The following is a 43788-nucleotide window of genomic DNA, read 5'->3' as shown; positions in this document are numbered from 1 at the left end:
TTTGGGTGGATATCTGCCGGAATGGCAGATTTTTAGAACCGATTTCTAATGGATTTAGAACCGGATTACTGGGTGGGGATGCTCCGGATTATGCAAAATCCTGTTATTTTATTTTTTTTAATTATCTTATTATAAGAGGCATTTTTGTAAGCAGTAGTAAAAAGGTAACAATGAAAAACAATTAAAAAGGTGTCACCTTTGTCACTTTTTATCAGTTACAGATTGATTATGAGCGATGTATATTTTTACAAACTGTCACTTTCTTATTAAATTCATGAAATGGTAATAACTAACTATAACCTGCTTTGGTTGATAAAAGTCTGATATGCTTCAATAATAAAGTGGCTAATAATAAAAAGAAAAGTGTATTTTTGTATTCCAAAGCAAAAACTTATAAAGTATAATTCATTATTAAGGTTTATGATTGATAAAATAAACAAACTGTTGGCGGAAATAGAGGGTGTGAAAGCCTCTAAAGCAGATGAAATAGAGGCGTTACGCATTAAATATTTAAGTAAAAAGGGTGAAGTGTCAGCTTTGATGAACGACTTCCGCAATGTGGCTGCTGAACAGAAACGTGAGGTAGGCATGAAGCTTAATGAGTTGAAAGAGAAGGCTCAGGAACGAATTAATCAATTGAAGGAATCATTGGAAAATTCGCAAACTTCGGATGAGGCGATAGACCTCACTCGTACGGCTGCCCCTATTGAACTTGGTACGCGCCACCCTTTGTCAATCGTAAAAAAAGAGATTTGTGATATATTCCGCCGTTTAGGCTTTTCTATTGCCGAAGGTCCTGAAATAGAAGATGACTGGCATGTTTTTTCTTCGCTTAATTTTGCCGAAGACCATCCGGCACGGGATATGCAGGACACGTTTTTCATCGCGCGCAATCCGGAAATCGTACTGCGTACACATACATCGTCGGTGCAAACCCGTGTAATGGAAAAGCAGCAACCGCCAATACGTATTATCTGTCCGGGACGTGTATATCGTAACGAGGCAATATCATACCGTGCACATTGTTTCTTCCATCAGGTCGAAGCTTTATATATAGATAAGAATGTATCATTTGCCGATTTGAAACAAGCGCTTTTGTTCGTAGCGAAAGAATTGTTTGGATCAGATACGAAGATACGTTTACGCCCTTCCTATTTCCCGTTTACAGAACCTAGTGCCGAAATGGACATATCCTGCAATATCTGTGGAGGTAAGGGCTGTCCTTTCTGTAAACATACAGGCTGGGTAGAGATTCTGGGTTGTGGTATGGTTGACCCTAACGTATTGGATAATTGTGGTATCGACAGTAAGGTTTATACAGGTTATGCACTGGGTATGGGTGTGGAACGCATAACGAACCTGAAATATAGGGTAAAGGACTTACGTATGTTCTCCGAGAATGATAAACGTTTCTTAGATCAGTTTGAGAGTGCGTATTAAGTATTTCTCCTGTTTAACTAATAGTCTTGAAGACAGTAAAATAGCTTTTGCGTGGCTTAAATAAACACTTTTAAGTAAAAAATACTTAGCGATATATTTGCATTATATATAAAACTATTTTACCTTTGCATTCGCATTTAAGAAAAAAATGGCTCTGTAGCTCAACTGAATAGAGCATCTGACTACGGATCAGAAGGTTACAGGTTTGAATCCTGTCAGAGTCACGCTGAGGATAAGAGGTTTACAAGAAATTGTAAGCCTCTTTTGTTTGGTGGAATTTACGGTGGCTCAGCCGATTTTCGGATCCCCATTGTTTTTGGCTGGGAACTTTCCAACCCGGAGGACAGGGGTCATTATCGGTTCTTTTTTGTATATATCTGTCCGTACCATCACCCCACAGCGTATTTAACGAAGGGTCGCGCCAATTGACAACTGTAGCAATAAACTTCCCGAATTTATCACTAGTTGAAGCTACCTGACCGTTTGTATCCAAATCAGTCCCGTGAGCTATGTCATTATTCCGCTGGTGCGTTTTTCGTGTCCGTCATCTATACGCCCCCATTGATACAAATCGCCCATGCAGTTGCAGGGATCGGTACTATCCTCTGCACCGAACAACTTTCTGAAAACAATATTCAGTACACATTCAGCCATAACGGAATAGAAGCAACATTCCAAGTGAAGGAAGGAGGTTCGCTATGAGAGGTAAACTTCTACTGAAGCAGATAGAACAGGCATGTCTTGAAAATAGACTTGATTACCGTGATTTGATAGATTTAGGGCTTGATATGCAACGGAAAGCCATTGATGAACAATCAGAGAGGGTTCAACGAATATGCAAACAATTTGAAAAACAGAAGACAAAGCACAATGATCCTTTTGAAAATGTCAAAGTTGGACAAATTGGCAGAATTATTAAAACAAATTGGAATTAGGAAACATTTTTTTGAGGAATCGCCCTGGGTTGTGATAATCCGGGGCTTTCTTTTTATGAAAAAAAAGTAGAAAAACATCTGAAAACTTGAATAATAATGAAAACATTATTATATTTGTATAGTCAAATATAAAGAGCTATTTAACATGTTGAACCGAGAACTGAAAAAAGAGAAAAAGCATCTCAAAAAAGAGCTTATATTCCTTCTCTCTTACTACAAGGAAGTATCTAACAGGTCTGAAAAGTTGAAAGAATACTTCGATGAACAGATAGAGATAATAACGGAAAAACTAAAAGAAATTGGTCATTAACAAAATCCCCTCTTATACAAAGAGGGGATAAAAAACAGAAATCTTATGAAAAATGAAATAAATAAACTAAAAGAAGCATTTGTCCAAGCATCTACAGATAAAGAACATGAAGCTATTGAGGTACAAATGCAGAAATTGATAGATAAGGATCCTGATGCCTTTGCTCAAGGAATGGTAGATTCAGCCAAAGATACAGCGGAAAAAGCTACAGAACTGGCTATGAGGCAAAAATTGCAGGATATAATTCCGGCCGTGTCGCTGGTTTATATTGCCAAAACATATTTCAATAAAACGGATGCATGGCTATATCAGCGCATTAATGGTAATACGGTAAACGGAAAGCCGGCTAAATTCACTCCGGATGAAATAGATAAATTGAAATATGCCCTGGATGATTTATCAAAAAAAATAGGCTCGGTAAGCATTTCTTTGTAAATAGCTTATATTTGACACTCAAGCCCTGCATAGAGCCGTGCGGGGCTTAACAAAAGCATATTCGACACAACTCAAGCGATAATAACTGACAAGCCGGGAGAGCGTTGTCGCAAGGGTACACACTAAGGATAATCTGCAAAGATCGACTCTCTGATGGTGTGTGAAGCTCATACAAGTATAGCTTGTATGGTAAGCCGGATTCCTGATAAAGTCAGTGTTGGTCGAATATTTAGCCTGGATCATTATGATTCAGGCTTTTTTATGTCCTTTCATCGCACTAAAATTCGCACAAACTTTGCTGTAGGGAACGGCGAAAACCTTTAACAGAGTAGCCAATATATAAATACATACAGATATGTTTATATTAAGAAGAATTACAAGTGAAGGTTTAGAGTTGAATACATGTTTAGGTATTGAATATGTATTAGTACTGGAAGAAAGGAATGAGAGCGAGTTCAAAAAACGAACTAATATCTCTATGTAGGAGTGATAGGATTACTTGTATCTATCATCATAATCGGGATACGTGTGTATGTGATGAAAAAGAAAGCAGTCCTTAGGGATATGGAAATAGTACAAATGGAAAAAGATGAGATAGAAATGCAGATGAACCTAAAAAAAGAGCAGGCGAAACGCATAGAACTCGAAAAGTATGAAGCACTTCTGGAAGTACATTTCAAAGATATGGAAATAGAAGGGAAAGAATCTGAACTGGAAGAGCTTAAGCATAATAAACAAATGCTTGACAAACAAATTGAATCATATGGTAATAAACTTACCCTTAGATTTATCGTGTGGTATCCGTATAGTAATGAGTATAATTGGTTCAAAATGGAAACCATGCCTGATAGATGCTCTGCGAGATTCTCCCAAACGTCCCAGTGAGCTTCATCGCGAAATACCCGATGCTGTTTCACGCGTTCTAAATCAAAACCTGAGAGAACTGGAGGAACATGGCATTATCGAGAAAAAGATATTTGCAGAGCTTCCTCCTCATAGTGAATACTATTTGACTGATTTAGAAAAAAGCATATTGCCGATTATAGACAGTATGGATGATTGGGGAGAAAAACATCGGCCAATACTTGAGAAATTGGTACTTTAACGATACCCAAAATGAAATCAATTCCATTATCGGAAAAGACACAGGGGCTTGTCTACGAATGATATGTAAAGCCCAGTGCAAGATGCAAGTATCTATTAGATAGACTTGCACCATGCACTGAGAATAAATACCTGATATACAACATGGTTATATATCAGATTTTGATTTTCTAATTTATGCTCGCAAACGATCCATATACAAATATTCATGTATAGCAATGTATACGGTTGATTTTAGCATTTTACCTGCATAAATCTCATTTCATTTCCCTGATACAACCACTGTATAACAGTTTTTTGACACACTCTCCTTTTATTATCATTATCTGCCATCCGGTTATTTTATCGGATTGTAAATCCTGATAGTAGTCCTTCGGGGGTTGCAACCCCGAAGGACGAAGACGCGGTGTGCCGTGTCTCTATCTTGATCGTTTTTTTATTGGGCAACGCATCGCACAGAGAGGCCAGTAGTACGCACTTCGCTGATCATGTTCAAGCTAGATTTGAAGAAGCTAATGGTGTGACATTGACCGGCGCCACCAAAAGGACCATCCGTTAGGATATTGGTACTACTCCAGTAGGAACCGCTCCAGCCCCGATCTAACAACTTGCCTTCTGGAACGTAATCGTTGCCGGTAGCACGGTAGCCAGCAGCCGGAAGGAACAGGGCGTCGCCGACTTTCCTGCCTACATCGTAGTTGGTAGGGTCATCCTTCCAGTCACTACCTATTACGGTTTGTGTGTTGTTGCTTGTATTTTTCACCTGCTCCCATTCGTCATGGGTAGGCAAGCGCCATCCGGTGGGGCAGGGATTATTGGCGGCCGACCAATCGGCTTTGGTTGTGGTCTCCACAGGTTTGCTGTTCCAGCCTGTAACTTCTCCGCTGTTTGCTTGGTCTTCTGCCATCGTCAGAGAAGGAAGCTTAGCCCCGAAGCGGTGTTTTGCTCCGTGGATGCCTGCGGCAGGTGTTAATGGATCGAGTGTTTGGTCGGCGCCCAAATTGTGCGACATAAATGTAAGCCAAACGCCACCATCGATAGCCGCTCCGCTGCATGCACAGTCTTGAAACGAGGCGGTCAGTTTTATGGCTTTGTCCTCACCTGTGCCATCGGCGTTATCGTTGTAAATGGCATAGATATCTACTTTTTTGGCTTGCCCGCGGCTTAAGCCTCGCAATATACTGGTGCTTGAGTTTAAATCCGATTTGTAGGTTACAGTAGCTATTACGGTACCAGGCGCGGTTACAGTCCCCTTAATACCTCCACTTATGCTTGCCACTATTATACCTGTGGGATCAATAAAGGCAAAGCGTACATTGCTTACTGTACCTTCGGGGGTAAATACATATTCTTTTATACCCGAATAGGTAATGGTATTGTCGCCTATTGTATAGTTTGCATCGGAAACCGAAGTCGCGTCTTTCTTTTTATCACTTATTGTTTGAATTGCGAAATTGGTTTTTTCAGCTTTACGGGCTGTTACTTTATCGCCCGTTTCGGCAATATCGAAACATGTTTTTCCCGTGAGAGTACCCTCGCCTGTCTCATAGTCATCGGGATTTAAAGGTGGGGTGGCATCAGCACACATACTTATCCACTGTACGCCATCCCATGTTTCCACACAGTTGTTTGTCATATTAAAGATGGTAAGCCCCAGTCCCGTTCCTGTCTTGTTTTCTTGAAATTTATCCGAATCTTCGAGTTCCTGACGCTGTGTGGCAGTGAGTTGCGGCAGGCGCAAGCCTCCCTTGTCGTTCGAGAATATCTCCAGTACAGAAAAATTCTGCGGAGGGGTATTTCCCCCTATGCTTACCTGCGCACGGGCAGTGAGCCCTACCGCAAGAAGTAATATAATTGATATTAATATTTTTTTCATATTATCTAAATATCTGATTATTATGCTTTATTACATTGAGAAACACTGTGTAAACATTGAGGTTCACAGAGTTTTTTTCTCTCAGTCTTTCTCGTGGTTTCTTTGTGAATCTCAGTATCATGTTTTGTTCTCTTAAAGTATTATTTGGTTCAAAACTTTACAGCGCTACCCCCTTGGGCCGCTCATTAATCTGCTACGCAACGAATTGAGTGAGCGATTACGCGATGATGTATATTGCCAGGAGCTATGTCCGAACTCCAGAAGGACAAACCATACGCGTTAATTCCGCTAACCGTACTGCTCCAATATTTCCCAAAAGTATCAACGTCATCCAGCTCTCCTGAATGGTAATGGCGCATACCGCCGACAGGTAAATACAGAGCATTACCCACTTTGTAACCCTTGTCTGTCCATGTCCACGTATTGGCGGTCGCGGCATCGGGAGTTCCATTTCCGGATGCTTTATAGATAGATTGCCATTGTTTCTGGGTGGGTACTTTCCATCCGTCAGGGCAGGGGTCGTTAATCCCCCTAGACGCGGTTTCATCCTGTGTACCATTGCCCCATCGGGCTTCATTTCCGCCACCGTAAAGCCAGTCGAATGGAGAATACCCGTTATAAATGAATTTGCCCACCACAGTGGCAGGAACCGTAGCGGCAATATTGGTAGCCAGAATGTCGGTAACCCCGCTAGAGCGTTTCTCATGCCCGTCGGCAAGGCGTCCCCATTGGTACAAATCGCCATGCAAGGTCTCATTAGGCGTAAATGGGTCGAGAGACTGGTCGGTTCCCAGATTGAAGCACTGGAATTGCAGCCAGGATGGGTCTCCGTCCGGCGATGGTATTGTTTTTTCTTCGCTGGTGTATGCTCCACAACCGGTAGTTACCCGCACATAGAGTTGGTGTTCTACTTCATCTATGGTTACAGTTATCGGTATGTCGAATGCTTTTCCGGCATAGGCAGACGAAACTGTACCTTCTACACTTACGGGCAGTTCGCCGCTTCCGGTGGCCAATGTTGTAGCCGGGATGGTCACCTTCACACCGCTGACGTGGGTATAGTCCAATCCGTCGTAGCTCTTTCCTAGCCCCCTCGCATAACGAAATACCCCGGCAGACATACTGCTATGGTCTACATCCGTTCCACGGTTTTTGGTATCGCCCGTTCCGTTCACAAATGCACCGGAGCTATTTAGCCTTGTTGTTCCCGAATCGACATTATAAATTGGGTTAAACATTTTCGCACACACTCTTATCCACTTTTCGCCGTTCCATGTTTCCACACAGAAGTTAGTAGTATTGAAGATGGTAAGTCCTCTGGCCTTATCTGTTTTTGTCTGTTTAAAGGCTTCCGTTCCTTCAAGTTCCAGTCTCTCGCCGGTTGAGAGTTGCGGCAGGCGCAGCCCTCTTTTTTTGTTCGACAGTATCTCCAGTATGGAGAAATCATGCGGTGGGGTATTGCCCCCTATGGTTACCTGCGCACGGGCAGTGAGCGTCGCCATCGATAGAAATGCAAACAGGCAATATTGTAATATATTTTTGTTCATATCCGAAATTTAGTTTTAGTTGTATAGGGTATACCAGGGCATACCCTGTTTTAAGATTGATTAATTGTCTGCAACACAACGCACCGAACAACCGTACGCGCGCCAGGTGTCGCTACCCGGGCCGACAAGGCTACTGGTGAAGATCAGGTTGAACGAGTAGTTGGTGTAATCGCTACTTCTTGTACTACTCCAGTAGTAGCCTTTGTTGCCAACGAGGCTCAGCGAGCCGGTACCGCTGGAGCGGTAGCCGGCGGCGGGCAGATAAAGGGCGTCAGCGACCTTGTAACCACTGGTACTGCCTGTCTTGAATCCTCCCTGCGCTGTCCACGTACTGGAAGTCGAAGAGCTGGGTTTTCCGAAGTTTGTACCACCCTGATAGATAGCACTCCACTGTTTCTGGCTCGGGACCTTCCAACCTGTAGGACATGGATTATTGGCAGAATGTGTCCAGGTAGGATTATAAGCGTGTAGGCCATTCCCCCAAAGGTCATTTTTACGAGAATTGCGCCAGTCGTAATTGGCAGGCGATGCAGATAGGCTCTTGATAAACTTGCCGTATTTGTTAGTAACAGAAGATAATACCTGTCCGGCAGCATCCAATTCGGTTGCCTGGGCAATAGTATAGATAGTAGTCGCTGTGCCATTCGGCCATACATCCGTATCGGTGAGGTTACGCCTGAAATGTCCGGTAATAATACCATTGCCGTCCCTTTTGCGTCCCCACTGGTAAAGGTCTCCCAGGCAATTACACGGGTCGGTATCATTTTCAGCACCGAGGTTGACATGGGCAAAAGCCATTTTTACCGATGGCGCTTCGACTACACCGTTTTTATGCCCCCATACATAAATAGGCGACAATGTGCCTTTGGTAGCTTTCACTACCAGTACATCGTAGCCGACAGCTTGTACTGTTCTACCGTCAACTATCATCTGGCAGGTGATCTTTACGGTTTTCTTAAAGTTGCCCAAGTCGTCTTCTTCGAGGGCAATGTTGGCCGGTGGAGTATAGTTATAAGTAGCAGCAGTGGCTCCCGTTATCGTTTGGCCGTCTACCACCCACTGATACGAAGATGGGGTTTCTGTTGCATGTCCGGCATTCAGGTTCATGGTTTGATAGGTAAACATATAGTCGATGCAACTGGTTACCGTAGCAGCAGCATCCACAACAGGAGTCCCACACATACTTATCCACTGTGCGCCATTCCATGTTTCCACACAGTTGGTTGTTGTGTTAAAGATGGTGAGGCCTTTGGCTTCATCCGTCTTTCTTCGTATAAAGGCATCTGAACCTTCGAGATCTGCTCTTTTCAGAGACGACAAATGCGGCAGGCGCAAGCCTTTATCTTTATTGGAGATAAGCTCCAGAGCCGAAAACTCTTCGGGCTCTGTAATATCTCCGATAGTTACCTGAGCCCTTATTAGGGGACTGGTTAGTAACATAAAAAAAAGCAGCATTGGCCATAGCCTTCGTTTGCTTGGTTTTGTGCAGGTTGATTTCATAGAAAAAATAAAATTTTAAGCCACCCCCTCCCAGACTTCCCTTTTGGGGATGAGACTGAAGAGATGGAAAGGTAAATAATTAATATGTTGTAAAAAAAATTGATATATTTGCAACTGTTTGTATCCTATACTGCTCCTACTGTCGCCAACATAGGGCGTGAGGGGTAAAAAGAGCCACAGCGACTTCTCCCAAGCGGCTGTGGCCATGAAAACAACCGGGCGATTATAGCCCGACACAAATACCTTATTTCCAGCATTTACCGCTGATATAAAGAAGCAGCTGTCCGCAGAGGAATCAAAAACCGAGAATAGGGTGTATATTCGGACATGCTGCTTCAAAGTGTGTCTGCAAAGTATAAAATAACATGTAATAGCTGATAAGTCCCAGAGACCCCATTCTCCGGCATTATCCTTTATCCGTTGATTACCGCAAAAAGCAACTGCCCGGGGAATAGTTTTGCCCCGGACAGGCTTGAAAGTATATAATTGAAGTGCGAAGGTTGGAGCCCCCTGTGCCTTGCCTTGCGGCCGGCATATCCTTTTCCTACCTCCGGAAGGAAAGGAAAAAGGGGTAATGTTTACGGGGAGGCACCGTCTTACTACTCTCTCGAGCGGCAGGCGGCTTAATGAAGACAAATAAGACAACATTATTGAAAAAGACAAACAAGACAATAATATGTTTTCCCTCCCCGGAAGTTTCATATCTTCTACTCTGGCCGTACTGTTGCCGGCCTCGCGTATACCAATGCTGCGGCAGTGGGCGAAAGCCTCCGCCGGCAGCTTTTCTATATCGTGTAATCCTTTTTTGACAAACAGTTTTATCTTCATTCTTTTTATCAGTCTTTATCTTGCTTTTTCTATCCGTCACTTTCTAAGTGACAGACAGATGAAATGAGTGCCCGAAACCTCCTGATTACAACGGGGATAAAGAGATGCAAAAGAGATATAGGAAATATTTGTACAACATTTGTCAAACAGGCAACTTGCCTACAAGAAGTCGCTGTAGGGAAAACAGTCCTGTTTATCAACAAATTGCATAGCCTTAACAGCGAATATTTCTTGTTTTTTCCATCTCGGTTTTGTCAAACATTTGTCAAACATTCCGGATATGAAAGCGTATATGACTAATAAACAAGCATTAAACAGTAACAAATATGGCTGAATTATTATATGCCAGTGAACACCTGGACTGCCCTAATTACGACAACCGGCAACGTCCGGCCATAGAAATGATTTCCCACAAGCAGGGAGATAGCTTTCAGGTGCAGCCTTGGGTTCATAAACTGATTTTTGTATTGGAGGGAGAGATGCGATGCTCTACCGCCCTGGCCGACTATTACCCTGTGCGCATGGGGCAGATACTTTTTCTTCCGGCCAACAGGAGCCTGTCGTGTAATATTGCAAAAGACACGCACATAGCTGTCATACGCCTGTATGATAAGATACAGTTTTGTGATTGCTTCGGGCTGGAAAACCTGAAAGCTATTGATAACCTGCATAACAACAAGAGTAGAGAGCTGTACACAAAGGCTGGCGCACAAGCCTCTCCTTACCTGCTAGAGGCGAAACCGGTAATGAAACGCTACCTGGAGATGCTTACCCTGTGCCACAGAGCAGGGCTTAAATGCCGTTACTACAATGAGGGTAAGGTGCGCGAACTGATGTTTATCCTGCGGGCATTCTATCCCAAAGAGCAGCTGGCACGCTTTTTTGCTCCGGCACTGACTACTGATACCTACTTCTCACAATTTGTCATGAGCAATTATACCCGGTACACCAACCTGGCCGGCTTGGCACAGGCCATGGGGTATACGGTTTCCGGATTTGAGAAAAAATTCCGGAAAGTATTCCAATGTGCTCCCTATGCATGGATGCGCCGGCAAAAAGCAGAGGAAGCCTATCACAGCATCAAAACGAGTGATTTGAGTCTCAAGCAAATAAGTACAGAGTTTGGATTTAGTTCACATCCGGCATTTATTAAATTCATAAGGCAGAATTTTGGGCAAACTCCTGGGCAAATTAGAAAAAAAAATAATAATGGCGTAAATGGATAAAATTTAGATTTAAATGAATACCCCCTTGTAAGGGAAAAATAATGTAAATTTGTGGGCAACAAAATAGGACTGTTTTTCTACTGCTATCTGTCACTTAGAAAGTGACGGACTTTTTTTTAAGTTGAACCATTCAGATACAAAAGTAGAAAAAATATCGAATACAGCCTGTTATTAATCAACACTTTAACATTTTCGAGAATTTCTCAGTTCCAAGCTTCAAGTTGTTGAATTCCGATATAAAACATTTATAATAAACAATATATAAACAGTAAATCTTTCACAGACTACATCATTTTTTTAACATTTAAGACAGGGCTGGCACGTGATCGAACGGCGGCATATATCATCTCGTTGGCCATATCCAGGCGCGAACGTTCCAGGCTGGCCAGATAGGTGTACGTCGTCTTCTCATTGCTATGCCCCAAGCCTTCGCTTATGACCCACAGGGGCAGGTTTTCACTTTTGGCTATCGAAGCCCAGCTATGGCGTGAAACATGGGTCGACAACTTCATGGTAATGCCTGCCCTATGAGCCAGCTCTTTCAGGCGACGGTTTTGTGCGCGTAGCCCTGTTTCATATTGCAGGCGATCTCCAGAGCCGGATGTCTTGATTACAGGAAACGAGTAAGGCGAACTGCTTACTTCGCTGCGAAAGCTATCCAGTATAGACCGTAAGAAGGGAGTGAGTTTGACTTCTATCAGGCTTCCCGTCTTCTTGCGGTAGTAGCGGATGACTCCATCCCTGATGTTGTCTTTGCGCAGGTATGCCATATCTACGAAGCACATACCCCGGGCATGGAAACAGAAGGTAAAATATCGCCAGGCTGTGTATAGCTTCGCTTCCTGAGAGGTACTGGGAGAAATCCCTTGTGCCAGATAGCGGTAATAAGGCAGTTCCAGCAAGTTTTTCATCTGGGTAGTATCCAGCGCCCTTTTGGCCGTCTTGTGAAAACCTGTAAAAACGCCGCTGAAGGGCTTCTTATGCCCCGAAACCAGCTTCTCTTCTACAGCCTTGTTGAAGATTGCACGCAAGTTGCGCATATAGAAGGAAATGGTGTTTGGGGTTTTGCCTGAAACCTTCAGGTGGTCTTCAAAGGCTTTGATTAGAACGGGAGTAATATCTGCAAAACGGATGTCGCGCTTGCCGATAAAACCCAATAGCCTCTTCATGGACGAACGGTAGGCACGGGCGGTACGCTCACGCCCCGAGGCAGCCAGTTGGAGCGAAAGGCGGCGGGCATAATCTACCAGACTGTCTTTATTATATCTGGGAGGACAGAGCAGGCTGGCTATTTCCTGGATGGTGTAATATGCCTGCCCGGACAGTTTTTCATTTATCTGCCCAAACAACTCCTGTGTTTGCCGGATATACAGAGAGGTGTCCTCCAAAACCTGGAGGCGGGCAGCATCGCTACTGCCTGTTACTGATTGTAAGGATGCATTCCATTCGTCCGGATACAGACAATATGGACTGCCAATGGTTTTACTTTTGCGCCGATGTACCAGGCGCAGGCATAAGCGGCCGGGGAAGGTACTTCCACGGCTCGATGCCCGAAGGTAAAAGGTCAGACTAGACATAGTTGTTTTCTTCTTTGTGATTAGTTTGATGAATTGATTCCTACTCTCAAAAAACAAATATAACGACTCTGGAAAATTTATAAAAGAAATAAATAAAATATATATGATTTTTTAGAAACTGTTTAGTGCCTGAAGTCATCTTGACTTTGCTGGTTTGATAATAAAGTGAAACAGCGTTCGGTGTTAGCCTATTGCAAATAGGCAGGGTGAAGCAGAGGTTAATATCTCTTTAGAGATGAGATACTTCCCGTCGTCAGCATGACAAATGTGTATAAAAATAAAAAGTCAAGATGGGCACTCTGTTTAAATTTTGTATATTCGCCGAATCAATGAGGCAATCGAAATATTTGCCCAAGCTTCAATTACATACCGTAGCCGAAGATTGTGGCTTTTATATTAAAGAATCATCATAATGCTCGGGCCGACGCGAAAGTTTGCGCTGAAATGGCATTGCAATTATTTTAACATTTTGCTTATCATGGATGAAAAGGTAAGAATAATATTCGAGTTCGAAAAGAAGGCGATTAATCATAAAATCCCGGTAAGGCTGGTAAAGAAACTATCCGGACGCATCGGGATGGACGAAATTCATGAAATTACCTATCTGATCCAGAGTAGTAATAAAGGGAAACAACAGCTATACAACCTTATTTTCGATGAAGATGATACTGTTGTGGGGAATGCTTTGTGGATAATGACACATTTCTCGCTGTATGAGAATAAGTGGTTATACCAAAAGCAAGACGAAATGATAGACAAGCTGTTGGTTACCAAACATCCTACCCATCTAAGATTGCTGCTTCATCTGCTTTACAGGCAACCGTTAGCAAATCCGCCCCGTGTAGACTTTCTCGATTATTGTCTGGAAGAAATGATTGCAATGAAAGAAGCTCCTGGTACTACCACCCTTTGTATGAAATTGGCTTACGAAATGTGCAGGATGATTCCCGAACTTTTGCAGGAATACCGTGTGGCATTGGATATGATAGAGCCTGCGCAACTCCCTCCTTCGTTAAAAACTTCACGAAAGAATATACTGAAAGCGTTGCTGAAAGGAAAAAGTTTACAAGTTATCAGTAACTGTTAAGTGTTTCACCGAAAGAATATAATGGAGAATGATTCTCTATTATCCACCTTATTCTTAATATGAGAGGCAGGAATGGTCAATAATCTTAGTTCCTATACTGAAATTGGAAGCAGGCTCTTTAATCTAAACCATAGTATCATTTGTTTATATTCTTTATACAATTCTTCATATTACATACATCACATTTATAAGCCCTTTTTTTCACATCTTTTCCTATAGCGATAATTCCATTTACTGATTTTATAGGCAGCATCATACATGAATCGGTAAGCTGTATTCCTGATATATTTGAGGGTAGGATAGAGAATAACTTACTTTGTTCACCCAATGACCAGTCGCAATAACCCGGACTATAATTATTGCTGATTTTCAAATTCAACGGCAGCATTTCTTGCTCAATTTCGTTCATTAGGTTGGTTACTACTCCTTCTGCAAGAATAGAACCAAGAGAGTTGGCGACAAATTCTTTTACAATGTCACCTTCACGATTAATCTTATTCAGCCAGCTGTCAAATTCTATACCCAATGTGGCTGTAAATATAGCAATCTGTTCGGCTTCTTTCATGGCAGATGCAATAATAGCACCTGTATTGAAAATTGTATCTTTTATTTTCACTTTATCTTTTTCATAGCGTCCTCCTTTGCAAATCAGATAACTACAACGCGGATTGCAGAAATTACAGATTTCTGTAAACATTTCATCTACGATGTCTAATATATACACCGGAGGAGTATGGATGCCATACCCCATCAGTATATATAATTCGTTTTCGTCCAGAAATACACTGTTTATGCGCACGTTATAATAATTTAGCGATTGTATCATCTGTTTCGATTAAATTCGGATAAAGCTTCATAGAATGCTTCGATATTTTCGTGTGGAGTATGTGGCGGCACATCGCACCCCGAAGATAAAATGAAGTTAGGATAATCGCCTGTAGCATTTAGCAGATCGAATGTTGCTTTCTTTATTTCGGCAACAGTAGCTGATTTAAATAATGTAACAGGGTCGAGATTGCCCATAGCTAAAGTTCCGGCAGGGCATTCTTTTGCGGCATCCACCATATTTATTTTATTCCCGAAGTGAAATCCCTTGGCACCGGTTTCTATCATAGCTGGTGTGCAATGTCCTGTGTTTCCGCAATTATGCAAGACGACAATGAATTCACTATTCTGAACTTCGTCTACAATCTGTTTTACATAGAAGGAAGAAAACTCACTGCATCCTTCCCCCGAAAGTAGTCCTGCGGCTGGTTCTGCAATGATAACACCTTGTACACCCTGTTTCTTTATCTCCTTACAGTAATCGATAAGGAAAGAAGTGCATTTGTCTAATAGTAGTTTCGCAGTATCAGGTTCACAATAGCAAGCTATCATTATTTCCGACATGTCATATAATCTGCCCGCCAAAGAAAAAGGGCCTATAATACCTCCAAATACAGGCTTGTCAAGATTGTCTGCAGCTAATTTGTTTGCAAGTATATATGCTGGTATACGTCCGGCTGATAAACCGGGAATGTGCAGACTGGCAACATCCTCATAAGACGATAGCAATCTTCCTGTGACAGTTGGTATTTCATCTTCGGGAATAACAACTGTAGCCCCAAAAGCTTCGGCTTCTACAGTCAGGTCCATTATAGTAGTGTATGCTGCCGAGGGGTATCTTTCATCCAGCGCTTTTATCGCCTCGAAGTGAACTTTTCCATCGCTGACAACTTCCGATACTTTTGCATTTATCAATTCTATTCCCGGATGTGTCATAATTGGTATTGCAGTTCTCTTCGAGTCGTTTATAATACCGCTAATCCAGATTTGCATATCTATGTTTTTCATCTGCGTATATTATTATATCCCTAATAATTCTTTCGCTTTTGTTATTGCCGAATTAGCGCTATCACTAAATCCGTCAGCTCCTATTTCCATCGCAAAATTTTCGCTTACAGGAGCTCCTCCCACCATTACTTTAACCTTATCCCGTAATCCGGCTTTTTCCAGATCATCGATCACTGTTTTCATATATGGCATAGTAGTAGTCAGCAAGGCACTCAGTCCTAATATATCTGCATTATGCTCTTTTATTGCATCTATAAACTTACCGGAATCTACGTCTATACCAACGTCTATAACTTCAAATCCACATCCTTCAAACATAGATGCAACGAGGTTCTTTCCTATATCATGCAAGTCTCCTTTTACTGTACCTATTATTACTTTCCCTATTGTGGCGGAAGCTCCACTTTGTTTGAGTATCGGTTGTAGCAGATTTAGTGAAGATTTCATAGCCCTGCCTGCCATTAATAGCTCGGGAACAAAAGCTTCTTGTTTTTCAAAACGGTCGCCAACTTCCTCCATCGCTTTGATCATATAATCTTCGATAAGTGTTTTGGGCAGAATGTTCTCTGCTATTGCTGCTTCAGTAATAGCAACGGCATCATTTTGCTTTCCTTTCAGGATAGCTTCATATAATAAATCCAGATTTGCCATTTTATATTAGTTTTAGCTATTTAAAATATCTTTTATTTGCTCTTTCAATTCCGATTGTTGCGAAAGGCTAAGATTTCTATACTCACAGTCATTTAAATGAGTATTGTCTTTTTCTACAATAATGAGTTCAGCACCTTTCTTCATGGCGATATTATGCCACACCCCTTCAGGTAAATTATAAACAATCCCTGGTTTCATCAGAATATTATGAAAACTGATTATATCGTCTTGCTGTATATTGGCAGCAATCAGTACTGCTGTTCCATGTATAAGTATAAAAACCTCGTCTGTACTCTTATGCACTTCTATCCTGTCTATCTCATCTGGTCCGTGTCCGCGAAGCGGATTCAGCTTTGCAACTTGCCATCCATCTCTTATAAAGAAAGGATTGTAGCCAATTTCTTCATGTATATATTCTTCAATCAGTTTCATGAGCCTGGTTTCTTAGTTTTATTACTTCTTCATACGATCCATATTTACGTCCGGCTGCAATAAATGCAGACAGATTAACAGAAGGTGTATTGCGCCCCAAGGCACATCCCGAACTGATAAACAAGCCTTTTCCTTTTGTTGCGTCCATCACTTTTCTTACAGCCAGATCGATATCATCGGGAGTACCGAATACCAACGGATCACTTGGATTTACATTCCCCATCAGTACAGTAGACTCGGGCAGTACCTTCCGGGCATATGCAAGATCAAGTTTCCAGTCTATTTCTATTATTTGGGCTCCGGTATGTCCCATATCTTCAATTATTTTATTTGTGTCGCCACAAATATGCAGAGACATTGGGATACCATAGTCCTGTACTTCCTTTATCAGTTTTTTTTCCGGTTCATAAGCAAATTGCCTGTACATATCCGGAGAAATAAGATTAGGCCCTGCCAGTGCATCTCCAATTGAAGTTGCATGTGCGCCGGCATCCTTCTGAGCTTTCGCAAATATGGCGCTCGCTTTGCAGCAATAATCTATTACATCGTGGATCACCAGTTCATCTTCTGTATACAGATCCATCATAAAGCGGGTAGTACCCCGCAGCAGGCAGGCAATACTGAAGGGACCCTGATCGGCACGTCCCATGACAAATACATGGTCTCCGATAGCTTCCGTCAATCTGGTGGTTGCTTCGAGCCAGATATTCAAACGGCCTGATTTATCAGGGTCCGGCAATTCCAGATCGTAGATATCCCGCAGATTCTTTAATACTGGTTCTTCTTCGTTTACAATAGCCGGCTCATCGTCACGGAATATAACTTTTGCACCTATTGCTTCGGCAATAGTAGCATCATCAAAGTCTATGACACAACCGTCATAGCCATATTTTTCCTGTGAGATGATATGTGCTTCCGCCATCTTAGCCCCATTCCAGTTCACATCTTTTATTTGCATGCCGGCGGTTTCTATTGCAAACATGAAGCTTTGTGGGATTATAGGAAGATAATCGGGCACTTCTCCGTTAAGAACGGCTAAACATCTTTCTAATGAATTCATTTCTTTCATAGTGTTTGTTGTTTATTTCTTTATGATATATATGGCCACAAATAAGATGTATATGAGGGCGCATAATGGAATAATCAAACTTATTTGCTGGGTTGAGGCATCAGCTAGGATACCCATCAGTGGGGGAATTAATGCTCCGCCAGATACTCCCATAATCATCATAGCAGATATTTCATCAGTATATTCCTTTTTATATTGCAATGCTGTGGAAAAAATTACAGGGAATATATTAGCACAGCCTAGTCCGATGGTAAACAAGCTTATATAAAGCATTGTAGTATTACTCGCTATGAGAAAAGCAAGGAAACTACCAATACCAATCACAAGCGAAACTATGAAGAATCTTTTTACAGGCAGTCTGCTTAATAAAACAGCTCCTCCGAATGTACCTATCGTACGGGCTATAAAATAAAGAGTACAGGCATACCCCCCTGTTTCGAGGGATAGCGCATAACTCTCCTGAAAATATTTTGGAACGGCTGTCATTAGCCCGACTTCGAATCCTACACTAAGCAGGATAGCTGTAAACAGGATCAGCAAATACTTATCCTTGAACAGGTTTAATATAGATCGTTTGTTGTTCGTCTCCGCAATTTTCTCTTCATGAATGGGAGTAAATACTAACCAAACAAATGATAGAGCTGTAACTACAGCATAGATAGGGAATATATATTGCCAGTTACCCAGACTGGCGGCTGCAAATCCGACCAATACAGGTCCTAGTGCCGATGATATAGCTTTTATAAACTGTCCCAAGGTAAGCATACTCGTTAGCTTATCGGCGCGTGAGACATTTGTTACCAGCGGATTGAGTGATACCTGCAATATTGTATTTCCAATGCCTAATAATGCAAAAGCAGTCAGTATAATAGGGAAAGAATAATTGAGTAGTGGTATCAACATACCTGCGGCTGTTATTATAGCACTTATCAGCACAGTCTTTTTACGTCCGATACGTCTCATCATAATCCCCACAGGCAACGAACAAACGGCAAACCATAGGAAAACAAGCATAGGTAATAGGTTGGCAGTTGTATCATTCAGAGTAAAATCTTTTTTGACATAGCTGACCGATATACCGACCACATCTACGAATCCCATTACAAAAAAGCTGAATAGCACAGGAAGCAGTTTTATTACAGAATATTGCGATTTAGTTTCCATTAAATCCAGATTTTAAAATTCCTAATATATTTTCTTTATCAGCTTTCATTACAAATCGTAGGTCACCACCTTTCATTATTTCATCATGGGTGATATACAAACGGTTCAGCTGTTTACCTTTTAACCAGACTTCGGAAACAATGTAGTTTCCTGTTGAAAGATTATCTGCTTTTATTCTGAACAGCTTTCCATTAGGCAAATCGATCGCAGTATGATTACCTATCATTGTATTTGTCTCCTTTCCCCATAGCCCCCAGCGCGGCAGATATTTATTTGCCTCCATAGGATTATTGGGATTCCCCAACGGAACTGTTGCCCCTGGAAAGCAATATCCCTCATGCAACGTTCCGACAAAAGGATTCACCCACTTAGAAAGATCAACCTTTCCACGATTATCATTGGAGCGTGAGAATAGAAGATTAACAATACTTATTATCAATATGGTGTGTCTGACTCTCATCTTCTAAAATATTAGCTTGAATGTTTCGATAGACTTTTTACCCATGGGAAGAGTTATGGTCTTTCCCGATGTATTTACTAATCCTGTTTCATCTTCTATAAGATTTGTCCTTACCACCTTTTTCACTTCCCTTGGTAATGTGATCTGTACATTAGTGTCGCGTCCTTTCATTTCGGTAAGGCGGATGATAATATGATCGTCATTATCAGCCTTTTTGATAAGGCTTAGTGCAACAAACGGATCGGAGACAGTAAGGAAACTGTCCTTTTTGTCCAATATCCCTCCTTTGTTTTCTTTTTTGACTACTCGTAACGGATGATTGGCTGCTATACCAAACTGATAGCCGTTTTCCCAACCTTCGTTGTGTGACGATACAGAGAAGCTATAATGATGCGTCCCCGGCTGAGAATACCAATTCCCTTCGCCATGACAACTTTTATGTGATGAAAGCAAAATGCCTTGTAATACAGGATAATCTGCCTGTTCGCGCGATGGGTCGATATAATCGCCTACAGCTACACACGAAGACATAGTGAATCCGAAACCGTTTCCGTTGGCAGACATGAAATTCTGTATTTCGCGGGGATGCGATTCTTCTGGTAGGTTTGTATATGTACCTTCCCAGCCCCAGCCGCGGGGTATCTTTTTCAGATCGTCTGTTCCTACTTCCATTACCGCCATGGGTACTTCATAATTGATCTTCCTATCTTCCATCTTCAGAGGAAAGGCTATGCGATATTGACGGTTATGAGCTCCATTGAAATCAACAAGAGATATGTCAAAGTCTATTTTTTTATATTCATGATATATCCGGATTGTCTGAACTACTTTGGCATTTGTTGTTTGCTGCTCATTTTTGTATTCACTGAATAAAGGACCTGATGCGGTCTGTGCCCATATTGTAGATTTACTGCTTAGCGGAGTTAGGTCTCCGGCAGTCAGGCCTTTTATTTGCGTAAACTCACCTGCTCCATGTCCGGTATATCCTCCATCCAGAATATCACCTCCCTTAAACTTTGAAGTTTCCAGCAGTTCTTTTTGCAATTCTTTATCATATAAAGATTCAATTCCTCCATTCCCAAGAAGTATTTTATAATATTTATTCTCATAATAATTAGAAAGTTGATCTACTCCCGCAGGCAACTGAGTTGTGGCCTTTCCTTCCGAAATGGAATATGTTTTATAACCTATCGATGGAATATCACTGGCCTGGAATGCAATCATCGTTTCCCCATCTTTGATGACAATCTGAGAAGGAACAGCTTTTCCTTTTTCATCATTTATTACTACATTGCTCCCTAACGATTTATCCAACTCATAATAAGCTATATCGCTACGGTTCCATGTAAGGTCATTAAAAACTACAATATCATTCTGATTTGCTTTTACCTTCGAGGCGATGGAAGTCAAAGCATTATTTAACAGTTGTTCTCCCATATTGCGACTAATAGCCAGGCTGTCTTCGAATATTTTGTCTGTGATATCTCCGTTTTTGCCGCCCAACCCATGATCGGGATAGATAGACGCCATCCATGCCCTGTCGAAACTTGTCCGCGGATAACTGCTTACAGTATTATTCAGGATGGAATTAAACGTGGTAAATGTTTCTGCCGCAGGAAGTAAAACGCCCGCTTCCCTTTTGTGGGCTGTTGCCTGATAATGTGCCGGACCATGAATATAGAGCCACAGGTCGGGGCGTTCTCCTGAGATTTTTTCAAAAGAAGCGCTACCGTTATTGATAGTGTGGAAAAACTCTTCTGATGTGGAGTTTTTAAGTTTAGGCAATGGTATCTCCGACAATGCTGATATATTATTCCATTCATCGATCACTGTCCGGAAATTTACAGGCTTGGTAGCATCACAACTCATCAATACGGCATAGTGAGGCGGGATATTATGCTTTTTGTAATAATTACTCCACAATGCAGAACGATGATGTAAACGATTGAAAGCATGAACTGCACCATCATCAAAGAATTTCCATATCAGTGTAGCCCACCCGTAGTTTCCCGGCGTATAAGTAAATATTTTTGATCCGTCGGGACTATACCAGTCATAAAAGCCTTCGCCCATACGGCTGATAAAGAAATATTTTATGCCGCTTTTTGCGAAGATCTGAGGAACCTGTAACGAACGCCCCGGAACATCTATATTATTGGCTGTAAAATCATCACATCCAGGAAGATTCTCACGTATCCATTTTCGTCCGTAATATACCTGCCTGATCAGTTGTTCGCCTGTGGACAATCCTTCATATGGTTGATTGTATGTTGCACCCCATATAAAACGTCCTTCTTTGTAGCGTTGCATAATTTCACTTTTGCGGTTCGGGTATTTTTCGAGGAATTCCATCAGATTTAATGTCTGTTCCATCTCGAAGGTAAATTTGTCGTCTTCTTTCATTATATCCAAAGCTGGTATAATAATGTCTTCAATACGCTCCTCACGGCAATATTCCGGTGTATTCATCCATGCAATGTCCTGATGAGATGATTGAATGATATGTATCGTCCCGTTCTGAAAATATCCCCAGTCTTTTGGTATCATAGCTGAAACGACCTGCTTATTAATAGGTTTTCCTTTAATGTCAAGAAATTCCAGCACATTTGTATCTCCGATAAGCGGAAGCCATACCAGAACACTGTCTGCAGATGAGGTCGAGGTAGCTTTGATCTCTTTCCTGTCGAGTAATATCTTTAATGCTTTTATCTGGTCTGATTTTATATATGACAGAATTTTTAGAGACCCGTCTCGTTTTTCATACTGTATCGGCTCAACATTCTTTATGGTAAAAGAACTTTGTTGGGATTTTAGTCCGGCTGATGCCAATAACATCAATACTATAATAAATTTCCAGTTCATAATATATCTGTTTTATATTTAGTTTTCAGTTATTTATCAAGCAATGCTCTTGTTTGTTCAGTCCTGTATTTCATCCTGATGCGCCACAAGAGCTCATTGGCCGAAACTGTTTTGATATCATCGATCAACATCTTGCTAGCAGTTTCTACCGGATTGAAGCCTACAGCTGGTTTTTCTACTACTTTACTCGATTTCGAAAAATTAGACCATGCATGTACTATTGTCCATGACAGGCTGTTTTCGCTTTTTTCTTTATTTTCTTTTGCGGCTGTCACATCCCTATTGATAAGTGATGCAATAAACTCTGGCGTTCCGGCTCGAGGACGATGTTTGTTGACTTCATCCCAAATACTGTAACGAGATGTAACGACCGGAATGTCGATTCCTCTTCTATTCTTTTTCCAATAAATTTCTCCATCCAGTTCGTATGGGAAATACTGGACGGCCAGCATTCCTGTTATGTCTTCCATTTCTTCGGCGTATATCTGAAAAGCATCTTGGGCATCCTGTCCCGAAACATCACGACAGATGAATCCGAATATCTTTATATCCAGTTTTTTCAGATGGTAATTGATTCGTTTGGCAAATTCCCGTACCAGTTCCAGTCTGTTCGGCCTTTTCGATGCGAACAAATCCGGATACTGATAACCTCCGCCATATTCCAGATAGCTGAATTTATGTGTCTGAACTTCTGCTATGGAATTCCATGTAAACGGAGAAACAACAGACAGATTGATGGGGCATAGCGTCCATGTCAAGCCTACCTTATCTCTGTTTTGATTACCCAGATACAGTGGTGTTTCGAGGAATTTACCCATTGTCCACTGCATATTATCCCCATCACTCATTACGAATGTATGGAAAGAAGATTTGTCATTATAGTTAATCTGGTTCGGGCTTATTTCATTAGCCTTTTTCAGCGGAGCCTTTTCTCCAACAGAAGTGATGAAAGGCAAATTCCAGCACCAGTTAGTAGCAGAATTGTAATGTCCCCATTCAGCAATCAGGCTCGTAAAGTCGTATTCGTCGCCACATCCCCATCCCAGTATAGGAGAGAGAGGTTTTACCCATTCCAGTACAGGATTGATAATTTCCTTTTTGTCGGCATATAGCATCAGTTTATGCGCTATAGCATAATCACGAAGATTGGTCACGGTAGGGGGAATACTCAGCGCTGATGAATTATTCAGTTTATTCTTGTTCTTGTTGAAGCATTCTATCGGGTTTTCATAGCGGGCGTCTTTGAGCTGTTTCAGTCCGTGCTTTTTTGCTTCATCTGCAAGGCTTTCGTCTATCAATACTCCTTTTAGCAGAGATGCATATACTGTAGCTACATTAGACGAATAATCGATATCGGGATATGAACTGTAAGCATTTGGCCGTTGTTTATCCAATTTGTATAGAACATATCCTTTTATTACTTTTTTCTTTTTCAGGTAATCCAGCAGTCCCCATATATCCATATTGGTCACTGATTTTATCTGTAACGTTTTTATAGAATTATCATAGATATATTTATATGATAGATTGTCGATATCTATCCAGACCATTTCATCAAATTTGCCTTCGTTTACAGCTTGTGCGGCCAGTCCAGATAAAGATTCCAGTAACATTGCTTCGGCAACATTACTCGCAGGTTTGCAATGAATAAGTTTTTTGGGAGCTTTTTGTTCCGGCCAGCCATATCTTCCATCGTACTCCCAGGCAGCCAATATATTAGGCAACAAGACTAAAGCTATAACTATAATAATTTTAGGTATTTTCATCTTTACTTATTTTTTTGATGGGCATTAAGATGAGGCTATTAGTTATGTTTGTCATTATGAACGAAGTGAGAAACTTTATCATGATAAATCGCCAACCTTTTATTAAACCAGTAATTCACTCCGTTCAATATGACAAATCTTCCTGTATAACCTCTTATCTTTTAGTAATATTCACTTAAATATTTATTTGTTTGTTCGGGTTCGTAATGCATTCTTACTCTCCATATTAACTCCTGAAGATTAACCACTTGGTAATCTTCACTCAACCGGCGGACGCACATTTCTGCTGCGGCAGCACCCCGTATTCCTCCCCCGGCTGCATTTTCTGCTATTTCATCTGTAGATTGTCCGGTGTCGGTGAAATCGCTCCATGCATGAATAATCACACTGGAAAATTTAGAATCGGATTGATTAAGACGATTTGCAACAAAGGTTGGTGTGCCATCTCTTTGTCTATTCTGAGCTCCCATGTTCCAGATAGAATAACAGACTGTGATGATTGGGATTTTATACCCTTCCTTATTTGTCACCCAAAGTATTTCGCCGCCAGCTTCGGCATAAGAAGGGGCGTACTGGATAGCTATTATTCCCTCCAGCTGATCGTTAGCATCCACAAATGCCTGGTATGCTTCCATCGATGCAGCAGATTTAGGATCGTGCGCTATTTGCTCTAATACCTTGATGCGGTGCTGGCGCATATGGTCTGCTACTTTCTTAGCTAGTCCCTCAAGCAATTCTTTCCGGTTGGCTGTTGTGCCAAAATCATCGGAATAATAATATCCGCCGCCAAAACTTTCCATCAGAGTAGACTTTTTACTTTGTTGGTTTATAATCCGTTCGAAGGAAAGTGGATCTATCATACTAATATTAGATGCGGTAACCCCAAAGCTCATTTTTACTTTGTCTACATTCGGATCATTGTAGTAGTTCTCTACAAAACCATTCATCATCCAGCCTGCATGTGGACCATCGGATAGGTAGAACGAAACAAATTTTTTATCTTTTTCAAAATCAATATCTTGTGGATTGACGACATGAGCGAGTAATGGTTGCTGCCTTTCTTTATAGTTGTAAGAAAAATACGGCAGGTTGAATTCGTGAATGGCAACCATCATATTACCACTTTTTGAAACAAGGTTTACAAATTCATCTTCTCCAACGCCTGGTTCCCAGCCATATACAGGAGAGTTTGGTTGCAACCATGCCAGTACTTCTTTAAAGAGTTCTGTATTCTGTCCCTTGCTACTTGTACCATATTGCTTGTTCAGATTTATGACAAATAATCCGTTCGCGATGGCAAAGTCGGCTAATTCTCCTGTTTGGGCTGGTATAACGGCTAAAGCCCTGTTATTACATTTATCCTTAAATTCGCGCCAAGAGTCTGCTGTAGTCTTGGTTCGGGCATCATATACCATCTGGAAGCCATTCGTATCGAAAAATGCTTTATCCCTATCATCTACTATGATGGCTTTATGTACATGTGCAGCCACTATAGCTACATTGCTGCTTTCCGGATTGTTTCTCACGTCTGTCAATACATAATTTCGTCCCAATGCGTCCATTACTCCGCCATCAAGTGGTAGAAATCCCGGATTGGTAAGCATATTGCCGGCCCATACAATAAAGCTTGGCCCAGCCATACCCAGATATCTGCGGGCGTCTTTGTATGCTGTAACGGTGTTAGCTGCATCCATCCACATTCCGCAATATACACTTCCGTTAGAGACTGCTATATCATTTATTCCATTTAGCGATTGACACAGTAAATGATATTGCAATCCGAAACCTGATCCGGCATTGATATCCCCGCCCGGAATATCTGTTTCGTTCCGGTTGCCTAAAGAAGTAGCATATAATTCATAGTGCATCGTCGGCATTTTTTTCATCATATCGGGATGCCAGTATTGCCCCTGATCGCTGATCGGGTCATATTGATTGAGATAATACTTTGGTTTCGGATCGTCTTTGCCCGAATTTACCCGCCCGTCATCCAGTGGAGAATCATATTTCCTGTCGCAACCGGCAAGCAAGAAACATAAGGCTGATAGAATATATATTAATTTACGCATAATATACTTTTTTAAAGTTTCTAGTTGTTATATCCTTTATTTTGGTCGAGACCTTTCAGTTTTATCCTTTCATCGTAAGGAATAGGGCGAACCAAGTGTATATCGGAAAGATTGTCATAGCGAATCACCAACGGATTTAGTTTTGCACGAGTAAGCAGCGTGCCGGTCCGTTTCAGGTCGAACCATCTGTCGTGCTCTCCGAACAATTCGCATCCCCTTTCTTCCAGAAGGCGATCAAGTGTGAGTGCCGATGCAGACTGAATCTTCATTATTTCATAATTTTCGTCTGTTCCTGCTGCTCTTTTTATAATCTGATTCACCTTTTCCAGAGCTTCACCACTTTTTCCGTTTTTCAGATATGCTTCGGCACACAACAGATATGTGTCTGCCATACGGAAGACTACATCTTCGCGTGTTCCTTTTCCACCCCAGTCTATTCTTGTTTCCTTAAATTTCTGGCACATAGGCATACAGTCGGTACTCCAGCCCATTGCTCCGAATGCAGGATACCAGTTGTATGTGCCATCACTTTTCTTGAAAGGATAGTAATATGTTGATCCTTTATCGTCATTCGAAGTATCGTTCCATAATGGCATATAGATGCCTGGTTTGCCATAGTTCTCGTGAGATGGGTCATTGATGTAGAACTCTCTTTTGAAGGTAACATCATAGCGAGTGTCGATATCCGGATTCCTATACCATTCGTGTACTATAGGGTTTACCCAGTAATACCGCTGCATGGCTGAATATTCTTTCTGATTAAGGGTAAACAGACCCGGATACAATGCTGTGAGATTGAATCCGAACTGGGAGTGCTGCGGATTACCTCCTCCGTTATAATTCTTATCATTGCCATACTGAATAGCCCAGATAATCTCATCGTTATTCTGATTGTCTTCGCTGAAAACATCAGCAAAGCGAGGCAATAGCCTATGATGATCGGATGATATTACTGATTCAAAATTGGATATCGCATTGGTCAGATCATCAGAAACTGTGTAATCGCGATAACTCCGGGTAAGATATAGCTTGCCTAAGAAATGACGCAATGCCGTATCAGATAATTTTCCGGCCTCGCTGGCAGCATTAGGAAGATTCCCTTTTACGTTCTCCAGTTCGGTTATCATAAAGCTGTAAATTGCCGATTCGTCTTCGCGGGTTACTTCTGTTATGACATTTTCCACATCAGTATTTTCTTCTACTAATAATGGCACTGGACCGAATGTTTCTACCAAATAATAATATGCCATGACTCGGAAGAATGTGGCTTCTGCAATCATTCTGTCGTAATTGCCTCCTGCAATCTCGGGAGTGCAACGGTTGAGTAGAATATTCGACTCTTGTACAACTTTATATAGTAGGTTCCAATAACCGCCAATAACGCCGGATAATCCGGACAGGTCTTTGTTATACCCGTCAAATTGGGCAGATGTAGGGCTCTCGTCACAAGCCATGTACATGTCCGTTCCAAAATATTGAAGGTTGCCTTCTCCAAAAACGCTTCTGTATCTTGAATAGAGATCGAGGATAAGTTTTTCCTGTCCTTCTTTCGTATCATAATAGTCAATTGTATTGGCCGACGGATTATATATATCGAGAAAATCGTTACATCCGGAAAAAGCAAGGGCAATAATCAACATGACGCATATACTTATTTTCTTTTTAATTAAGTTCATGATAAGCCAGATTAAAATTTAACATTTAGTCCAAATGTGAATGTCATAGGATACAGAGACAATTGCGTGTTGAGATTTTCTCCAATAATTTCCGGATCGGAACCGAGATAAGAACTGAATGTAAACGGATTCTGTACCGATACATAAGTGCGAAGTCCTTTTATTCCGGATTTTCTCAGAAGCTTGTCGCTAAATGTATATCCTAATGTGATATTCTGTATTTTCAGGAATGTGCCTTTTGTCTGGGAAAGTACCTGAGTCCAAAGGGATTCAAGACCTATCCCCGGATATTTATTGTTTCCGTTTTCTGCTGTCCAATAAGAGACATCAAGTTTGTTCCAGTCCTGATTATTCAGCCCAAGGAAGTAGAAGGTGAAAGCATCGTTGTACAAGCCTCCTACACGGGAATACATGTAGACAGACATATCCCAGTTCTTATAAGTGAATGTATTGGTCATACCTGCCGTCCAGTCGGGCGTTGGCGCTCCTAATATTTTATAGTCGTTGGCATCTATGACACCATTTTGGTCCTGATCTACAATTTTTATCCACCCTGGAGCAGAATTGTACTTCTCGGCTTCTTCCTTTTCATGCTCCTGCCAGATACCTGCCTGTTCCACATCATAGTAAACATTTATAGGATGCCCTATAAAACGTCTGTTGGCCAGGTCATCGGTTTTTGTCCCATCAAGATCGACAATCTTATTTTTATTCAGGGAGAAGGTCAGATTTGTGGTCCACGAGAAATCTTTTGTAACTATATTCTGGGAATTGATCGTAAACTCCACCCCTTTATTTGATGTACTTCCGATGTTTTCCAATATACTACTATATCCATTGACGTTGGCTACCTGTTTCTGGAAAATGAGGTCTTTTGTCTTTCTGAAATATACATCTACGGCACCATTTATCCGTCCATTTAAGAAACCGAAGTCTACCCCGTAATTCCATTCCGATGTCATCTCCCATTTCAGATTTTTGTTGCCAAGAGAACCTCCTACTCCAAATCCTTTAACCCCAGAGGCACCAAACGAATATGTACTCATATTCAGACGGGTTAGCGTTACGTCATGCCCTACGCTGTTATTTCCGGTTTTACCCCAGCTTGCACGCAGTTTTAGTCCGCTTATCCAATCTACATCTTTCAGAAAATCTTCGTTTTTCATTTGCCAGCCTATTGCAGCAGAGGGGAGTAGTCCCCAGCGATTTTCTTTTGCCAGGCGAGAGGTACCATCGTAGCGAGCAGTTGCGGTGAACATATATTTATCCATCAACACATAATTGACGCGTCCCATAAACGAAACCATAGCCGATTCCCAGTAATTGCTGTTAACGTTCACTATTTGCTCTGCAGTGTGTATAGCGTGCCAGTCTGAGTTGTAAGGCATGCCTTCTCCGGTCATACCCGAAGATTTATGAGTGTCTTGCTGCAAACTGAAGAGTCCTATCGCATTCAGTCTGTGCTTTCCTCCGAAAATCTTATCGTAGGTTATCGTATTGTCCCAAACCCAGTTCTGGTTGGTGCCTTCACTGCGTGAGGCAGTTGGCAATTTTACACCTTGCCCCGCCTGTGTATCCGTACCTGTCCATGTACCGTTTGTGGCGCCATCGTATTGCATCGCTATCTGGGTTTTCAGTGCTAAATCTTTAATCGGTTTGTATTCAAGAAAAGCAAGTGTATTGACAGCCCATCCGTCACTCTCATTTTTTGTATTCTCATCTTGCAGGAAAGGATTGACACGTCCTCCCGGCCTGTGAGAAAATGTAGGGGAACCATCAAGGTTAAAGCGACCTACAATAGGAGTGATGAGGTAGGCATTGAGCAAGGCATCGGAACTACCGTGATTGATCGTATTGAATGATATATACGCATTCATACCCATCCGTAGTTTATCTCCCAGTCTTTGTTCAATGCCAATATTAGATGTTATGCGTGAGAATTTTTCCGATCCGGCAATCCCTTCATCAAGCATGTAGCCCAATCCGAATGTGTAAGATGTATTTTTTGAGCCTCCGGTTGCTGTTATTGTATGATTGGTGATCAGCGCATCTTTTGCAAATTCTCTCAACCAGTCATAGTATTCGCTGTGCTTAATATGCCTTCTTTCATCATCGGTGAGAAATGCCGGAGTAGATAGGGACGACTGTCCGAATTTGTTTGTCCATTGCTGTATTCTGAAATTCACATACTCCATTCCGTTACCTTCGCTACCAAGCATATCGGGCATGTGTGTAGGAGTCTTTAGGCCAACGCTACCTTTGTATTCGATATTGAAACCTTCGGTTCTTGTGGCTCCTTTTGTGGTAACAATCACAACTCCGTTTGACCCTCTGGAACCATAGATGGCACACGAAGATGCATCTTTAAGTACATCAATAGACTCTATATCCTCAGGATTCAATGTGCGGAGTCCCGACTGGGACGGAACACCGTCGATTACATAGAGAGGTTCGTTGGAATAATTAAAAGAATTCTGTCCCCTTATCTGGATGCTCATATCGGCCCCCGGACGATTTGAAGCTTTGGTGACAAGAACCCCGCTCACACGACCATTGAGGGCTTCGGATACATTCACAGCCATGGCCTTGGATATATCTTTACTCGACAGGGTCTGGGCCGAACCGGTCATGTCTTTCTTCAAAACGGTACCATAACCTAATACTACAACATCCTGAAGTTGAAGCTCGTTCTCATGCATTTTTATCTCCAGAAAATTTCTGGATTTGATCTGGAGCGTTTGAGTTTCAAATCCTATGTAAGTGCATACTATCGTTTGCCCCATACTGACAGCCAACTCAAAGTTTCCGTCAGCATCAGTAGCTACTCCTTTTGTGGTTCCTTGTATAGAAATATTTACCCCTGGGAGTGTACTATCATTACTGTCAACCACACGCCCCTTTAAGAGAAATGCGTTGCTTTGGGCATTTATATTACCTATCGAAAGTAGAATCATTGCAATAAGTAATACGTGCCTGTGTGTTAAATTTCTGACTAACAATCTCATAAAAATAGTGTTATAAAGTTCAGCTTCTCTGAAGCCTATTCATGGTATGAATCGTATTATATTAGCATGTCTTAATTCAGCGCTTTCCATTTGTATATGCCTACAAGTTTGGCAGAATGTCTTCCTGTTTTGTCAGGAATGGCTTCGTCATTTTCCGGCTTTTCGGTGAAATCCCATGCACAGGATAGTCCGTTTTCTGTTCCATCAACATCGGTATTCATCAACTGTTTAATATCACTTTCCGATTTTGCAACATTCCATATGCGGAATTTTTTCATATAACCACTTATACAACGACTCTTGTCTTTTGGCTCAACAAACGCCCACATGCGCATATCATCGGCACTATTAACTACCATGTTGGCGGTCAGATTTGTGCTCGACTTTAGTTCTCCGTTGATATATAACAACAGTTTCTTGCTGCCGGAATCATGAACGGCTGCGACATGGAACCATTCGCCATAGTTAGTTGGAGCAGGGGTGCTTATGGTAGGTAGGGTCAGATCCGGATTAGAATCGTCGGTGCCTATGCTAAAGCGCAATAAGGAGTTGCTCACCCCCCAGTAATGTAGTGTCCATCCTTTGTATGGAATAGGACTGATAAATGTTGATATAAATGAGCCGAAAGCAAATTCAATATACCCCTCATCATATTTGGCCCAGGTTTCCACTGTAAAATAAGGTCCTCCACAGAATTCGGCTGAGGATCCAAAGTCAATATATCCTTTCGAATCAATACCGTTTACAAATATCTCTGCTGGTGTGCCTACCGGCAAAGTAAATATCCGTGCGTCATCGAAAAGTTTTATTGCTTTTTGAACAGCAAGTACGTAATTTTCGACTTCAAATTGTAGAATAAGATCTCCGGCCTTGGCTCTGGATATACCTGCATTAAGGTTTTCCAAAGCTTCTTCCAGAGATTTGTAGCTTTCCTGAGGATAAGTCCCATCAACAATACCGACGATGGCCGTGTCAAGACGGTTCTGTATCTCGGTACGCAAGGAGAACAATTCCTCGTAATCCAATTCTCCATGTCCGTCTGACTTATTGTCATCGCAGGATACATAAAGTATCGGCAGACATATTAAAAAATAGATAAGGTGTTTTTTCATCTTGTTTCATTTTAGTAATTAGATATTATAGTATATGTAGCACCATCGTTTTTTTACTTTTTTATTTAACCGGTTAAATAATGAAATAAAATGATTAAGGCAATGATTTTTATAGCTGGGCATCAACTATATTTTAACCGATTAAACTTTGATGGGCTTATAAATTTATTAGTTTATTATTTAGTATTAAGTGTTTGGGGGGCAAAGTCCTCTGTTTAATATTATCCAATAGCATGTCTATAGATCTCTGTCCAATATCGTCGATAGGCATACGAGCGATGAGCATTTCAGGAGCTAAAATATCAAGGGCTTGAGTTTCATGAAAGCAAGCCAGAATAAATTTGTTTCTATAGTCGATCCTTTTATCTAAAAAATAGCGTATGGCCTCCAATGCCAGATAGTGCGTTGCAAAATAAAATCCATCCACATCGGGATGTTTTTTGAATAGTTTATCTAGTTGTTTTATTGTATCATTTGTATAATCGTCTCGCTGAATCTGAAGTATCAGATCTTCATCATTGGCAGCATTTGCCTTTTCTACGGCGGTTTTATATCCTTTCATCCGTAGATTCATTACCAGTAGATGGGTGTCGGAAGTTAATAATGCAATTTTTCTGCATTTCTTCCTAAGCATATGTGTCACTATCAAAAAACTGCTTTCCTCATTGTCAACTACTATGTAGTTGGTCTCCAGTGTCGGAAAATACCTGTCAATCAGCACAAACGGGAAGGAGTCTTTTTTTAGCTTTTTTATCTCAGCAATGCTATCCTTGGTTGGTGCAATGATTAATCCATCCACCTGTTTTGAGCGTAGTATTCTTATCAGGTCTATTTCGTGGGCACTGTTACCTTCCGAGCTGCAGATGGTCAGTAAATAGTTTCTCTTTCCGGCTTCGGTCTCTATGGCCTGAGCTATCTGGGCATAAAATGTATCTCCGATAAATGGTACAATCAGGCCAATAGTATTTGTTGTACCGAGCGACAAACTGCGAGCTAGTAAATTAGGCCGGTAATTGACTTTCCTTGCGTAATCTGTTACCAATTTTATGGTATCCTCGCTAAATCCTTTTTCGGTTCCTTTTCCTGAAAGAATCCAGGAAACGGTCGTCTTTGATAGATTTAGGGCTTCGGCAATGTCTTTCATTGAAATTAGCATAAAATCGTCTTTAACCGGTTAAACAATGCAAATATAGTTTTATTTTAATAAATAACAAATAAATAGCTCCTAAAAATAAAACTTTAACATTCTATAAAGTTGGTTCTTGACATTTTCCTATTTTCTACTCGTCATTATAATTAAAAAAGCTTATCGATTATAGTTCTCCATCATATATCCTACTATTCCCATCTATTATTGCGAAGAATGTAGATGGTTGGCTAATGATAAGTTTTTCGTTGAAATCAAAAATATTATCCATAGAAGCAATCCGTTGACCCGAAAAATCCGCTGAGCCCAAAAATCCACTTGAGCCATGATTTCACCTATAAAAGAAAAGAGGCTTACAACTTCTTGTAAGCCTCTCATTTTCAAGTAGCGGGACCGAGAATTGAACTCGGGACCTCATGATTATGAATCATGCGCTCTAACCATCTGAGCTATCCCGCCATTATCATGTTAGCGGGTGCAAAAATAGAAGATTATTTTTGATTAAGCAAGATTCTGAAAAGAAAATAATAAAAATAGTTATAAATAATATCGGAATCATCTCATATACAAAGGTTAACTTCCTAATAAAAATTAACAATGACATCTTTCGCCTCAATATTATTTTTTACATTCTTCTTTTTACTACTTTTGTACTCAATTTAGTAATTTGCGAATGCTAAGAATTAAGAGGTTATATACATTTATCATTCAGACATTCCTGCCCATCTTCATGATGACTTTTGGAATATGTCTGTTCATCGTATTGATGCAATTCCTCTGGAAATTTGTAGAAGACCTTGTTGGCAAAGGATTAGACAACATTGTCCTCGCAGAACTATTCCTGTATGCCCTGCTTAGCCTGATCCCTATGGCTTTGCCACTCGCCTTGCTCTTAGCGTCCCTTATGGCTTTCGGCAACTTAGGCGAGCGCCTTGAATTATTAGCAATTAAAGCATCCGGAGTTTCCCTGTTAAAAACCATGATGCCCCTCATTATATTTGTCTCATGTGTAGCGATAGGAGCTTTTTTCTTCCAAAATGAGGCAATGCCCCGCATTCAGGTTAAATTACGCTCCCTGATGATATCCATACGGCAAAAATCGCCCGAATTGGATATACCTGAAGGATCTTTTTATAACGGAATTACAAATTATAACCTTTACGTTAAGAAAAAGGACAAGGAGACCAGAATGCTAAAGGATGTCATGATATACGACACATCCGAAGGATTCGACAATATGTCCGTATTTGTCTGCGATTCTGCACTGATGAACGTTTCATCCGACAAAAGCTACCTCCTTCTCAACCTCTATTCAGGACAGCGCTTTGCCAACTTCCGCCAGTCAGGGCTCAGCGATGCCCGCCGCAATAACCAGTTTGTACCCTATGGCAGGGAAAACTTTAAAGAGAAAAAAATCATCATCCCGTTCAATACAGGTTTTGACAGGATGGACGAGTCCAATCTGGAAGGCACACAGATTTCAAAAAACATAGTACAACTAGGCAATTCCATTGACTCCCTCAATTCCCGCCTGGACAGTGTCAATATACACGACCGCAGGATTATAGGCAAATTTACATATCTGACATACAGGAATTCCGATACATATAAAAAAACTGGTCAAACACAGGAAAAGGATAAAGAACAACCTAAGCCCGAACAGACCAAAGCCGAAAAGCCTCCTATCAGAATAGATTTCGACTCCCTGTTGTCAACATATAGCAGAGACGAATTGTCCCGGTATGTCGGCACAGCTGCCAATGATGCAGAAAGCAGCAGGTTCAATATCATGGAGACAACACAAAAGATAAACCTGCAAAAAAACATACGGATGCATAAGATAGAATGGCACCGTAAATTTGTATTATCATTCGCTTGCCTTATATTCTTTTTCATTGGCGCGCCATTAGGCGCCATCATACGAAAGGGAGGACTGGGTATGCCGGTGGTGGTATCAGTTTTGCTTTTTATCGTTTACTACATTATCGACAATATAGGTTACAAAATGGCACGCGATGGCGTATGGGAAGTATGGCAGGGAATGTGGCTCAGCTCATTCGCATTATTCCCTCTCGGCGTTTTCCTGACCTATAAAGCCATGAATGACTCGGCTCTGTTCAACCCCGAAGCCTACGGAAACTTCTTCCGTAAGATATTAGGATTGAAGAAAAAGGTAATAAACGAAAACCAAACTACCGTTGACGTAAACACCGTCCCTGAGCTATCTACATTAAATGCCGACCCTGAATTGGTGGCTAGCCTGCAGAATATGAGCATAGACAACCTCAAGGATATAGTCAGAAACCATCAGCAATATGGCTATGGAGAAGATAAGCTGCAAGTAATATTAAGCGTACTCAAAGATAAGGGAGACGACCTTTTTGATATAAGAATAAAAAATATAGAATACGAGGAAGCTAAAAAAATATACCGGGCCACCATCAAAAATTTAAAAATAATGCTGACATTAAATATTGCTTCCTATATTATTTGGCCTTTGGTTCCGGTATTTTACTATTTCTATGCGAGAACATTCATTTGCTATTTTGACTTCTACCGGGCAATAGACCGTAAAACAAAAAAAGATACAGCAGGTATAATGATAGTGTCGTTGGTCTTCTCGTTTATAGTCTATACACATATAAAAAATAGGATGAGAGAAGATATGGAAAGCATTAAATGGTAAAAAGATTTCAACATGGATAAAATAAAATTAGACACCGTAGAAGAAGCAATCAACGAAATTAGAAAAGGTAATTTCATTATTGTAGTTGACGATGAAGATCGTGAAAATGAAGGCGATTTAATTATTGCAGCAGAGGCCATTACTCCGGAGAAAGTAAATTTCATGGAAACCCATGCCAGAGGGCTTATCTGTACCCCCTTAACATCCGAACGCTGCGAGGAATTGGATTTGCCGATGATGGTAACTCGCAATACATCAACACATTCCACACCCTTTACCGTATCAATAGACTTACTGAAAAACGGTGTAACAACAGGAATATCCGCCTATGACAGGGCGCAGACAATATTAGCCCTCACCAAGAAAGAAACCAAACCAGAAGATTTCGGGCGTCCGGGGCACATATTCCCCTTACGAGCCAAGGACAAAGGCGTGTTAAGCCGCCTGGGGCATACCGAAGCTGCCGTAGATATGGCACGATTGGCAGGAATGTACCCCGCCGGCGTTCTCATCGAAATAAAAAGAGAAGACGGCGAAATGGCACGTCTGCCTGAATTGAGAAAGATGGCCGACGACTACGACTTAAAACTTATTTCGGTAGCCGACCTGGTTCGCTACCGCCTCGAAAGGGAATCACTGATAGAAGAAGGCGTTGAAGTGAAAATGCCGACAGTTTACGGCGACTTTCGTCTGATACCGTTCAAACAAAAATCCACAGGGCTGGAGCATATCGCCTTAATTAAGGGATCCTGGGAAGAAGACGAACCTATCCTTGTACGTGTTCACTCTTCGTGTATGACAGGAGATATATTCGGTTCGAAACGTTGCGAGTGTGGCGAACAGCTTCACAAGTCGATGGAAATGATACAAAAAGAAGGAAAAGGCGTCATCGTATACCTCAATCAGGAAGGCAGGGGAATCGGTCTTATGGCTAAAATGGAAGCATATAAATTACAGGAAGAAGGCTACGACACGGTAGACGCGAATCTGCATCTCGGGTTCCGCGCCGATGAGCGCGACTATGGTGTTGGTGCCGCAATACTCCGCGACCTGAATGTCAGCAAGATGCGACTACTGACCAACAACCCTGTGAAACGAAAAGGATTGGAATCATTCGGGCTCACAGTGGTAGAAAATGTACCTATCGAAATTACGCCAAATAAATATAACGAATTCTATATGCATACCAAGAAAGAGCGTATGGGACACGATTTGCATAATGTAGACTAAATAAATGGCGAAAACGGAAATTGAGAAGAAGTTTGACTATTTGGTGTCAAAAATAATTTGGCCGCACTTCAAAACTCTGGGTTATAAAAAATCCGGTAATAATTTCCGTTTTTACAATGAAGAAGGATTGGGCAAAATAGTAAATTTCCAGAAAAGTGTCTATTATGATAAACAACATATACACTTTACTATAAATCTGGGAATATATTCTATGGAAATAGATAAATACTGGTCATCCCGCCAACTAGGTCCCAAATTCTTAGAATATAATTGCCCAATAAGGATCAGGATAGGTCGCTTATTAGAAGACAGGGATATTTGGTTCGACCTGACAAATAACATTGAAGAAGCTAAACTTTATTCCAAAATTGAAAATATTTTTATAAAAAATATACTTCCTTATCTTGCTAAATTCCAATCGCAAGAAGATATATTCAAAGCGTTGCTAAATAAAATAGATCTCTACCCATACGAAATAAAAGCTTTATTTTATAATGGTTACAAAAAGAGGGCATTGGAAGAGTTGGAAAAAGAAATAAAAAGAGCAAAAGAAACCGGCAATAACGGTTACCTTGAGAATCTCATTAAACTGGAAAAAGAACTGGAACTTAAAGAATAACAATCTAAAATAAAATCTGAAACAATGTCACAAGTATCAGCACGCATAGCAAACCTTGCAATATCGGAAACCCTGGCGATGTCGCAAAAAAGCAATGAACTGAAAGCTCAGGGTATCAATGTTATAAACCTCAGTGTAGGAGAACCGGACTTCCACACGCCGGATCATATCAAAGAAGCCGCCAAGAAAGCGATTGATGAGAACTATTCATTATATACACCCGTTCCGGGTTACCTTTCGCTACGGCAAGCCGTATGTAAAAAACTGGAATCGGAAAACGGGCTGCAATACAAACCGGAGCAGATCATTTGCTCAAACGGAGCTAAACAGGCCGTATGCAACGCTATACTGAGTGTAGTAAATCCCGGGGAACAGGTAATTATACCTGCACCGTGCTGGGTAAGCTATATAGAAATGGTAAAACTGGCTGAAGGTGAAAGCTATATAATACATACCGGCATCGAACAGGACTTTAAAATAACGCCGGCCGAACTGGAAGCCGCTATCAACCCGAAGACAAGAGCCATAATCCTGTGCTCCCCATCCAATCCTACAGGAAGCATATACAGTAAAGCCGAACTAAAGGCACTGGCTGATGTACTGGCCAAATATCCGAATATAATCATCATAGCGGACGAAATATACGAACATATCAACTATACAGGTAAGCACGAAAGTATAGCCCAGTTCGAAAATGTAAGGGAACGTGTAGTAATAGTAAACGGAGTATCTAAAGCCTACGCAATGACAGGATGGCGTCTGGGATGGATGGCCGCTCCTCAATGGCTTGCCGCTGCCTGCAACAAACTGCAGGGACAATATACATCCGGAGCATCTTCTATCTCCCAGAAAGCTGCAGAAGCAGCATATTACGGAGACCAGCAATGTGTGGAAGATATGCGTAAAGCCTTTATGCGCCGCCGCGACCTGATAGTAAAATTAGCCTTCGAAATAGAAGGATTCAAAGTAAACAAGCCCGAAGGAGCATTCTACCTGTTCCCCGAGTGCAGTTATTATCTGGGTAAATCATACAATGGCAAGGTTATCAATACATCTGCCGATCTGGCAATGTTTCTTTTAGAAGAAGGACATGTGGCCTGTGTGGGAGGGCTTGCATTCGAAGCACCTAACTATATCCGTTTCTCTTACGCTACCTCTGACGAAAATATCATAGAAGCGATGCGCAGAGTGAAAGAAACACTGGCAAAGTTGAAATAACAGATTAGGAATAATATATTATGGAAGAGGGAACATTGGCTTATTCCCTCTTTTTATTTTAGCAATGTGTAAAAAAGAAAATTATTATCCATAAAAGCATCACAATATATCATTTTTATTTCTACCTTTGTACCTCAGATATTCACATGAGATATTTTGAGTATTTGAAAAAATGAGAAAGAAAAAAGTACAACATTTACTATTATAACTAAAAGGAACAGATATGACAGATATCCCGTTCCTTTTTTTTTATCTTTGTAAATAGCTTATTAATCATATATTTATATAAAAACAAAACATGTATTCAGACAAACCAGTTCAGCTAATTCTTGACGACGGAACAGTTTTCGAAGGGAAATCTTTCGGCTCTGAAACTGCAAAAGCCGGCGAAGTTGTGTTTAGTACCGCAATGGTAGGCTATACCGAAAGCCTTACCGACCCTTCTTATTTGGGGCAGATACTTGTTGTTACATTTCCCCTTGTAGGTAACTATGGTGTCCCTGATGATACATTTACCAATGGAGTATCAGACTTTTACGAATCGGAAAAAGTGCAAGTGAGCGGACTAATCGTATCCGATTATTCACATGAATATTCACACTGGAATGCGAAGAAGAGCCTTGGAGACTGGCTTAAAGAACATGATGTGCCGGGAATTTACGGAATAGATACCCGTGAACTTACCAAGATACTGCGCGAAAAGGGTTCGATGAAAGGTAAAATTGTTTTCAAAGATGCCAACGAAATAGATTTTTATGATCCGAATCTGGAAAATCAGGTAAAAAAAGCCTCTTGTAAAGAAGTACTTACGTACGGAAACGGGGAAAAGAAAGTACTCCTTGTCGACTGTGGTGTAAAACACAACATAATACGTAGTTTACTGAAAAGGAATGTAACAATTATACGTGTTCCGTGGGATTACGACTTCAACCAGCTGGAATGGGACGGGCTGTTTATCTCCAATGGCCCCGGAAATCCTGATTTCTGCGAAGAAACTGTAAAGAATATACATAAAGCGATGGAAGGCAATAAGCCTATTTGCGGGATATGCATGGGAAACCAGCTTTTGTCAAAGGCAGGCGGGGCAACCATCTATAAACTAAAATACGGACACCGCAGCCACAACCAGCCTGTAAAAATGGTCGATTCCACTAAATGTTTTATTACGTCGCAAAATCACGGATTTGCCGTTGCGAACGCTTCTCTGGGCGCAGACTGGGAGCCTTTGTTCATCAACCTGAACGATGGTACAAATGAAGGTATCAAACATAAGACTAAACCGTTCTTTTCGGCACAGTTCCATCCCGAAGCGGCCAGTGGACCTACTGACACAGGTTTCTTATTTGATTTATTTGTAGAAAAATTATAATCCAACTCATAAAAAGTAGATTAAATGGATATTAACATAGACGTAAAAAAAGTATTAGTCCTTGGTTCGGGAGCGCTAAAAATCGGAGAAGCCGGAGAATTTGATTACTCAGGCTCACAGGCTCTCAAAGCGCTGAAAGAGGAAGGAATCGAAACAGTACTTATCAATCCCAATATTGCAACAGTACAAACTTCGGAAGGAAGTGCCGACAAAATATATTTCTTACCAATCACTCCATACTTTGTAGAAAAGGTAATCCAAAAAGAAAAGCCGGATGGATTATTACTGGCCTTTGGAGGACAAACTGCGCTTAACTGCGGAGTACAGTTGTACCAAAGCGGTATACTTGAAAAATATAACCTCCGGGTACTGGGTACTCCGGTACAGGCGATAATGGATACCGAAGACCGGGAACTGTTTGTAAAGAAACTGGATCAGATTGATGTAAAGACAATCAAAAGCCATGCCGTAGGCACAATAGAAGACGCGGTAACAGCCGCCGATGAATTGGGTTACCCGATCATTATACGTGCAGCTTATGCGCTGGGTGGCCTTGGCTCAGGATTCTGTGACAACGAACAGGAATTACGCGCCCTTGCCGAAAAAGCATTCTCATACTCTACACAGATCCTTGTTGAAAAATCGCTCAAAGGCTGGAAGGAAATAGAATACGAAGTTGTGCGTGACAAATACGGCAACTGTATGACTGTTTGTAATATGGAAAACTTCGACCCGCTTGGAATCCATACAGGTGAAAGCATCGTAGTGGCGCCATCACAAACATTGACAAATGATGAATTCCATAAATTGCGCGAACTCTCAATCCGCATTGTAAAACACATCGGTATTGTAGGCGAATGTAACGTACAATTCGCTTTCGACACCGAATCGGAAGATTACCGCGTAATCGAAGTAAATGCCCGCTTGAGCCGTTCATCGGCACTGGCATCCAAGGCCACAGGTTACCCGTTGGCTTTCGTGGCCGCTAAACTTGGTTTGGGATACGGACTGTTCGAGCTTAAAAATTCGGTAACCAAGTCCACTTGCGCATTCTTCGAACCGGCACTCGACTATATAGTAGTGAAAATACCTCGTTGGGACTTAGGTAAATTTCATGGTGTATCTAAGGAGATTGGTTCCAGCATGAAGTCTGTAGGCGAGATTATGGCTATCGGACGTACATTCGAAGAAACCATACAGAAAGGGCTTCGTATGATAAACATCGGTATGCACGGATTTGCAGCCAATAAGCCTCTCGAAGTAGACGATCTGGATGAAGCATTGAAGAATCCGACAGATAAACGTATCTTCTGCATAGAAGAGGCCTTCAAAAGAGGCTATACTGTAGACCGGATATATGACCTTACAAAGATAGACCGCTGGTTCTTACAGAAACTTAAGTATATACATGAATGTTCGAAAGAACTTGAAAAATATGATGACATACAGTCTCTTCCGCTCGACTTGCTGCATACAGCGAAGAAAATGGGATTCTCCGACTTCCAGGTTGCTAAGATTGTATGCAAAGAACCAAGCCTGATAGAGACCATACAACACGATGTACGCCGTATCCGTAAAGAGAATGGAATCGTACCTTGTGTAAAACAGATAGATACACTTGCAGCGGAATATCCGGCACAGACCAACTACCTGTATATCACATACAATGGCAGGGAAAACGATGTGAAATATCTGGGCGACCACAAATCGGTTATCGTGCTCGGTTCGGGAGCATACCGCATCGGTTCTTCGGTAGAATTCGACTGGTGTTCGGTAAATGCCTTGCAAACTATACGTAAAGAAGGCTGGCGTTCGGTAATGATTAATTACAATCCCGAAACGGTTTCTACCGACTACGATATGTGCGACCGCCTCTACTTTGACGAACTGACCTACGAACGTGTAATGGACATCATCGAACTGGAAAACCCGCACGGGGTAATCCTTTCGGTAGGCGGACAGATACCAAACAACCTGGCAATGCGTCTGGATGCAGCTAAAGTAAACATACTGGGTACTACTGCGAAAAACATCGACAACGCCGAAGACCGTCACAAATTCTCCAGCATGCTCGACCGCATCGGCGTAGACCAGCCACGCTGGAAAGAATTGACTTCATTGCAGGATATTAAGGGTTTTGTAGACGAAGTAGGCTATCCGGTACTTATCCGTCCTTCTTACGTACTGTCGGGCGCCGCAATGAATGTTTGCTCAAACGATCAGGAGTTGGAAAACTTCCTCGGGCTGGCTGCCGAAGTATCTAAGAAGCATCCGGTAGTAGTAAGCGAATTCGTTGAAAACGCGAAAGAAATAGAAATAGACGCGGTTGCCAACAAAGGCGAAATAATAATGTACGCTATATCCGAACATGTAGAGTTTGCGGGTGTACACTCCGGAGACGCGACCATACAGTTTCCTGCGCAACGCCTGTATATAGAGACCGTTAGACGCATCAAGAAAGTAGCCCGCAAAGTAGCCGAAGAACTACAGATTTCGGGACCTTTCAACATGCAGTTCTTGGCAAGGGATAACGATATAAAGGTTATCGAATGTAACCTGCGGGCATCCCGTTCGTTCCCGTTTGTTTCGAAGGTACTGAAAATTAACTTCATAGACCTTGCTACACAAGTAATGCTAGGCAAGAAAGTTGAAAAACCGAACAAGAATGATTTCGACCTCGACTATGTAGGTATCAAGGCTTCGCAGTTCTCTTTCTCACGCCTGCAAAAAGCTGACCCTGTACTGGGTGTGGATATGGCTTCTACCGGAGAAGTAGGATGTATCGGGGATAACTTCTACGATGCCATGCTGAAATCGATGTTATCGGTGGGTTATAAAATACCGAAGAAAACAGTCTTGTTCTCTACCGGCCCTGCGAAGTCTAAAGTAGAATTGCTTCAGGCCGCCCGACTGTTACACCAGAAAGGGTATGAGTTGTATGCTACGGCTGGTTCACAGAAATTCCTTGTAGAAAACGGGATTCCCGCCACTCAGGTATTCTGGCCTAACGAAAACCAGCACCCGAATACACTGGAAATGATACATGACAAGAAAATCGACCTTGTTGTAAATATTCCTAAGAACTTTACAACAAGCGAATTGGACAACGGGTATAAGATCCGCCGTGCTGCAATCGATTTCAATGTGCCGTTACTTACTAATTCCCGTCTTGCTTCGGCTTTCATACAGGCATTTTGTAAGATGACCGTAGACGAAATAGAGATTAAAGCGTGGAATGAATACGACTGATCTCAATAAATGATAGAATAATCAAAAGCCTGGCAGGAAACTCTTTGTCAGGCTTTTCTACTTAGAAATATGTATTTTTTTGATTTAAAATTATCTAATAATGTCAATCAGTAGTTGATAAGTTAAGTGTTCTTTTATTTTTTACATAACGGCTATCCTAGGCTAAATACTTTAGCCGTAGCTCCCTGCTGCCGCGCCCTCCTGGGCTTGCCCTTCCTTTTGGCATTGCCCAAAAGGAAGCAAAAGGCTAGTGCTTTGTCCCTCGGCGACCCACCAACGGCTGGCCGGCTAAACGGGACGAAACTC

Annotated in this window: 34 protein-coding genes, 2 tRNA genes and 1 pseudogene; 16 read left to right on the top strand and 21 right to left on the bottom strand. The window is 41.5% G+C overall.

The genetic code is table 11. From position 1 onward, the window contains the following. The 3 genes from D0T84_RS22560 to D0T84_RS10180 form a co-directional block, all read left to right on the top strand. The coding region (locus D0T84_RS22560; protein WP_221413129.1) for a hypothetical protein at window positions 1–185 on the top strand (185 nt) is incomplete at its 5' end. Between the two features lie 235 nt (window positions 186–420). Further along, window positions 421–1440, top strand: a complete 1020-nt coding sequence (gene pheS / locus D0T84_RS10185) for a phenylalanine--tRNA ligase subunit alpha (RefSeq protein ID WP_163307775.1) — start codon at window positions 421–423, stop codon at window positions 1438–1440. Window positions 1441–1590: 150 nt separating this feature from the next. Next, window positions 1591–1664, top strand: a tRNA-Arg gene (locus D0T84_RS10180). 17 nt (window positions 1665–1681) lie between these two features. Here the strand turns inward: D0T84_RS10180 and D0T84_RS10175 are convergent. Both D0T84_RS10175 and D0T84_RS10170 read right to left on the bottom strand, forming a co-directional pair. Then, a complete protein-coding gene (locus tag D0T84_RS10175) occupies window positions 1682–1933 on the bottom strand; it encodes a hypothetical protein (RefSeq protein WP_163307774.1) in 252 nt (83 codons plus the stop codon). Between the two features lie 14 nt (window positions 1934–1947). After that, window positions 1948–2094: a hypothetical protein gene (locus D0T84_RS10170; RefSeq protein WP_163307773.1), complete on the bottom strand. Its 147-nt coding sequence runs from the start codon at window positions 2092–2094 to the stop codon at window positions 1948–1950. A 44-nt stretch (window positions 2095–2138) separates the two neighbouring features. Here D0T84_RS10170 and D0T84_RS10165 point away from each other — a divergent pair, with 44 nt between their 5' ends. The 5 genes from D0T84_RS10165 to D0T84_RS10150 all read left to right on the top strand — a co-directional run bounded on the left by D0T84_RS10165 (window position 2139) and on the right by D0T84_RS10150 (window position 4225). Further along, window positions 2139–2375: a hypothetical protein gene (locus D0T84_RS10165; RefSeq protein ID WP_163307772.1), complete on the top strand. Its 237-nt coding sequence runs from the start codon at window positions 2139–2141 to the stop codon at window positions 2373–2375. 145 nt (window positions 2376–2520) lie between these two features. Beyond that, the gene (locus D0T84_RS10160; protein ID WP_163307771.1) at window positions 2521–2685 is read left to right on the top strand and encodes a hypothetical protein; all 165 of its coding nucleotides are present in this window, start codon (window positions 2521–2523) and stop codon (window positions 2683–2685) included. Window positions 2686–2730: 45 nt separating this feature from the next. Beyond that, on the top strand, window positions 2731–3120 hold the full coding sequence (locus tag D0T84_RS10155; protein ID WP_163307770.1) for a DUF5053 domain-containing protein: 390 nt from the start codon (window positions 2731–2733) through the stop codon (window positions 3118–3120). A 486-nt stretch (window positions 3121–3606) separates the two neighbouring features. After that, the gene (locus D0T84_RS23285; protein ID WP_370525487.1) at window positions 3607–4005 is read left to right on the top strand and encodes a hypothetical protein; all 399 of its coding nucleotides are present in this window, start codon (window positions 3607–3609) and stop codon (window positions 4003–4005) included. Next, window positions 3932–4225: a winged helix-turn-helix transcriptional regulator gene (locus D0T84_RS10150; protein ID WP_370525486.1), complete on the top strand. Its 294-nt coding sequence runs from the start codon at window positions 3932–3934 to the stop codon at window positions 4223–4225. Before D0T84_RS23285 ends, D0T84_RS10150 begins: the two co-directional genes overlap by 74 nt. Before the next feature lie 435 nt (window positions 4226–4660). Here the strand turns inward: D0T84_RS10150 and D0T84_RS10145 are convergent, their stop codons facing one another. The 3 genes from D0T84_RS10145 to D0T84_RS10135 form a co-directional block, all read right to left on the bottom strand. After that, entirely contained in the window at window positions 4661–6100 is a 1440-nt protein-coding gene (locus D0T84_RS10145; protein ID WP_163307768.1) for an FISUMP domain-containing protein, read from the bottom strand. Window positions 6101–6285: 185 nt separating this feature from the next. After that, window positions 6286–7647 (bottom strand): FISUMP domain-containing protein, encoded by a 1362-nt coding sequence (locus tag D0T84_RS10140; RefSeq protein WP_163307767.1) that lies wholly within the window; start codon window positions 7645–7647, stop codon window positions 6286–6288. A 60-nt stretch (window positions 7648–7707) separates the two neighbouring features. Beyond that, entirely contained in the window at window positions 7708–9147 is a 1440-nt protein-coding gene (locus D0T84_RS10135; RefSeq protein WP_163307766.1) for an FISUMP domain-containing protein, read from the bottom strand. A 1154-nt stretch (window positions 9148–10301) separates the two neighbouring features. Here D0T84_RS10135 and D0T84_RS10130 point away from each other — a divergent pair. Beyond that, complete coding sequence (locus D0T84_RS10130) at window positions 10302–11201, top strand: helix-turn-helix transcriptional regulator (protein ID WP_163307765.1); 900 nt, start codon at window positions 10302–10304, stop codon at window positions 11199–11201. 284 nt (window positions 11202–11485) lie between these two features. Here D0T84_RS10130 and D0T84_RS10125 read toward each other — a convergent pair whose 3' ends face one another. Further along, window positions 11486–12778 carry a site-specific integrase gene (locus D0T84_RS10125; protein ID WP_163307764.1) on the bottom strand — a complete coding sequence of 431 codons (1293 nt, stop codon included), beginning with the start codon at window positions 12776–12778 and terminating at the stop codon, window positions 11486–11488. Between the two features lie 478 nt (window positions 12779–13256). On the opposite strand from D0T84_RS10125, the gene D0T84_RS10120 reads away from it, so the two are divergent. Further along, a complete protein-coding gene (locus D0T84_RS10120; RefSeq protein WP_163307763.1) occupies window positions 13257–13865 on the top strand; it encodes a hypothetical protein in 609 nt (202 codons plus the stop codon). 136 nt (window positions 13866–14001) lie between these two features. Here D0T84_RS10120 and D0T84_RS10115 read toward each other — a convergent pair whose 3' ends face one another. From D0T84_RS10115 to D0T84_RS10045, 15 genes and pseudogenes are all read right to left on the bottom strand, one after another. Continuing rightward, the gene (locus D0T84_RS10115; protein ID WP_163307762.1) at window positions 14002–14691 is read right to left on the bottom strand and encodes a vitamin B12 dependent-methionine synthase activation domain-containing protein; all 690 of its coding nucleotides are present in this window, start codon (window positions 14689–14691) and stop codon (window positions 14002–14004) included. Next, window positions 14688–15698 carry a uroporphyrinogen decarboxylase family protein gene (locus tag D0T84_RS10110; RefSeq protein WP_163307761.1) on the bottom strand — a complete coding sequence of 337 codons (1011 nt, stop codon included), beginning with the start codon at window positions 15696–15698 and terminating at the stop codon, window positions 14688–14690. Before D0T84_RS10110 ends, D0T84_RS10115 begins: the two co-directional genes overlap by 4 nt. Window positions 15699–15710: 12 nt before the next feature. Beyond that, window positions 15711–16331 (bottom strand): annotated as a pseudogene (locus D0T84_RS10105) (corrinoid protein); the annotation flags it as partial. Window positions 16332–16361: 30 nt separating this feature from the next. Next, window positions 16362–16781: a hypothetical protein gene (locus D0T84_RS10100; protein WP_255495300.1), complete on the bottom strand. Its 420-nt coding sequence runs from the start codon at window positions 16779–16781 to the stop codon at window positions 16362–16364. Next, window positions 16768–17850, bottom strand: a complete 1083-nt coding sequence (locus D0T84_RS10095; protein WP_163307759.1) for a uroporphyrinogen decarboxylase family protein — start codon at window positions 17848–17850, stop codon at window positions 16768–16770. The genes D0T84_RS10100 and D0T84_RS10095 overlap by 14 nt, the downstream gene beginning before the upstream one ends. Before the next feature lie 12 nt (window positions 17851–17862). Continuing rightward, the gene (locus tag D0T84_RS10090; RefSeq protein WP_163307758.1) at window positions 17863–19014 is read right to left on the bottom strand and encodes a sugar MFS transporter; all 1152 of its coding nucleotides are present in this window, start codon (window positions 19012–19014) and stop codon (window positions 17863–17865) included. Beyond that, window positions 19004–19474, bottom strand: a complete 471-nt coding sequence (locus D0T84_RS10085; RefSeq protein ID WP_163307757.1) for a glycoside hydrolase domain-containing protein — start codon at window positions 19472–19474, stop codon at window positions 19004–19006. The genes D0T84_RS10090 and D0T84_RS10085 overlap by 11 nt, the downstream gene beginning before the upstream one ends. A gap of 3 nt (window positions 19475–19477) precedes the next feature. Next, window positions 19478–22336: a glycosyl hydrolase-related protein gene (locus D0T84_RS10080; RefSeq protein WP_163307756.1), complete on the bottom strand. Its 2859-nt coding sequence runs from the start codon at window positions 22334–22336 to the stop codon at window positions 19478–19480. 29 nt (window positions 22337–22365) lie between these two features. Continuing rightward, complete coding sequence (locus D0T84_RS10075; RefSeq protein ID WP_163307755.1) at window positions 22366–24102, bottom strand: GxGYxYP domain-containing protein; 1737 nt, start codon at window positions 24100–24102, stop codon at window positions 22366–22368. 161 nt (window positions 24103–24263) lie between these two features. After that, the gene (locus D0T84_RS10070) at window positions 24264–26171 is read right to left on the bottom strand and encodes a GxGYxYP domain-containing protein (RefSeq protein ID WP_163307754.1); all 1908 of its coding nucleotides are present in this window, start codon (window positions 26169–26171) and stop codon (window positions 24264–24266) included. Between the two features lie 20 nt (window positions 26172–26191). After that, window positions 26192–27847, bottom strand: a complete 1656-nt coding sequence (locus D0T84_RS10065; protein WP_163307753.1) for a RagB/SusD family nutrient uptake outer membrane protein — start codon at window positions 27845–27847, stop codon at window positions 26192–26194. 11 nt (window positions 27848–27858) lie between these two features. Next, a complete protein-coding gene (locus D0T84_RS10060; RefSeq protein ID WP_163307752.1) occupies window positions 27859–30852 on the bottom strand; it encodes a TonB-dependent receptor in 2994 nt (997 codons plus the stop codon). Window positions 30853–30923: 71 nt separating this feature from the next. Then, window positions 30924–31964 (bottom strand): LamG domain-containing protein, encoded by a 1041-nt coding sequence (locus D0T84_RS10055; protein WP_163307751.1) that lies wholly within the window; start codon window positions 31962–31964, stop codon window positions 30924–30926. A 157-nt stretch (window positions 31965–32121) separates the two neighbouring features. Next, window positions 32122–33120 carry a LacI family DNA-binding transcriptional regulator gene (locus tag D0T84_RS10050; protein WP_163307750.1) on the bottom strand — a complete coding sequence of 333 codons (999 nt, stop codon included), beginning with the start codon at window positions 33118–33120 and terminating at the stop codon, window positions 32122–32124. A 376-nt stretch (window positions 33121–33496) separates the two neighbouring features. Then, a tRNA-Met gene (locus D0T84_RS10045) sits at window positions 33497–33570 on the bottom strand. Between the two features lie 214 nt (window positions 33571–33784). Here D0T84_RS10045 and D0T84_RS10040 point away from each other — a divergent pair. The 6 genes from D0T84_RS10040 (at window position 33785) to carB (ending at window position 43482) form a co-directional block, all read left to right on the top strand. Next, the gene (locus tag D0T84_RS10040; RefSeq protein ID WP_163307749.1) at window positions 33785–35797 is read left to right on the top strand and encodes an LptF/LptG family permease; all 2013 of its coding nucleotides are present in this window, start codon (window positions 33785–33787) and stop codon (window positions 35795–35797) included. Between the two features lie 12 nt (window positions 35798–35809). Beyond that, a complete protein-coding gene (locus D0T84_RS10035) occupies window positions 35810–37027 on the top strand; it encodes a bifunctional 3,4-dihydroxy-2-butanone-4-phosphate synthase/GTP cyclohydrolase II (RefSeq protein WP_163307748.1) in 1218 nt (405 codons plus the stop codon). Between the two features lie 4 nt (window positions 37028–37031). Continuing rightward, a complete protein-coding gene (locus tag D0T84_RS10030; RefSeq protein WP_163307747.1) occupies window positions 37032–37646 on the top strand; it encodes a DUF4304 domain-containing protein in 615 nt (204 codons plus the stop codon). A 24-nt stretch (window positions 37647–37670) separates the two neighbouring features. After that, a complete protein-coding gene (locus tag D0T84_RS10025) occupies window positions 37671–38864 on the top strand; it encodes a pyridoxal phosphate-dependent aminotransferase (protein WP_163307746.1) in 1194 nt (397 codons plus the stop codon). 298 nt (window positions 38865–39162) lie between these two features. Beyond that, window positions 39163–40233 carry a glutamine-hydrolyzing carbamoyl-phosphate synthase small subunit gene (gene carA, locus D0T84_RS22920; RefSeq protein ID WP_255495299.1) on the top strand — a complete coding sequence of 357 codons (1071 nt, stop codon included), beginning with the start codon at window positions 39163–39165 and terminating at the stop codon, window positions 40231–40233. 24 nt (window positions 40234–40257) lie between these two features. Next, on the top strand, window positions 40258–43482 hold the full coding sequence (gene carB / locus D0T84_RS10020; RefSeq protein ID WP_255495298.1) for a carbamoyl-phosphate synthase (glutamine-hydrolyzing) large subunit: 3225 nt from the start codon (window positions 40258–40260) through the stop codon (window positions 43480–43482). Window positions 43483–43788: the final 306 nt, after the last annotated feature.

It is taken from the genome of Dysgonomonas sp. 521 (assembly GCF_010501055.1).
Taxonomy (GTDB): Bacteria; Bacteroidota; Bacteroidia; order Bacteroidales; family Dysgonomonadaceae; genus Dysgonomonas.
The sequence above is the reverse complement of the archived record's forward strand: the minus strand, read 5'-3'. Positions and strand labels throughout refer to the sequence as shown.

What these genes read in the sequence shown, in the direction of transcription:
- pheS (WP_163307775.1), top strand. Translation starts at nt 421, where the DNA reads ATGATTGATAAAATAAACAAACTGTTGGCGGAAATAGAGGGTGTGAAA.
- D0T84_RS10170 (WP_163307773.1), bottom strand. Translation starts at nt 2,094, where the DNA reads ATGGCTGAATGTGTACTGAATATTGTTTTCAGAAAGTTGTTCGGTGCA.
- D0T84_RS10165 (WP_163307772.1), top strand. Translation starts at nt 2,139, where the DNA reads ATGAGAGGTAAACTTCTACTGAAGCAGATAGAACAGGCATGTCTTGAA.
- D0T84_RS10160 (WP_163307771.1), top strand. Translation starts at nt 2,521, where the DNA reads ATGTTGAACCGAGAACTGAAAAAAGAGAAAAAGCATCTCAAAAAAGAG.
- D0T84_RS10155 (WP_163307770.1), top strand. Translation starts at nt 2,731, where the DNA reads ATGAAAAATGAAATAAATAAACTAAAAGAAGCATTTGTCCAAGCATCT.
- D0T84_RS10150 (WP_370525486.1), top strand. Translation starts at nt 3,932, where the DNA reads ATGAGTATAATTGGTTCAAAATGGAAACCATGCCTGATAGATGCTCTG.
- D0T84_RS10145 (WP_163307768.1), bottom strand. Translation starts at nt 6,100, where the DNA reads ATGAAAAAAATATTAATATCAATTATATTACTTCTTGCGGTAGGGCTC.
- D0T84_RS10140 (WP_163307767.1), bottom strand. Translation starts at nt 7,647, where the DNA reads ATGAACAAAAATATATTACAATATTGCCTGTTTGCATTTCTATCGATG.
- D0T84_RS10135 (WP_163307766.1), bottom strand. Translation starts at nt 9,147, where the DNA reads ATGAAATCAACCTGCACAAAACCAAGCAAACGAAGGCTATGGCCAATG.
- D0T84_RS10130 (WP_163307765.1), top strand. Translation starts at nt 10,302, where the DNA reads ATGGCTGAATTATTATATGCCAGTGAACACCTGGACTGCCCTAATTAC.
- D0T84_RS10125 (WP_163307764.1), bottom strand. Translation starts at nt 12,778, where the DNA reads ATGTCTAGTCTGACCTTTTACCTTCGGGCATCGAGCCGTGGAAGTACC.
- D0T84_RS10120 (WP_163307763.1), top strand. Translation starts at nt 13,257, where the DNA reads ATGGATGAAAAGGTAAGAATAATATTCGAGTTCGAAAAGAAGGCGATT.
- D0T84_RS10115 (WP_163307762.1), bottom strand. Translation starts at nt 14,691, where the DNA reads ATGATACAATCGCTAAATTATTATAACGTGCGCATAAACAGTGTATTT.
- D0T84_RS10110 (WP_163307761.1), bottom strand. Translation starts at nt 15,698, where the DNA reads ATGAAAAACATAGATATGCAAATCTGGATTAGCGGTATTATAAACGAC.
- D0T84_RS10100 (WP_255495300.1), bottom strand. Translation starts at nt 16,781, where the DNA reads ATGAAACTGATTGAAGAATATATACATGAAGAAATTGGCTACAATCCT.
- D0T84_RS10095 (WP_163307759.1), bottom strand. Translation starts at nt 17,850, where the DNA reads ATGAAAGAAATGAATTCATTAGAAAGATGTTTAGCCGTTCTTAACGGA.
- D0T84_RS10090 (WP_163307758.1), bottom strand. Translation starts at nt 19,014, where the DNA reads ATGGAAACTAAATCGCAATATTCTGTAATAAAACTGCTTCCTGTGCTA.
- D0T84_RS10085 (WP_163307757.1), bottom strand. Translation starts at nt 19,474, where the DNA reads ATGAGAGTCAGACACACCATATTGATAATAAGTATTGTTAATCTTCTA.
- D0T84_RS10080 (WP_163307756.1), bottom strand. Translation starts at nt 22,336, where the DNA reads ATGAACTGGAAATTTATTATAGTATTGATGTTATTGGCATCAGCCGGA.
- D0T84_RS10075 (WP_163307755.1), bottom strand. Translation starts at nt 24,102, where the DNA reads ATGAAAATACCTAAAATTATTATAGTTATAGCTTTAGTCTTGTTGCCT.
- D0T84_RS10070 (WP_163307754.1), bottom strand. Translation starts at nt 26,171, where the DNA reads ATGCGTAAATTAATATATATTCTATCAGCCTTATGTTTCTTGCTTGCC.
- D0T84_RS10065 (WP_163307753.1), bottom strand. Translation starts at nt 27,847, where the DNA reads ATGAACTTAATTAAAAAGAAAATAAGTATATGCGTCATGTTGATTATT.
- D0T84_RS10060 (WP_163307752.1), bottom strand. Translation starts at nt 30,852, where the DNA reads ATGAGATTGTTAGTCAGAAATTTAACACACAGGCACGTATTACTTATT.
- D0T84_RS10055 (WP_163307751.1), bottom strand. Translation starts at nt 31,964, where the DNA reads ATGAAAAAACACCTTATCTATTTTTTAATATGTCTGCCGATACTTTAT.
- D0T84_RS10050 (WP_163307750.1), bottom strand. Translation starts at nt 33,120, where the DNA reads ATGCTAATTTCAATGAAAGACATTGCCGAAGCCCTAAATCTATCAAAG.
- D0T84_RS10040 (WP_163307749.1), top strand. Translation starts at nt 33,785, where the DNA reads ATGCTAAGAATTAAGAGGTTATATACATTTATCATTCAGACATTCCTG.
- D0T84_RS10035 (WP_163307748.1), top strand. Translation starts at nt 35,810, where the DNA reads ATGGATAAAATAAAATTAGACACCGTAGAAGAAGCAATCAACGAAATT.
- D0T84_RS10030 (WP_163307747.1), top strand. Translation starts at nt 37,032, where the DNA reads ATGGCGAAAACGGAAATTGAGAAGAAGTTTGACTATTTGGTGTCAAAA.
- D0T84_RS10025 (WP_163307746.1), top strand. Translation starts at nt 37,671, where the DNA reads ATGTCACAAGTATCAGCACGCATAGCAAACCTTGCAATATCGGAAACC.
- carA (WP_255495299.1), top strand. Translation starts at nt 39,163, where the DNA reads ATGTATTCAGACAAACCAGTTCAGCTAATTCTTGACGACGGAACAGTT.
- carB (WP_255495298.1), top strand. Translation starts at nt 40,258, where the DNA reads ATGGATATTAACATAGACGTAAAAAAAGTATTAGTCCTTGGTTCGGGA.